The 57,671-nt window shown below is 39.5% G+C and carries 53 protein-coding genes and 1 pseudogene (1 of these 54 running past the window's edge); 24 read left to right on the forward strand and 30 right to left on the reverse strand.

The window, feature by feature from the left end:
• Positions 1-84 precede the first annotated feature (84 nt).
• From DCO44_RS04470 to DCO44_RS16800, 7 genes and pseudogenes are all read right to left on the reverse strand, one after another.
• Positions 85-519 (reverse strand): ATP-binding protein, encoded by a 435-nt coding sequence (locus DCO44_RS04470; protein WP_116759472.1) that lies wholly within the window; start codon positions 517-519, stop codon positions 85-87.
• Positions 520-591: 72 nt separating this feature from the next.
• Positions 592-3,231 carry a bifunctional aconitate hydratase 2/2-methylisocitrate dehydratase gene (locus DCO44_RS04475; protein WP_116759474.1) on the reverse strand — a complete coding sequence of 880 codons (2,640 nt, stop codon included), beginning with the start codon at positions 3,229-3,231 and terminating at the stop codon, positions 592-594.
• 294 nt (positions 3,232-3,525) lie between these two features.
• A complete protein-coding gene (locus tag DCO44_RS04480; protein ID WP_116759476.1) occupies positions 3,526-3,795 on the reverse strand; it encodes a hypothetical protein in 270 nt (89 codons plus the stop codon).
• A 247-nt stretch (positions 3,796-4,042) separates the two neighbouring features.
• The gene (locus tag DCO44_RS04485; protein WP_116759478.1) at positions 4,043-4,402 is read right to left on the reverse strand and encodes a hypothetical protein; all 360 of its coding nucleotides are present in this window, start codon (positions 4,400-4,402) and stop codon (positions 4,043-4,045) included.
• 111 nt (positions 4,403-4,513) lie between these two features.
• Positions 4,514-4,948, reverse strand: a complete 435-nt coding sequence (locus DCO44_RS04490; protein ID WP_116759480.1) for an I78 family peptidase inhibitor — start codon at positions 4,946-4,948, stop codon at positions 4,514-4,516.
• 138 nt (positions 4,949-5,086) lie between these two features.
• Positions 5,087-5,290, reverse strand: a complete 204-nt coding sequence (locus DCO44_RS04495) for a hypothetical protein (RefSeq protein ID WP_116759482.1) — start codon at positions 5,288-5,290, stop codon at positions 5,087-5,089.
• A gap of 200 nt (positions 5,291-5,490) precedes the next feature.
• Positions 5,491-5,720: pseudogene (locus DCO44_RS16800) on the reverse strand (transposase); the annotation flags it as partial.
• A 280-nt stretch (positions 5,721-6,000) separates the two neighbouring features.
• Here DCO44_RS16800 and DCO44_RS04500 point away from each other — a divergent pair.
• Positions 6,001-6,237 carry a hypothetical protein gene (locus tag DCO44_RS04500; protein WP_116759484.1) on the forward strand — a complete coding sequence of 79 codons (237 nt, stop codon included), beginning with the start codon at positions 6,001-6,003 and terminating at the stop codon, positions 6,235-6,237.
• A gap of 179 nt (positions 6,238-6,416) precedes the next feature.
• Here the strand turns inward: DCO44_RS04500 and DCO44_RS04505 are convergent, their stop codons facing one another.
• Both DCO44_RS04505 and DCO44_RS04510 read right to left on the reverse strand, forming a co-directional pair.
• Positions 6,417-10,937: a translocation/assembly module TamB domain-containing protein gene (locus DCO44_RS04505; protein ID WP_116759486.1), complete on the reverse strand. Its 4,521-nt coding sequence runs from the start codon at positions 10,935-10,937 to the stop codon at positions 6,417-6,419.
• Between the two features lie 32 nt (positions 10,938-10,969).
• Positions 10,970-13,741, reverse strand: coding sequence for an autotransporter assembly complex protein TamA (locus DCO44_RS04510; RefSeq protein WP_116759488.1), 2,772 nt, complete (start codon positions 13,739-13,741; stop codon positions 10,970-10,972).
• 201 nt (positions 13,742-13,942) lie between these two features.
• Between DCO44_RS04510 and DCO44_RS04515 the strand changes: the two genes are divergently transcribed.
• Together DCO44_RS04515 and coq7 are read left to right on the forward strand one after the other, a co-directional pair.
• Positions 13,943-15,262, forward strand: a complete 1,320-nt coding sequence (locus tag DCO44_RS04515) for an MFS transporter (protein WP_116759490.1) — start codon at positions 13,943-13,945, stop codon at positions 15,260-15,262.
• Positions 15,263-15,266: 4 nt separating this feature from the next.
• A complete protein-coding gene (gene coq7, locus DCO44_RS04520) occupies positions 15,267-15,902 on the forward strand; it encodes a 2-polyprenyl-3-methyl-6-methoxy-1,4-benzoquinone monooxygenase (protein WP_104442025.1) in 636 nt (211 codons plus the stop codon).
• Positions 15,903-15,971: 69 nt separating this feature from the next.
• Here the strand turns inward: coq7 and DCO44_RS04525 are convergent, their stop codons facing one another.
• From DCO44_RS04525 to DCO44_RS04545, 5 genes are all read right to left on the reverse strand, one after another.
• Positions 15,972-16,499 (reverse strand): hypothetical protein, encoded by a 528-nt coding sequence (locus DCO44_RS04525; RefSeq protein ID WP_116759492.1) that lies wholly within the window; start codon positions 16,497-16,499, stop codon positions 15,972-15,974.
• Between the two features lie 65 nt (positions 16,500-16,564).
• Positions 16,565-17,014, reverse strand: a complete 450-nt coding sequence (locus DCO44_RS04530; RefSeq protein ID WP_116759494.1) for a 2-amino-4-hydroxy-6-hydroxymethyldihydropteridine diphosphokinase — start codon at positions 17,012-17,014, stop codon at positions 16,565-16,567.
• Entirely contained in the window at positions 16,971-17,351 is a 381-nt protein-coding gene (gene folB, locus DCO44_RS04535; RefSeq protein ID WP_116759496.1) for a dihydroneopterin aldolase, read from the reverse strand. The genes DCO44_RS04530 and folB overlap by 44 nt, the downstream gene beginning before the upstream one ends.
• 81 nt (positions 17,352-17,432) lie before the next feature.
• Positions 17,433-18,731 carry an ABC1 kinase family protein gene (locus tag DCO44_RS04540; RefSeq protein WP_116759703.1) on the reverse strand — a complete coding sequence of 433 codons (1,299 nt, stop codon included), beginning with the start codon at positions 18,729-18,731 and terminating at the stop codon, positions 17,433-17,435.
• A 48-nt stretch (positions 18,732-18,779) separates the two neighbouring features.
• Positions 18,780-19,523, reverse strand: coding sequence for a HesA/MoeB/ThiF family protein (locus tag DCO44_RS04545; RefSeq protein WP_116759705.1), 744 nt, complete (start codon positions 19,521-19,523; stop codon positions 18,780-18,782).
• Between the two features lie 261 nt (positions 19,524-19,784).
• Here DCO44_RS04545 and DCO44_RS04550 point away from each other — a divergent pair, with 261 nt between their 5' ends.
• Entirely contained in the window at positions 19,785-20,264 is a 480-nt protein-coding gene (locus tag DCO44_RS04550) for a spore coat U domain-containing protein (protein WP_116759498.1), read from the forward strand.
• Here DCO44_RS04550 and DCO44_RS04555 read toward each other — a convergent pair.
• The 7 genes from DCO44_RS04555 to DCO44_RS04585 form a co-directional block, all read right to left on the reverse strand.
• On the reverse strand, positions 20,261-21,274 hold the full coding sequence (locus DCO44_RS04555; RefSeq protein ID WP_116759500.1) for a spore coat U domain-containing protein: 1,014 nt from the start codon (positions 21,272-21,274) through the stop codon (positions 20,261-20,263). The two genes, DCO44_RS04550 and DCO44_RS04555, sit on opposite strands and share 4 nt — an antisense overlap.
• Positions 21,265-23,556 carry a fimbria/pilus outer membrane usher protein gene (locus tag DCO44_RS04560; protein WP_165815683.1) on the reverse strand — a complete coding sequence of 764 codons (2,292 nt, stop codon included), beginning with the start codon at positions 23,554-23,556 and terminating at the stop codon, positions 21,265-21,267. Before DCO44_RS04560 ends, DCO44_RS04555 begins: the two co-directional genes overlap by 10 nt.
• A gap of 93 nt (positions 23,557-23,649) precedes the next feature.
• On the reverse strand, positions 23,650-24,375 hold the full coding sequence (locus tag DCO44_RS04565; protein WP_116759707.1) for a molecular chaperone: 726 nt from the start codon (positions 24,373-24,375) through the stop codon (positions 23,650-23,652).
• Positions 24,376-24,407: 32 nt separating this feature from the next.
• Positions 24,408-24,878 carry a spore coat U domain-containing protein gene (locus DCO44_RS04570; protein ID WP_228157505.1) on the reverse strand — a complete coding sequence of 157 codons (471 nt, stop codon included), beginning with the start codon at positions 24,876-24,878 and terminating at the stop codon, positions 24,408-24,410.
• Positions 24,879-25,073: 195 nt separating this feature from the next.
• Positions 25,074-26,717, reverse strand: a complete 1,644-nt coding sequence (locus DCO44_RS04575) for an AMP-binding protein (protein ID WP_116759709.1) — start codon at positions 26,715-26,717, stop codon at positions 25,074-25,076.
• A 195-nt stretch (positions 26,718-26,912) separates the two neighbouring features.
• Positions 26,913-28,049: an acyl-CoA dehydrogenase gene (locus DCO44_RS04580; RefSeq protein WP_116759506.1), complete on the reverse strand. Its 1,137-nt coding sequence runs from the start codon at positions 28,047-28,049 to the stop codon at positions 26,913-26,915.
• 81 nt (positions 28,050-28,130) lie between these two features.
• The gene (locus DCO44_RS04585) at positions 28,131-28,901 is read right to left on the reverse strand and encodes a 3-hydroxyacyl-CoA dehydrogenase (RefSeq protein ID WP_116759508.1); all 771 of its coding nucleotides are present in this window, start codon (positions 28,899-28,901) and stop codon (positions 28,131-28,133) included.
• A gap of 140 nt (positions 28,902-29,041) precedes the next feature.
• On the opposite strand from DCO44_RS04585, the gene DCO44_RS04590 reads away from it, so the two are divergent.
• The 3 genes from DCO44_RS04590 to DCO44_RS04600 all read left to right on the forward strand — a co-directional run bounded on the left by DCO44_RS04590 (position 29,042) and on the right by DCO44_RS04600 (position 31,638).
• Positions 29,042-30,061, forward strand: coding sequence for an AraC family transcriptional regulator (locus DCO44_RS04590; protein ID WP_213066308.1), 1,020 nt, complete (start codon positions 29,042-29,044; stop codon positions 30,059-30,061).
• A 177-nt stretch (positions 30,062-30,238) separates the two neighbouring features.
• On the forward strand, positions 30,239-30,589 hold the full coding sequence (locus DCO44_RS04595) for a hypothetical protein (protein WP_116759510.1): 351 nt from the start codon (positions 30,239-30,241) through the stop codon (positions 30,587-30,589).
• Between the two features lie 137 nt (positions 30,590-30,726).
• Positions 30,727-31,638, forward strand: a complete 912-nt coding sequence (locus DCO44_RS04600; protein WP_116759512.1) for a bestrophin family protein — start codon at positions 30,727-30,729, stop codon at positions 31,636-31,638.
• 116 nt (positions 31,639-31,754) lie between these two features.
• Here the strand turns inward: DCO44_RS04600 and prmC are convergent, their stop codons facing one another.
• Both prmC and prfA read right to left on the reverse strand, forming a co-directional pair.
• Positions 31,755-32,567 carry a peptide chain release factor N(5)-glutamine methyltransferase gene (prmC, locus tag DCO44_RS04605; protein ID WP_116759514.1) on the reverse strand — a complete coding sequence of 271 codons (813 nt, stop codon included), beginning with the start codon at positions 32,565-32,567 and terminating at the stop codon, positions 31,755-31,757.
• Entirely contained in the window at positions 32,567-33,655 is a 1,089-nt protein-coding gene (gene prfA, locus DCO44_RS04610) for a peptide chain release factor 1 (protein ID WP_116759516.1), read from the reverse strand. Before prfA ends, prmC begins: the two co-directional genes overlap by 1 nt.
• A 353-nt stretch (positions 33,656-34,008) precedes the next feature.
• Between prfA and DCO44_RS04615 the strand changes: the two genes are divergently transcribed.
• The 4 genes from DCO44_RS04615 (at position 34,009) to DCO44_RS04630 (ending at position 37,064) form a co-directional block, all read left to right on the forward strand.
• Positions 34,009-34,440 carry a glycine zipper domain-containing protein gene (locus tag DCO44_RS04615; protein ID WP_116759518.1) on the forward strand — a complete coding sequence of 144 codons (432 nt, stop codon included), beginning with the start codon at positions 34,009-34,011 and terminating at the stop codon, positions 34,438-34,440.
• A gap of 238 nt (positions 34,441-34,678) precedes the next feature.
• Positions 34,679-35,188, forward strand: a complete 510-nt coding sequence (locus tag DCO44_RS04620; RefSeq protein ID WP_116759520.1) for a hypothetical protein — start codon at positions 34,679-34,681, stop codon at positions 35,186-35,188.
• Between the two features lie 124 nt (positions 35,189-35,312).
• A complete protein-coding gene (locus DCO44_RS04625) occupies positions 35,313-36,317 on the forward strand; it encodes an LLM class flavin-dependent oxidoreductase (protein ID WP_116759522.1) in 1,005 nt (334 codons plus the stop codon).
• Between the two features lie 180 nt (positions 36,318-36,497).
• Positions 36,498-37,064, forward strand: coding sequence for a flavoprotein (locus DCO44_RS04630; RefSeq protein ID WP_116759524.1), 567 nt, complete (start codon positions 36,498-36,500; stop codon positions 37,062-37,064).
• A 126-nt stretch (positions 37,065-37,190) separates the two neighbouring features.
• Here DCO44_RS04630 and DCO44_RS04635 read toward each other — a convergent pair whose 3' ends face one another.
• A complete protein-coding gene (locus DCO44_RS04635; protein ID WP_116759526.1) occupies positions 37,191-38,027 on the reverse strand; it encodes a pyruvate, water dikinase regulatory protein in 837 nt (278 codons plus the stop codon).
• A 155-nt stretch (positions 38,028-38,182) separates the two neighbouring features.
• Between DCO44_RS04635 and ppsA the strand changes: the two genes are divergently transcribed.
• The 12 genes from ppsA to alr all read left to right on the forward strand — a co-directional run bounded on the left by ppsA (position 38,183) and on the right by alr (position 50,959).
• The gene (gene ppsA, locus DCO44_RS04640) at positions 38,183-40,561 is read left to right on the forward strand and encodes a phosphoenolpyruvate synthase (protein ID WP_116759528.1); all 2,379 of its coding nucleotides are present in this window, start codon (positions 38,183-38,185) and stop codon (positions 40,559-40,561) included.
• Positions 40,562-40,632: 71 nt separating this feature from the next.
• Positions 40,633-41,388 (forward strand): RDD family protein, encoded by a 756-nt coding sequence (locus DCO44_RS04645; protein WP_116759530.1) that lies wholly within the window; start codon positions 40,633-40,635, stop codon positions 41,386-41,388.
• Positions 41,389-41,686: 298 nt separating this feature from the next.
• Positions 41,687-42,757: a ubiquinol oxidase subunit II gene (cyoA, locus tag DCO44_RS04650; protein WP_116759532.1), complete on the forward strand. Its 1,071-nt coding sequence runs from the start codon at positions 41,687-41,689 to the stop codon at positions 42,755-42,757.
• A 3-nt stretch (positions 42,758-42,760) separates the two neighbouring features.
• Complete coding sequence (gene cyoB, locus DCO44_RS04655) at positions 42,761-44,749, forward strand: cytochrome o ubiquinol oxidase subunit I (protein ID WP_116759534.1); 1,989 nt, start codon at positions 42,761-42,763, stop codon at positions 44,747-44,749.
• 4 nt (positions 44,750-44,753) lie between these two features.
• Entirely contained in the window at positions 44,754-45,374 is a 621-nt protein-coding gene (gene cyoC, locus DCO44_RS04660) for a cytochrome o ubiquinol oxidase subunit III (protein ID WP_116759536.1), read from the forward strand.
• Positions 45,374-45,703 (forward strand): cytochrome o ubiquinol oxidase subunit IV, encoded by a 330-nt coding sequence (gene cyoD / locus DCO44_RS04665; RefSeq protein WP_116759538.1) that lies wholly within the window; start codon positions 45,374-45,376, stop codon positions 45,701-45,703. The genes cyoC and cyoD overlap by 1 nt, the downstream gene beginning before the upstream one ends.
• 10 nt (positions 45,704-45,713) lie before the next feature.
• A complete protein-coding gene (cyoE, locus tag DCO44_RS04670) occupies positions 45,714-46,592 on the forward strand; it encodes a heme o synthase (protein ID WP_116759540.1) in 879 nt (292 codons plus the stop codon).
• Positions 46,593-46,879: 287 nt separating this feature from the next.
• Positions 46,880-47,269, forward strand: coding sequence for a 30S ribosomal protein S6 (gene rpsF, locus DCO44_RS04675; protein ID WP_116759542.1), 390 nt, complete (start codon positions 46,880-46,882; stop codon positions 47,267-47,269).
• 11 nt (positions 47,270-47,280) lie between these two features.
• The gene (rpsR, locus tag DCO44_RS04680) at positions 47,281-47,508 is read left to right on the forward strand and encodes a 30S ribosomal protein S18 (RefSeq protein ID WP_004278792.1); all 228 of its coding nucleotides are present in this window, start codon (positions 47,281-47,283) and stop codon (positions 47,506-47,508) included.
• 9 nt (positions 47,509-47,517) lie between these two features.
• Complete coding sequence (gene rplI, locus DCO44_RS04685; protein WP_116759545.1) at positions 47,518-47,964, forward strand: 50S ribosomal protein L9; 447 nt, start codon at positions 47,518-47,520, stop codon at positions 47,962-47,964.
• 200 nt (positions 47,965-48,164) lie between these two features.
• Entirely contained in the window at positions 48,165-49,610 is a 1,446-nt protein-coding gene (dnaB, locus tag DCO44_RS04690; RefSeq protein WP_116759547.1) for a replicative DNA helicase, read from the forward strand.
• Between the two features lie 278 nt (positions 49,611-49,888).
• The gene (gene alr, locus DCO44_RS04695) at positions 49,889-50,959 is read left to right on the forward strand and encodes an alanine racemase (RefSeq protein ID WP_116759549.1); all 1,071 of its coding nucleotides are present in this window, start codon (positions 49,889-49,891) and stop codon (positions 50,957-50,959) included.
• Positions 50,960-51,146: 187 nt separating this feature from the next.
• On the opposite strand, the gene DCO44_RS16980 is transcribed toward alr, so the two are convergent.
• The 5 genes from DCO44_RS16980 to DCO44_RS04720 all read right to left on the reverse strand — a co-directional run bounded on the left by DCO44_RS16980 (position 51,147) and on the right by DCO44_RS04720 (position 55,261).
• Complete coding sequence (locus DCO44_RS16980) at positions 51,147-51,338, reverse strand: BLUF domain-containing protein (RefSeq protein WP_116759551.1); 192 nt, start codon at positions 51,336-51,338, stop codon at positions 51,147-51,149.
• Positions 51,339-51,549: 211 nt separating this feature from the next.
• Positions 51,550-52,284, reverse strand: coding sequence for a proteasome-type protease (locus tag DCO44_RS04705; RefSeq protein WP_116759553.1), 735 nt, complete (start codon positions 52,282-52,284; stop codon positions 51,550-51,552).
• Between the two features lie 19 nt (positions 52,285-52,303).
• Positions 52,304-53,086: a transglutaminase family protein gene (locus DCO44_RS04710; protein WP_116759555.1), complete on the reverse strand. Its 783-nt coding sequence runs from the start codon at positions 53,084-53,086 to the stop codon at positions 52,304-52,306.
• A complete protein-coding gene (locus DCO44_RS04715) occupies positions 53,083-53,685 on the reverse strand; it encodes an alpha-E domain-containing protein (protein ID WP_116759557.1) in 603 nt (200 codons plus the stop codon). Before DCO44_RS04715 ends, DCO44_RS04710 begins: the two co-directional genes overlap by 4 nt.
• A 28-nt stretch (positions 53,686-53,713) precedes the next feature.
• Positions 53,714-55,261: a circularly permuted type 2 ATP-grasp protein gene (locus DCO44_RS04720; RefSeq protein ID WP_116759713.1), complete on the reverse strand. Its 1,548-nt coding sequence runs from the start codon at positions 55,259-55,261 to the stop codon at positions 53,714-53,716.
• A gap of 258 nt (positions 55,262-55,519) precedes the next feature.
• Here DCO44_RS04720 and DCO44_RS04725 point away from each other — a divergent pair, with 258 nt between their 5' ends.
• Positions 55,520-56,512, forward strand: a complete 993-nt coding sequence (locus tag DCO44_RS04725; protein WP_116759559.1) for a helix-turn-helix transcriptional regulator — start codon at positions 55,520-55,522, stop codon at positions 56,510-56,512.
• Between the two features lie 401 nt (positions 56,513-56,913).
• Here DCO44_RS04725 and DCO44_RS04730 read toward each other — a convergent pair whose 3' ends face one another.
• Positions 56,914-57,671, reverse strand: the 3' portion of a protein-coding gene (locus DCO44_RS04730; RefSeq protein ID WP_116759561.1) for an ACP S-malonyltransferase. It continues 166 nt past the right edge of the window; 758 of the gene's 924 nt are visible here — the last part of the coding sequence; its start codon lies beyond the right edge, outside the window; the stop codon is at positions 56,914-56,916.

The following is a 57,671-nucleotide window of genomic DNA, read 5'->3' on the forward strand; positions in this document are numbered from 1 at the left end:
CAATATATTTCATGCATAAATTATGCATGAAATATCAAAAAATGTCGGTGCAGAATTACAGCAAATGATTGTTCGGTTTATGAGTTATGCAAGTTGTCTAATATTTCCAGCATTCTTTCTTACAAAAACCTCCTTTGATGATGTTTCATGTACATTATGATCAGTATGAACTTTTAGATATAAAATATAATTTCCATAAGAGCCTTCCACACTTAGATACCAATAATCAAAATCTATTACTGGATCCAATCGGCTTAATGCATGAATTATCTCGTTATATGATTCAATTGAATCATGTCCTGCCCAACGCTTATACGAATCTTCACAAACTTTTTTATCTTCAATACCAACAATAACTTCACCACCCTCACTATTAGCAAAAGCAACTGTTATCTCTTCAATCACACTAGCCTTTGCTCTTTTACTTTTCAAATCAAAAAAATCATTTTCTTGACGTTCGCATAGCTCTACAGCTTGCTCTTTTGAGATTAAATTAATAGATTTTTTCTTTTCAAACATTATAAACTCAAAAAATAAGGGCTGATTACTCAGCCCTTATCTTATACTACTTATTACTTAATTATCAAATAATTAAGTCAACTGAGCAGCAGCAATTTTCTTGGTATCAACATTCGCAGCAGCGTCAGTATAGTCGCCCATTTTGTCGAAGCTTAAGTATTGGTAGATGTCAGCAGACATGCTATCAATCTGAGCTGCATACTGTTGGTATTCTTCTGGAGTTGGTAATTTACCAAGTACAGCAGCAACAGACGCAAGTTCAGCAGATGCTAAGTAAACGTTCGCACCTTGACCTAAACGGTTCGGGAAGTTACGAGTAGAAGTCGATACACACGTTGTGTTCGGAGCTACACGTGCTTGGTTACCCATACATAATGAACAACCTGGCATTTCAGTACGCGCGCCAGCTTTGCCATAAGTATTGTAGAAACCTTCTTCCATCAATTGACGTTCGTCCATACGCGTAGGTGGAGCAATCCACAAACGAGTTGAAAGTACACCACCAGGAACTTTCTCTAACAACTTACCAGTTGCGCGGAAGTGACCGATGTTCGTCATACATGAACCAACGAATACTTCGTCAATTTTCACGCCTTGAACGTCAGAAAGCAATTTAGCGTCATCTGGGTCATTCGGGCAGCAAAGAACTGGTTCAGTAATTGTCGCAAGGTCAATTTCATACACTTTCGTGTATTCAGCGTCAGCATCAGCTTTAAGAAGTGATGGGTTTGCTAACCATTTTTCCATGTTCTCAACACGACGAGCCATAGTACGCGCATCGCCATAACCTTCAGAAATCATCCACTTCAACATTGTGATGTTTGATTTCAGGTATTCAGCAACTTTCTCTTCAGAAAGCGTGATAGAACAACCCGCAGCAGAACGTTCAGCAGATGCATCAGAAAGTTCGAATGCTTGCTCAACAGTGAGGTCAGTTTCCATTTCTGTTAAGTCAATCTCAAGGATACGACCAGAGAAGATGTTTTTCTTACCTTTCTTCTCTACAGTTAAGTCACCTTGCTGAATCGCAACGTAAGGAATTGCATGTACAAGGTCACGTAGTGTGATACCAGGTTGCATTTTACCTTTGAACTTAACAAGTACAGACTCAGGCATATCCAGTGGCATAACACCAGTCGCAGCAGCGAACGCTACAAGACCAGAACCCGCAGGGAATGAAATACCAATTGGGAAACGAGTATGTGAGTCACCACCAGTACCAACTGTATCTGGAAGAAGCATACGGTTTAACCAAGAGTGAATAATACCGTCACCTGGGCGTAAAGATACACCGCCACGGTTCATGATGAAATCAGGAAGCGTGTGCTGCATTTGAACGTCAACTGGTTTTGGATACGCAGCTGTGTGACAGAAAGATTGCATAACAAGGTCAGCAGAGAAACCTAGGCAAGCCAAGTCTTTCAATTCGTCACGAGTCATTGGACCAGTGGTATCTTGCGAACCAACAGTCGTCATCTTAGGTTCACAGTAAGTACCTGGAAGTACGCCTTGACCTTCTGGAAGACCACATGCGCGACCAACCATTTTCTGTGCTTGAGTGAAACCTTTACCAGTAGGAGCAGGTTGAACTGGAGTACGGAATAAAGTAGATGGAGCAAGACCTAAAGCTTCACGCGCTTTAGTGGTCAAACCACGACCAACGATTAAGTTGATACGACCACCCGCACGTACTTCGTCTAGAAGTACTGGAGTTTTTAATTCAGCTTCAGCAATTACTGCACCGTCTTTAGTTGCAGTTACTTTTGCAGCAGCATGATCAATGTTAAGAACGATTTCATCGCCCATGTTCATGTTTGCAACATCAATTTCGATTGGCAACGCGCCAGCATCTTCCATTGTGTTGAAGAAAATCGGAGCGATTTTAGAACCTAAGCAGTAACCACCGTCTTTTTTGTTCGGGATGTGAGCAATTTCATCACCGAAGAACCAAAGTACAGAGTTCGTTGCTGATTTACGGCTTGAACCAGTACCAACAACGTCACCGACGTAAGCAACTTGATTGCCTTTCGCGATTAAGTCTTTAATTTGGTTTAATGGGCCAACTTCACCAGGAACTTCTGGATTGATACCGTCACGTACGTTTTTCAACATTGCATTTGCGTGCAATGGAATGTCTGGACGGCTCCATGCGTCTTGTGCAGGTGACAAGTCGTCTGTGTTGGTTTCGCCAGTTACTTTGAAAACAGTAAGTTTGATTTCAGTTGGAACATCTTTACGGCTAGTGAACCATTCAGCGTCAGCCCAAGATTGCATAACTGCTTGTGCATTCGCATTACCTGCTTTTGCTTTGTCTGCAACGTCATGGAACGCATCAAATACAAGAAGAGTTTTCTTCAATGCTTCGGCCGCTAATTCAGCAAGTGCAGCATCATCAAGAAGAGTAACTAAAGGAGCAACGTTATAACCACCAAGCATAGTACCAAGTAAGTAAACCGCACGTTCTTTAGAAACTAATGGAGAGGTCGCTTCGCCTTTAGCCAAAGCAGCTAAGAAAGCAGCTTTAACGTATGCAGCTTGGTCAACACCCGCTGGAACACGGTTTTCTAGTAAATCAACTAAAAATGCTTCTTCGCCAGCTGGTGGGTTTTTTAATAATTCAACTAATGCAGCTGTTTGAGCATCATCAAGTGGCTTCGGTGGGACTCCGAGTGCGGCACGTTCTGCAACGTGTTGGCGGTAAGCTTCTAGCACGGTGTTATTCCTCTTTTTTAAAAAATTATTTACGCATTCCTGCTTTAAATAAAGCTACGCAAATAATATGGACTGCTTGATTTTACTAAAATTCCAGTTAAAAGTTAATGCGCTACAAGTGTTTCTTCGTGATGCCCATTATTTTCTAACTAAATGATGCTCATATCAATTGCACATAAAAACAACAATCCAGTCAGATCGTTTGGACTTTTTTCACATTAACTTTGAACTGCCATTCAAAAACAAAAAAGGCAACTTATGTTGCCTTTTTTTACTCCAGATAAATATTCAACCTTAGTGGACAGTGGTTTCTCGTAAATACTCCACCAAGGCAGATTTATCCCCTTCAAATTTGACCTGAACTTCATCCTCATGCAGCATAAGATGCTGTGTGCCAATAAATGAAATTTTTACAGCATAGAGCTTTAGATCTATATCAATTGAGTGTTGTATATAAACTCTATCGCCAAGACTAAGCACACAATGACTCCCCGCGATGATCATACAATGTGTTTCATCTTGTAAAAGTAAATCTGCGTGATTTAAATAGCCAACGACTTCCATCTCTCACCTCATTGGTTTTTATTATTCTGCCTTCATTATTGTTTAAAAATTGATCGTTTTCTATATCTTCAAATCTCATTCATCATATATTTTAAATATGCTTAGGCTATTTTATTGATCATAAATAAACCTATTTTGTTATATGGATAACCTACCCAAGCAAAAAAGCCTTGTATCACTATTACACAAGGCTACATTTTGCATTTAAATTTTCAGGAAGGATTGTATTTTATCCGTTATAGCTCATTTAAAACTGCTTATACTCTGGCAATTTATCGTGTGGTGTGACCAAACATTTCTCTGTAGTTTGTGCCTTAATTTGCTCACGTGCTGCGTCTTTATCTTGTTTAATTTGCTCTTCTGGCAAGGCATAGACTTGTTCAATAATCCCCAAAATGAACTTTTTGGTAAATTCATCATCAATTTTATTCGCGTGTTCTATGGCTTTATCTTTTTCAATAGCACTTTGACGATCAAGCATAATTGAACGTGCAGCATTGCCCATACTGGTACAGTAACCATGCCATTGTTCTTCAGGCGTTAATGGCTTCTTTTCAGAACATCCAGCTAATGCTGCCACAATAGCCAAAAAATAAACTTTTTTCATGCATACTCTCCAATTTTGCGCTCTATGATAGTCAAACTTTTTAAAATGAAGAACTATTACGAGCTGCAAATGTGAAAAAAGCCCTGATTTGGGCTTATTTCACTGAACAAATTAACCACAACTCGCTTGAACCACTTTATTGTCTTTCGGATTAATCGTAACCGTAACACGGTCTTCACGATAATCCATCGTCACAGGTTGATCTGGTTGAACTAAACGTACGATATGTGCACTCGTTTTTTGTTTAATTTGCGCCTCGGTCAAGCCACTCTGCCCAACCAAAGCCGCCGCTTGTTCAGGTACACATTTTGCCTGATTTGCACGGAAAAACTCCCACTCTTCAACAATCTGCCCATTAGGTAAATGACAGTACCCAACCTCACCATTCGCTTCTTTTCTAATTTCTAATTTCCCATTTTGTTCAACACAAAAAGTACTTGCAGGATTTGCCATACCAACGTTTGGTCTTACAGTTTCACTCTTTTGTGCGGTGCTACAACCCGACAAAGCCGCCATAATCAGTCCAAGCATCACGATTTTTTTCATAAAGGATATTTCTTTAAATAAAAGATTAACATAACAAAAATATTGAAAACAAACTGTGCATTTTTTGCTAAATATCCATCAAAAAAGCCCATCAAATGATGAGCTTCTTATGCTTAAAACTTCTTTTATACAACAACTTTAATTCACTGAATAAATATCAAGTTCTTCATTTTTCGTTAAAACTACAGAAGCTAAAATTGGTATACCCAAAATGAAAGGTACAGAGAAGATCCAAAAGATCACGGTATAGTCAGGATTGAAGAAAAATTGAATAGCTATTGCCGCCAAGATTAAAACAGAAAATAAAATCGCTGCAAAACGCAGTACAAATTTGATTGGCATGGTGATTATCGCTCAAAATTAGCAAGTCCAATCACTATACACCTACTTTTCATATGGTTTAATTGGTTTTAGATATCTAGTGTCTGTTATCTATAGGTTTTCTTGATCCAGATGAATCACCTCAAGTACGATGGAAATACTTTTTCGAAGCTCGTTAAAATATAAAGGTCGTAGTGGAAGCTAGATTTTTAAAAAGAATGTATTAAATCTCTGACTACTTCTGAATCAAACTAACATTATTTGTAGTGAGCTTAAACTTATATATTTGAAAGATTCCTGCACCCATTATATGTAATTTACTCCATGAGAAGCGACATTACGACTGATGCTTGTTATGTTTCCCCTCCCCCTCGCTCAGGTATTTTAAACCTGTACTATCAATAAGTAGATGAAAACTGTTATTACTTTTTTGATAGCTAATCGTAATATCATAATGATTTTACCAATTGCCGATTATTATTGTATTCGAATATCACTGATATTCAGAGTTAATCTGTAAATACGAATGAAACTTTAAATACATCCTGTAATGATTCGTATAGTTACATTAAACAGCCCTTAATAGGTTTTATTTCGTCCTTTTCTTTCTTTTGGCTCGACTAACATTAAGTATTGGGATCAAACTAAAAGACATAAATTATTTTTTCAACCAGTTATCACCTAGCACTAGCTTTGTGTTATACATAGCCTTTTTCCCATTTGGGCTTTTTATGAAAACATCTTCTTCTAACGACACCGAATCAACAGTATTGGGTTGGAAATTTATTATTATTGTTGGAATTATCACGACCATCTTTTTTTCTTTTTTATATTTAGCGATGTCAAGCGATCCAGAGTATATGCCTAACCGCGAACCCAAAGTTATCCAACAACCAACAAGCACTGCAGAACATTCAGCCACTGAATCTCAACATCCAACTCATAACGGCGAAGATGCTTCTCAATAAGTAGGACATCAATAGACTTGTTGAGTTTCATTTCAGACTAAATCTACACATTAGACCTCTGTATATTCAATCTGAAATCACTCAACAGTCTGCATATAATCTACATCAACATTTTTAATGCAGACCACCACCCAAATAAAATCTTTAAAAACAATACATTACAACAAAATTCCCATTGCTTAGAAACGCCAGTTATAGAAGAAATCTACAGCACGATCGACTGACTGGCTCGCTTCCAAATACAATTTTTGATTGATTTGATAACGTAATGTTAATTTGTTGACTGGCGTAAACACACCGACACCATAACGAATATACAGATCTGGCGTAAGATACCCCGTTACACTCACTTGAGTATCATCACCTGTACCTTGAGCATCTAGTGCCAAACCGCTTAAACCAAAGGATTGTCCCAATTGATTGGTAAAGGCTCTTGTTCCACCCAAGCCCATACTAATTCCAGCTGCTGCGATGGTGTTATTTACATCAGACTTAAATGTTTCAGTCTGATTAATATTATTCGCACCCTCATTAATACGCCCTGTAATCAATGCATTCATGGCTTCTTGTTCAGTCAAACTACCGTCATTGTAAACTTGAATATTTGGATTGCTTGCTGTACCCGTAACACGTACTCCGACGATGGTTCCTTGTATGATTTTATTGGTATCGACATCCAAGGTTGGATTGGACAAAGGGCCATTAAAACGTGCAATTGCACGATTTAAATCGAGACTTTGTCCGTATGCTTCGATTTTAACCTTCTGACTTACACCTATCGCACCATTCGCTCGCATTGCTGTTTCAACACCACGTTGTGATAAATATAAGCGTCCAACCAATGGAATTCGACTATTAAAGCCTTGGAAGACAACTTGTTTGCCTAAATTAATCATCACATCCGCTTTAATATCCCAAGGACGTGCGGACTTTAAGATTGCCAACTGATCTTGTCCCTCTTGTACGATTCGAACATCAGAAGAAACATCCACTACAGGGGCAGAAGATTCAGGCATCGAGATTAACGCACGCGGAACGTCAACCTCACCTTTTAATACTAATTTTTTCTGGAAAGGCATAACATCCAGACTAAAATCAGGCGTAACAAGTGCAGTGATCAGTGGAGCTTGACGAATTAATAGATTATCGCCTTTTAAATGTAATTGAATACGTGGCTCATTTTTCCAGTCCACATTTCCTGTAAGTAAACCAACCCCCTGACCACTATTAAATGCTCCATTAATAATGGCATGGTCATTACGAATGGAAGAATAAACTTGAACATTGGTTAAATTGACAGGTAGTGAAATCATACTGATCACACCATCTTTTAAACGCATTTCGCCTGTTAAGCGTGGTTCCAAAAGTTCACCACCAATTTTCCCTGCAAAAGAAAGTGTTCCACTTAAAGTACGGATATCTTTTATAAATGGTTTAAAGACTTTTAGCTGCACTTCATTAAACGCAATCTCACCTTGTATAGGCTTATTTGCTTTGAAAGGGTCGATAATTACATTGGTATAACCCGTACCAATTTCAGGTGCTTTTACATCTAAACGAAGCTGTAGTCCTTGCGCAACACTTTTCGCATTCACTGAAATTTCATCATATCTCAATGAAGATGCTGTATCTTGAGGATCCTCAGCAGCAATTCCAATTATGCCTTGACGCGATACCATTCGCGCATCGATTTTAGGTTTACTGCCTTGCGCCCAAGCTGCTTTTGCATAACCATTGGCCTTTCCTGTAATTGCTAAACCTTCTGGCATAAATGCAGCGAAGTCGTTTAAGTCAAGGTTTTTGGTCACAAAAGAGATATTGCCTTTGGCCTTACTGATTCGGATGGGTTGATCGAAACATAATTCACTTTGCTGACTTGCCCAACAATGTGCTCCAACAAATAATTCTGTCGTATTTTGATTGAACACCACCGAAGCATTCTGACGTTGTACTAAACGAACGCGGACTGAGTCAAAATCACCTTTTTGAATCTGACCTAACCATGAGTTATTACCATTAAACCCACCTGCAAGCTGTACATAAAAATTACTAAATCGGTTGTTACCTTGAACCTTTAATACATGTGCTTTTCTTGTACCAGCAAGTGAAACCACACCTTGTTGTATTTCTCTATTGCCACTTCGTAAATTTGTCATTTCAGCTTTAAGCAATGTTGGTGTAATTTCAGAAGTTGGTAACTGACCTTGTACGCGTAATTTTTGCATACTGAGAATATTACCTACTCTAAAATTATCAACTGCAAGATTTGCCGTTGCCTGTAACCGCGGTTGTGACTGTATATTAAGATAGCCGTAAGCTCTACCTCTTAAGCCACCATACAGTTCGTATAATGCAGGTGCATTAATTTTAAGTCTTAAATTTTGTGCATTGCCTGTCGCTTGAATTTGGTTGTTTGCATAAGACATATATAAATTATTGGCTTCAAATTGCTGTGGTAAAAAGCCTTTTTGGGTGTTATTTAAAACCAAAGCCAAATTACCTGTACCACGCACAGCTTTATTATTAATATAGCCTGCTACATTTAATTTCTGAATGTTTATACGTTTAAGTGCATCAGACCAAAAACCTTCCGTTTGCACAATACCAGATATTTCACCACGAACCGTGGAGACAAAATACTGTGGTTTAAAACGAACCAGAGACGCATTAATATTCCAGCCAATGCCCTTACTTAAATCGACTTTACCTTGTGCAAGAATTTCACCTGCCGCGCCATCATGTTGAAATTGATCAATTTTTAGAAGTAGTGGTGTGCCAGAAACTTTGACTTTTAACAACCCACTACTTTCTTTAATCTTGCTCGATTTTAAGGCACCATCGTAATTTACAGCGAAGCTTTTGAAGCCACCACCGGCTTTAACATCATGGAAAAGAACCGCTACGGTACTTTTACCAGTGAGCTGCACTGTTTCTTGTTGAGCCTGTTGTGGTAAATGCCCAACCAGATTAATTGCTTTAAGCTCAATAATATGTTGATTCGGTTTTGCATATCCACTCGCCTGTATTTGACCATTGACTAAATCGACTGGTGCAGCGGCAACAACAGTTTGTGGGTTGAAATCTTGAGCCTTAAGCTTAGCATCCCATTTCAATTGGGTTTTATCTGTAGGCAAAATTACATTGGCTTGCCCACTCAAACTCCCTTTATTGGCAACATAACTGAAACTTGGCACTTTCAATATATTTTTCTTAATATCGAGTTGCGCTTTATATTGACCCGCTGGAAGTAAAGCTGATTCATGCTGACCAATCGCCGAAGAAACCACTAGATTTTGCTGACCTTCGACTAAGCGAATTTGAACATCACCTGAATCACTTTTTAACCACCCAATATAAGGCATCGCACGATCAATATTTTTCCATGCAACATCAAGCAACATGGGTTGAGGCTGTTTCGGTTTCGCTTCATTCTGATTTAATTTTAAATTCCAAGTTTCATATTGATCAAAATCAACCAAACCTGTCAGATGTAACCCTTTTTCTAAGCGACCAGTCGACGCAATTTTGGCATCAAGGCTTGGTGGTAAGAAATCTTTAACTACTTGAGGAATTAACTTATCTTTAGGGTTAATTTTACTTAAACGTCCCTGTACATCCCAATGTACATGCCTTTCCCAACTGACTAGACCTTTGGCATTAACTGTGCCATTCATCACTTGACCATTAAACTGGTCAATATTCAGTTGATGCGCCAAGTCAGTATGCATGACCGCAGTATATTTGCCTTTTGGAAGATTCTGTCCTGTTAAATCAGTCGATAATCCAAGATTGAGACGTTGTATATCCCCTTGATAACGAAGAACACCTGCTTGAGTAAATAATTTTTGATCGGTCAGTAATGGCCAGTGATAATTTTCGAACTTTAATTGTCCAAACATTGGGACATGACTACGAACGGGATGCACGACCCCCCAACCTGAAAGTAAATCAGGTGTATTCGTCGCAAATCCAGCTGTAATCGTATCCAAACTTCCTTTCGCTACAACCTGAATATCGTGAACATTTAAACTATGATTTAATGCTGGAATATTCACGATTGCCTTGGCATGTAATGGATATTTACCCTGAAAATCCATGTTCCCAGTCGCATTTTTAATGGCTAGATAGCCCATATCTGCCCTAGAGTCTTCAAACTCTAATTTAGTGTTGGACCAAAGCGCTTCATTTAACTCAATATCTTTAAAATTCACAGAGGCCGCATGTGTTTTAATCAATAAATGATCGACATCGACATGATCTAAACGGAGGGTAAATGGCAATCGAATTTCTTTAAACTGAAAAGGCTCATTACTCGGTGGTGTTTTGGTGATGACCTGTAAATTACGGACATCAGCATTATATAGATGAACTTCTTTATGTACTAAAGCTCTCCACCCTAAAGTCACTTCTGCACGATCAATCTTTACATCAACCGCAGATAAGGTCACCAAAATATTTTTTAAAATAATACCTTTTAAAAGATTACCACCTTCATATTCATAATGAATAATATGTTGACGTTCCAACACACGATTCAGAAGAAACTTACTTCCTTTGTCGGTCGAAAACATGATAGCGAAAGCAGATACAAGCAAAATCACCAAAAGAAGCAGCGTTAAAAGCACACTCCTCATAACACGACGCTTTTTAGGCAATGGTGATTCGGGTAATTCTTGTTTTTGCTGTTCTACTTCAGCCATAACCTTCTCAAGTACAAAATTAAGTTTAAATTTTAAAGTGGTGAACCAATAAAGAAATGCACGCGAATTGGATGGTCTTCATCCGAAATCCCCGACGCAACATCTATACGTAAAGCCCCAATCGGAGATGCCCAACGAATACCGACACCAACGCTATATTCTGTATCGTTACTAAAATCTTTATCATAAGCATTACCAAAGTCACTGAATAATGCTGCACGCCATCCGTCTTTAAATTGATAGTTATATTCGAGTGAACCAACTGCTAAAGCTTGCCCCCCAATTTTATAACCATCCACTTCGGGCGTTAAACTCTTATAGTCAAAACCACGAATAGATTGATCTCCACCCGCAAAATACCGAAGATTATAAGGAATTTTATTAAAGTCTTCAGTCACGATATAGCCTAGATCACTACGACCTATAAACTGATGGTCATTATTTTCACCTAATGAATAAATGAATCGCCAGCCTGCATTTAATATCGCCATATTTGCATCAGATAAAAGCGCTTCACTTCCAACTTCTACTTTATAAATTTGTCGAAAGCCCTTGGTTGGATTTACCCGCTTATCTGAATCTACGCGTGAAGCTTCATAACCTACCAACAACGATTGTTGCTCTGTATCCGAACTTGCTAAAAATGCATCAGGAATATCACTTTCATCCACTACACCATTCTGGCTTAAGCGGTCTAATCGATAACGTAAACCAAAGGTATGCTGCCAATTGCCCATAGAACGCTTAATAATACGATCTGCTCCGACAACCGCAGATTCGATAGTTAAACTATTACCTTGCGCAACATCATCTCGTTCTTCACGTTCGTATCCCCCCACCAGACTAATGTAATCATTTAGCGGATGGTTATAAGGAATGTTATAGCGCGTATCAACTGCTTGCCGAACTTTAGATAACTCTAAGTTCGCATCAAATGAGTGGCCTCTACGGTTTACAATAGCACGACGATAGGTTGTTCTTAATCGCGCACCTGTATCAGAACCCCATCCTGCACCAACTTCAGCATTATTTAATCGGTCTGCGTTTAAAGTCACAATAACAGGCACTTTTTTCTCATCGCGTGCTTGTATTTTCAGCCGTTCTTCTTCTTCCACCCGTGACTCTTGAGCTACTCTTTGCTGTTTAATTTCAGGATCCATTTCCTTTTCATTTGTCCCAGCAAATTGATCTTCATCTACAACAGATTGTGTCACTTCCTTTGCAGAGTTTACGTCGTTTTGATCTTGAGCTTGCAGTTTACTACTTGCAATTTTTTCTTGATCGACTAACGCCTGTAAATCTGGCGGAAGTTCTAAAGGCACTTCAACTAAGTCAGGTCGTACTGCATCAACTAAGGTGTAGTTAAAATAACGTGAGTTGGTCAAGTTATTTGCCAAAGTATTCACACGCCATAAAGCATAATCGGCACCATCTTCCCATGGCACCATCATTTTCAAGATGTCCATATCTAGTGGAAATGGCTTAGCAGGATCACTCATGCGGAATTCTGCGCCAGCTAATTGATAACGCTCGCCCGTTTCGAAACGCAAATTAATGTCTGCCAAATTTTGAGGCTGTGCAACTTTCACATCATGCAATCGCCAATAGGCATCAAAGTAACCATTGTTTGAAGCGGCATCTACAATTCGCTTTTTCGTACTTTCATACAACCCGTGATTTAATACGTCGCCAATGTCTAAATCAGGTAACACACTAATGACTTGGAATTGAGGGTTATTTGCACCAACACCACTAAATTCAATATTTTGATTATCAACCAAGACGGGCATATTGGGTTTAATACTGACTTTAACACGGCTTTCGCTGGTCTTCTCAAACTTAAACTCAGCTTGATAAAAGCCTACAGCCTGCGCCGACAAATTCGATAAGCTTTTTAATTGTGGCAAGGCTGCATTAAAATCACCATAGGATTCTTGCGTAAAGCTAGACAGCTTCGCACCCACGTTATTCTTTAAATTTAAAAGTGCCTGTTGATATTCTTTGTCTGGTAAATCTGGATTCGTATTTTGTGCATCAACAATAATGACCTCAGCTTTAATCCGAGGTACTTTGGCTGTCTCTAAATCATTTTTAGAGGGTCTTAGTTTGTAATACCAACGTTTAAAAAAGCTTTTTTCTTCTTCTACGACTGGTTCAGTGACTAAGCCCAACTCTGGCAATGTTTTACCCGACTCATTGGCCTCTACGACAATTTGGCTGTCCGCCTGAATACGATTCATTAATTGATCGACGTTTACAGGCGCTTGATTAATTTCTGTGAGCTCTTGCGGTGTCGGATTACGTATTACTACTTCTTGTGTCTGACCCGCACGATATCTTTCGGCTTCAGTTTTTGCTTCTTTGGCTACATTATAAATTTCATTTGCCATACCCTGATCGACTGGTATTTCAGGCAGCTCCTCCAAATCATCAAAGGTAATTGGCTTAAAGGTATCAATTTGATCGCTATGCTGCACTTGATGTTGCAACATTGCATAACTATCGGGCGCTGAAACTTTATTTTGGTCGTTTTCAACTTTTGTAAGTTGCTCAGCTCGGCTTAAATTCTGCGTCTGTGCTTCTGCTTGAATTTGTGCATTCAGCTCATCTTTAGCCGCCTGCTCAATATGGGATGTGGCTGCATTTTCAGGTTGTACCACACTCATCTCTTGAGCGAAGCCATGTTGGGCAAAAAACATTAAAAAAGCGCTCAAACACAAACTTTTATTGGTATGATTCAACTCCAAGATAGAGTTCATACTTAGGGTTAAAGCCGACTTTTTAAAATTGGTTTTTACAAGCATAGAATACTCTAAACTCATGATGGGTCTAATCAACAGCCCTTCGTATTTGTAATGAAAAGTTTAAAATTTACACTGGCTAAAGAACTCAATTTTATTGATTTTTTCACCGCAGCATAGGATTAAAATATCATACATGATTTTCATGGCTATTTTACCAGATGCTCACATTTCTTAATAAAACTTTATGAAGTTCACATTGTCATGGAAAAAAAAGAACATCTTTTAAGCACTCGTCGTTTTTTACCGATGTTTATGACTCAGTTTTTAGGTGCATTAAACGACAATGTTTATAAACAAGCCTTATTGTTGGTGATTACATACGGATGGATTAACCAACAAAGTGCCAGTGTGAGCACATTAAACAACCTTGCAGCGCTGTTGTTTATTCTGCCGTACTTCATCTTTTCAGCTACAGCAGGTCAAATTGCGGACAAATATGAACGTGCGCGCTTGGTGCGTGGTATTAAAATTCTTGAAATTATCATCATGCTGATTGGTAGTGCCGGATTTTTACTTGGACATTTATGGTTATTGTTACTCGCTCTTTTTCTCATGGGCACGCACTCAACCTTTTTTGGCCCTATTAAATATGCAATCTTGCCTGAAATTTTAAAACCCAATGAGTTAATGTCAGGGAATGCCCTATTCCAATCAGGTACTTCAATGGCGATCTTGATTGGTATGATTTTGGGTGGAGCAGTCATTTCTGCTTCGGATGGTAATTTATTCTGGATTAGCCTGACCATCGTTACGATTGCTATTTTAGGTTACCTCTCTAGTCGTTTTATTCTGAAACAGAATGTCACTACGCCTGATTTAAAGATTGATTGGAACTTTTTCAGAACCAGTTTTCAAACATTAAAGTATGCAAAAAGCATTCCGCTCATTTATTTGGTGCTATTAGGTAACTCTTGGTATTGGTTTTATGGAGCAACCTATTTAACCCAAATCCCACAACTAACGCAGCAAAATTTGCATGCATCTGAAAATGTCGTCAGTCTTCTACTGACTTTTTTCTCTGTAGGAATCGGTATTGGTTCATTGTTATGTCGCAGAATTGGTGGCACAGAAGTTAATTTAAAAATGGTTCCGATGGGCGCAATTGGTTTAACTGTATTTGCTTTATATTTGGCTGCCAGTCTCGCTTTTGTTCCAGTTCGAACTGGTGAACTTCTACATCTTGCTGATATATTCCAACAAGGTTGGAGTTATTACCACGTGATGTTAGCGGTTACTCTGCTTGGAATTAGCGGAGGTTTTTACATTGTGCCACTGTATGCCATGATGCAAGCCTATTCACCTCGCTCACACCGTGCACGTGTTGTTGCTGCAAATAACATATTAAATGCTGTGTTTATGGTTAGCTCAGCTATTTTTTCCATTATCATTTTAAGTATTTTAAAAATTGATATTAAAATACTGTTCTGCATTACCGCTGTACTGAGTGCAATATTTAGCATTTGGCTATTGGTTCGTTTAAAACCACTACTCAACACAGCTCAAGTCTCTTTAGAGGATTAACCCTATGCGTCACTATACGGGCATTGATAAGCTCATTAACTCTTTTGACCAAGCACTTCGTAGTCTCGTTCCAGGGACGACAGCAGCTCAGCGAGAAAATCCCGCTGTTCCTGAAGAAACGCAATTGGCTGTAAGTGAAGCACGTCATGTGGCAGGACTTATGCGTGTCAACCATAGTGGTGAAGTCTGTGCTCAAGCGTTATATCATGGGCAAGCTCTCACAGCTAAACTGCCGAATGTCCGCCGTGAAATGGAAAAGGCGGCTCTTGAAGAGCAAGATCATTTAGCATGGTGTGAAGACCGCTTAAAAGAACTCGATAGCCACACCAGTTTACTCAATCCAATCTGGTATAGCTTGTCTTTTGGGATGGGCGCACTGGCTGGTATTGCTGGTGACAAATACAGTCTAGGTTTTGTGGCTGAAACTGAACGCCAAGTGAGCCTGCACTTACAACATCATATCAGTCAACTTCCTGCTCAAGATAACCGTTCTCGTAAAATTCTAGAACAAATGAATGAAGATGAGCTGCATCATCGTGATACAGCGCTCAATGCTGGTGGTGTGGATTTGCCTATGCCTGTTCGCATGACGATGACCGCCATTTCAAAACTTATGACTAAAACCAGTTATTTTATTTAACCGACTCAATATATTTTGCAGTAAAAAAGCAGTGCCAAATGACACTGCTTTTTACATTTTCAAATTTGGTTATTGAATCAAAACCCTGTTTCCAGTCTGTTGTAAATTACCTGTATATTTGGGTTCAAGTGACGGGTTACTTGGATAACTTCGACCATTAAATTTTAGAATGACTTGTCCTGAACCACGTGAATAAACTGACAAATCTGACCAACCTTGTGTCTTGCTATTTAAAACCACAATAGGTACATCAGTTACGGTCATTTTACTGTGGGGTTGAAATTTCTCACGACTCATGCCCTGAAAAACCAATACTGTACATCCGCCTGAACCACACCAGTTTGCACCTTTCAACATCACAACCGCATCTTGAATACCATCTTGATTCAAATCATAGAATGCGTACTGATATAAAGGCTGCTCCTGAAGAGACAAATAGACAGCTTGTTTGAGCGCATGCAGCATCGTTTCGTCACCAGCCAAATTTGTTGTAGAAATCGGTGGTGATGGTGTTTCTGTATTTTCAATGGGAGCAGTTGAACTACATCCCACAACTAGACCACTCAGCAGTGTACATAGAAAAAGATGAATTTTCATAACAGCGAATCTCTTATAGCTGTTTCAATGTTCATTTTTAAATAGTCAATGAAACAGCCTCGTTTTTATATGTTAACAACCTCAAGGCATTTCACTGTAGGAAAATGATGCTTTGAGTCTGCAAAACTTGGATGTGACCACACATCCGCCATCGGAATTTTCACATCGAGTGCTAAAGGCATTTTTTTAGGATTAAATTGCATCAGCCCTAACGACATTCCCCATGCAATGAGATCAACATCCAATGATATTTGATGAGATGGACGAACACGACCTGTATCAGCTTCCCATTGCTTTAATTGTGCAATAATTTGCTCAAGGTTTAATTTTGAATGTAATAGGCAAGCTGCATTCCAATAATCGGCCCCCACAGCATCACGGCATGGAATCACATAAATTTTGGAAAACTCAACCGTACCAAGCTCACATATCTGATGATAGGCATAACGAAAATTTTGCTGGGGATTTAGATTACTCGCCAGTGCTAAGGCGTAAATCGTTTCGGTGGCGTTCAATACGAATTCCTACAGAATTAGCTTCTGCAATAATGGCAGGCTTACGAATCGTAATTTTAATCGATTCTATCGCAGGATAGGTAGAAAAAAGCGCATTAAGTACCAATTTTGCAGCATGTTCAATTAATTTAGGCTGAGCCTTTTGAATGACTTCGGCGGAAATGCTACAAATTTCAGCATAATTTAATGTGTCTTCAAGTTCATCCGAACTGGCTGCTACCTCTAAATTGGTATGAATCATCAAATCTAACATTAAAGGTTGAACGATCTGTCGCTCCCAACTGAAGCAACCCACCACAGTATTCACCTTTAAGCCTTCAATGACTATCGCATCCATAATATGATCCTTAAATTTCAAACTATTCATGGCTTAGGCACATTGCATTTTAACCATGAATAGCAGAGTAGAAATTGAATATTAATTTTTCAACATCAAACTTGGATCAATAGTTTGCACCATTTGCAAACGCTGGTCTGCATAAATATCGGTATAAGGTGCTAGGACGCGCATAAATCGATCGAAATACAGCATTTGTTTGAACAATAAGGCAAAATCACGCGGGAAGCGAATACCATGACGCTCACCAACAGCAACCATGTCCATCATAATGTCATTTAAGTCCGCAGGATTTGAACTCAAAATTTCTTGTGGGTCTGCCAATAACACACCACTAAACAAGCGCTCTAAATCTGCAGCTAAAACCTGAGTATCAATAGCGACATCTGTCATACCCATTCCAAGCATACTTTCAGCCATCAGCGTATAGTTTGTTCTTTGTAGTGCATCCATAAATGCCATACAGGCTGTCCAAACCTCAGGTTTTAATTGCCCCACAATACCAAAATCAATAAAACCAATACGTCCATCTTCAAGCAGCATTAAATTACCTGCATGCAAATCTGCATGGAAGCTATTACACATCATGAGACTACCAAACCAAGTGTTCATTGCTGTAATAAGCACTTGCGATGGATCTTTAGAGTATTTTTTTACCACTTCAAAATCAGTCAAAGGGACGCCGAATAAACGTTGCATCGTCAAGACACGGCGGGTTGAAAACTGATGATAAACCTTTGGTGCAGTTGCCGCTTTGTTATTGGTCGCATTTAGATAATTGACGAAATCATCAATATTTTGCGCTTCTTCAATAAAGTCAACTTCGCGTACCATCCGCGTTTTAATTTCATCAACAATGTCTGCTAACGAAGCAAATTTAACTTTGGGTACAGCCTTTTCTAAAATTTTGGTCGCCCAATGCAATACATTCAAGTCGGTATATAGAATCGTTTCTACACCTGGTTTTTGAATCTTGAGTACAACATCTTCCCCTGTGACCAACTTTGCGGCATGTACTTGTGCAATTGATGCTGAAGCTAGTGGCTTTTCCTCAATTGAAGCAAAGATTTCATCTAAATTACGACCAGCAAACTCAGAAGCCAAAACCTGTTGAACATAACTAAACGGTAAGGACGGTGTCTGATCTAGACAGCCTTGAAATTCCTCGACAAATTCACGTGGAAATAACGAAGGGGTACTTGCAATAAATTGACCTAATTTAATATAAGTCGAACCTAAATCTTCAAAGGTTTCACGCATTAGCTTGGCATTACTGGGCTTCTCAGTGGCGTATTTAAAGCCCGCCTTTGCCGCAACAACTGCGGTTTCCCCCATACGGGCAACGGAACGCAGTCCATCTAGCCAGATATTATTTTTCATCATATTTAAATTTGGTTAAAAATGCATAGCACAGAGTTTAGCAAAAAATTACCGCTTTAAGGATGATCTTGCCTGACAGTCTGGACAATTTTGATCTTTCTCAAATGCCAAAATTCGCTGTTTCATACTTAAACCATCCCAGAGCAACAGTTTTTGCAGTAATGGCATACGGTTTAGCCCTAAATACAATAAAGCATGATGCGCTTGTAAACTGGCCATCACATTCGGTGTAGTCGAAAGTACGCCCGAATCTGCACAGCGTAGACTTTCATTGTCATGCTGCTCTTTAGGGAACAGACAGTTGTAACAAGCCGAATCCCCCTCCACCATGAATAATTGCCCTTGAAAACCAATGGCTGATGCACTAATCAAGGCAACATTCTGCTGTTTACAAATTTGGTTAACCAAATAACGCGTGGTGAAATTATCACAACCATCGAGCACTAAATCTTGTTTGCTGACCAATGATACGGCATTGGTTTCATCGAGTTTGGCAACATGATGTTCCACCCGAATATGCGGATTAATTTGAGCTAAACGTTTCGCCAAAATCTCAGCTTTATAAAAACCAATATCCAATTGAGTAAATGCAATTTGCCGCTGCAAATTACTCATTTCAATATGGTCTGCATCAATTAGGGTAATTTTACCGACCCCTGCACGTGCCAATAACTCTGCAACCGTACAGCCAATTCCACCACACCCTACAATCAGAACATTGGCTAATTTTAGTTTTTCTTGCGCCTCTAAATCCCAACCGTCCAACAAGATCTGTCGGCTATATAAATGCATTTCTTCGTCTGTTAATTCCAGATCATTCTCAGATACCAAGTTCACTGTTCTTCCGTTGAGAGTTTTATATAACTACTGGGCGATTATAAGGGATAACTTGGCTTTGGCGACTAAGTATTATCACACTGAATATGTGATTTCTTCCGTCCACTAAGCACCATTGAGTTAGAATATGAACAGTTACATAATTTAACTTCAGACGAATTTATATATTTCAGGTATGCTGGAATAAAACGTATAAATGTATAAAAGTCGCACTTTATGAAATTGTATTATTCTGCCTTTTTCGCATGTACTTTGGCCGCCGCATCTGTCTATATTTATGCAGCGCAACAAGACTCGACTTCATTTAATGTCAGCATTACCATTAAAGAGATGTGTAATGTCACAACAGGAAATGGAACAGACTTAGATTTTGGTACAGTCAGTCGTGCATCGAATCCCAATAAGAAAAGTACTCACCTTGCTGTAACTTGTACACAAGGTACGCCTTATAATATCGCTCTACAAAGTCAACGAAAAATGACCTCAACAGAGGTAAATAACATGAGCATTCCTTACAACCTTTATCAAGATGCCAATCGTACAACCCTTTGGGGAGCTGAAACTCAAAATGCTTATCGCAACACTGGCACTGGTCGTACCCAGACCGTACCAGTATGGGGCACAATAAATCAATCCGATACAGATGTACCCGCTGGGGTTTACAGTGACAAAGTCACTGCTGTCATTACCTATTAATAGGTTAAGGTTACTGTAATGGTGTCCTGATATTCACCCGGTGGAACACTCGATGTACTTTGTGGGACTTTTCCATATATCTGAATGGTTTGTGCTCCATTCGTTCCCACACCCTGTGAAGTATTTGTACTACTCCAAGGCTGCTTATAAGTCACGTCTTGATAGAGTTCATAGGCAATGTAATCTGCACCATTTCGCATACGGCGAGTTTTACCATCATAATTTAAACCTTGGTCCAAGCCTACTTTCCATGTTGTATTGAGTGGGCAAGACAGATTTACTGTTGTACTACTCGTAATACCTTTAGATAAATCATCAATATGACCAAAATTTAAATCTGAGGCTGTCATTAGGTTACAACTATTTTCATAGTTAGCAGTTACACTTAGGCTATTTGAGGTTTTATTCGAGGATTGTTTTGCCATCACATCTTCTGTAGTTGGCTGTTTCTCTTCGCTGAAGCCATACAATAACGTGACCGAAATATCATTATTATTCCTAAAACTACCAGCAGCCACATTTTGACCCGAATATACCCGTCCATATAAAGGCAAATCAAAGACTTTGCTGTTTTGATTGACCGATATGGTTTTATAAATGCACTGTAATGTTGATAAATCAGCTTTAGTATCAATACGCTTTGTTAAAGCAGCATCATAAAACAGGTCATAAGATAAGTAACTCTGTGGCCAAGTGGAATAATTAACCATCAAGCGTCTGTTATTGAGTAAACCCAATCCACCTGCTGTTGCATATGGGCACAATGCAACATTCACCGTTTGTTTATGTCCATATTGATTACATGTGACTTGCCAGTTGGTGTAATTACTTTTGCCTTTACTCGAAACGGAACCAAAATTTAAGGCAGGACCTGACAACCAGCAGCTTCCTGAAGCAGCTTGCGCTGAAGGGCTCAACAATGTCGCACCAACAATAATTATGACAGCAAATAGACCATATAAACCAAATGCACGAATTGTTGCTTTTTGAAAGAAAAGACTTAGCGACATTGTACGTTCCCCATATCCAGAAAGCCGTATTGTTGACTAAAATCTGGTAAAACCACCTTACAAACCTCTCCATCTTGTTCAACATAGAGTTGTTGAGATGAAGGGTTCTCAAGATAAATCATCCCGTCATGCCCCACAATCGTGTGTTCTGTTGATGCCAAATCTGGCAAAGTATCTTGTACCCAAACACGACTGCCCATTTTTAATGCTACACCGTGCAAATCAGTTGCACTCAATTGAACAGCACGCATTTTGTAAATTGGAAATTGAATCACCACACCGCTAGCGTTATATGGCACTGCATCTATACGCGTAGTTTCAATTTTATATTCCAATGGTAAATCTAAAGTATCAATCGAAATATCATTATGCTGATACGGATTTAAAGTATCGATGAGCATTAAACCCTTTCGATTGGTTTTACCTACCACTCGATTTTCTAAACGAACTGGAATATCCGAAACACCGTCGGTTGAAACCACAGCAAAAGAGTTAAGCGATTGCCGCATTGGGAACACTGACTTTTCCATCATCACTAAACTGCCTCGAGCAGAACCGACCACCGTGGTATAGTCTTCGGTATTAATCTTAGCGCTTTGTAAACCGACATCCCATTCACCCCTCTGTGTTTCACGCTGAATCTGCCCTTGTAGGCTATAGTTATTATTATCACTAAATTCAAGGTTCGACTGCCAACCCCAATCATCTTCATGCTGTATTGCTGTTTTACGAATATTGGCAGAAAACTTATTCTGATCTGTGTCCTGTTGCGCATTTAAAGTGGCATTGGTTTGACGATCTAGCGGTATATTTAAAGAGATAAAGAAGGTATTTTCTTGTTCATTTAAATTTCGAGTCATATTTAAAGTTAAATATTTCTTTGAAGGAAAGTAGTAAGACCAGTTAAAAACCAAATATTCATTTTCAGAATTCTGATTTTTTTGTGCTACATAGCTCCCACCAAATTGACCATAATCTGTATTTACACCCAAAAAAGCGTGATCTGACTGTTTAACATAACCATAACCTAGAGCGCTTGCTAAATCACCGAAATCTCCATCGCTTTGTTGATGCTGCAGGGAAAAATTGACATAAGGATTATTCCATTCATAACCTATAGCATATGATTGCCCCAGTTTTTGGTTTAATTCACTAGAGCTATAAGCCCCATTGATTAAACCCCAACTATTTGGCAAACGATGCAAAATACCTACTCCCACCAAAGTAACATCACTTGAATATTCGGCATGACTCTCAATAGTCGTATTATTGCTTAAACCATGTCGCAATGTTGCATTGACAACAGGTTCATCCCCATAACTAAATGATTTAACTGCATAATCAAGTTTATTAACCCCTAAATTAACCTCCCAATCAGATAAGCCTTTTTGCAACAATTGCGAAGTTCCAAACAATGAGAAATTCACGACGCGCTGCTGACCATTCAAATCAGTAATCAAAAGCTGCGCATTGCCTGCCCCAGTTATAGAGGGTGATGCTTGTATATCAAATTGCCCAGGAAGTACCTCACTGGTGCTTTGTTGTATACCATTAATTAATAAATCAACAGTCGAAGGTACAAGCACCGAGCCCTTAAAGGATTCCAGTGGTGATGTGACTTGATAAGGTTGTAAATTAAAATTTTTAGCTATTTTTATTCCCGAAATACGCGTTGAACGTGTCCACTCTAAAGCACGGGATTGGCTATCACCTACTGTCAAAGTAATTACTTGATCAGCAAAATCTTTTTGCCAATAGATATCTAGAATTTGGCTTGAAAGTTCATTGGTCGTTTTAGTTTTTGTATAAGCATGATTGGCAGAAATACTGAATATATTGCCAGTTCCCACACCAAATAACCGCAATTCATTCCATCCACTTAAAGACCAGACATCTTCAGTGGCTTGAGAATAAAGATCATAATTAAACAATAGACCTGGCTTAATCTGTGTAGGATTGACTTTGGCAGGGGGAATTTGCTCGTAACCTGAGGTCGTATTTGCCTGCAAAACTTCCATAGGTACGGTTAAGTCAATATGCTGCTCTGCTGAATTATAGTGATAACTGAGCCCTTTAATTTGGGATAAAGCAACAAAACCTGTGTGACCCAAAGCATCCGCAGCGTGAATGCTTAACTGTAATTCTTGTAGTGTTTCTCGAGAAATTAACAAATCTTGTGATGTCTGAATAAAATGTCCATAGACTGAACTAGATGCTTGATTCAATACCACACTTAAATAGAGTTCTTGTTGATCAACAACATCGGAACTAGGCTGAGGCATCTCATTTGCCAGAGTGGCTTGTACATATAATGAAGAAGTACATAACAGTGCTCGACATAGAGCACGACGGTAAACAAATTTGTTCATCACCAATTATGGAATGGGTAATGTCTGAGCTAAACCATCTGTATTTATTCGTGCTTCAAACTTACCTTTGGGCTGCATTTGTGTATGAAATGGAATATTCCACTGCATGGTTTGACCATTCAGAACATATCCTACCAAACCCTGAATTAACGGAATTTTTTCACCATTTGGGTTGATATAATTTAATTCACTTAAGCGAATATGGCTTTTACCATTATTCTGAACACTAAGCTTTTGATTATTATAATTAAAGATCACTTGATTAAGTGAGGTTAAGCCACTTTTCGATGGTGTAATTTCTGTCGATTGAACAAATACAGGAATAGAATATTGCAATAAAAGTTGCAATCCAGTTTGTTGATGATCATGACTCGAGTTCGGAAGTTCATCAATCAATAATCGATAAGTCTGCTCTTTCGCTGTATTCTGCACATTCATGCTTAATACACGAATCAATTGACGATCACCTGCTTTTATTTCAGTAATTGAAGGGCTGGCGACCAAATCTCTTGAAGCATTTAGCTGGTCTGTTCCTGCTTCTTGTGTCCAACTGAGCACTCGTGTTTGTGCACGAATCGGTTGATCGCTGGTATTGGTTAACCAAATCTCTTTGGCTTTTTCACCTGTGGAAAATGTCACTGAAATAGGTGAAACCTGCAAACTCGCAGCAGAAAGATTGAATGAACAAAGTGAAACAATCGCAGCACAAATACTTGGAATAAATTTGTTCATATATTGCATCACTCTGTTTATTGCACTTCAACTTAGTAAGTTACAGTCGCAACCACTGTATCTACATAGTTACCCGCTTCAACGTTCGTATCGCCTGCCAATTTAGCATAGACAGGAATGGTTTGGTCTTTACCACTACCAGTTTTAGAAAGTAAGTTTGTTGTGTCCCATTCTGTTGTACGTGCTGCATCTTGATATAGCTTATACGGCACTTTACTTGCTGAAGTACCGTTAGTATTACTCATAGCACCCGTACCTGCTAAAGCAATTTTATAAGGTGTATTTAATGTACACGTCAGATTTAATTGACCTTTTGCTGTGCTGCCAATCTTTGTTGATCGATCTACAGCATTAAATTCAACATCATCTTTAGAAGTAAATTTACAAGATTCATTCACAGTAATCTTGACTTGAAACTGAGTTGTATCAGTCCCTGCGGCATGTGCAGCAATAGAAGAAAATGCAAAAGTAGCAATAACTGAAGAAAGAATGATTTTTTTCATAAACAACCCCAAAAAAGTGACTTATGACACAGTTATACAAGAATGCTTGGCATTATATCGCTCATTTATTGTCTGTAAAGGCTTTTTACAAATTTTAACCACATGAAAAATATCTTTTAAATTCCAAAAAAAGTCATTGATATAAAAAAACGCCCCGAAGGGCGCAAGAGCAAAATTAACTTAGTTTAAAAAGTATTAACATGCGCGTTGTATTTGCTGCAACGCAATCTCTTGTTGTTTTAAAAGATTACGTTGGATTTTACCGCTCGATGTTTTAGGTAGGTTTTCTACAAATTCAATTTCTTTTGGATAAGCGTGTTTCGATAAGCGAGATCGAACATATTGCTGTAGTTTTTGATTCAGATGTTCATTTGCCTGATATTGTGGTTTCAAGACAACAAAGGCTTTCACAATTTCGGTACGCTCTGGATCTGGTTTGCCAATCACAGCAGACTCTAGAACTTCCTCACACTCTAATAATGTACTTTCCACATCAAAAGGCCCCACACGATAGCCTGACGTTGTAATTACATCATCATCACGACCAATAAAATCTATACCACCAAACTCATTCAGTTGAACCATATCACCCGTCAAATAATAGTTCCCAACAAAGGATTTACGATTCTGCCCATCATAGCCCTTAAACCAGAATAAATCGGATTCAGAACAGTCGATTGCTAAAATCCCCACCTCTCCCTGTTTTACTTCCTGATGCTGTGCATTCAGGACTGCGAAGCGATGCCCAGGGATGGCAAAGCCCGCAGAACCCACTTTTTTCGGATGTGCTAATGCATGATGATTCGCAATGACCATTCCAAGTTCTGTTTGGCCATATTGATCATAAATGTTGACGTCTAAGTCATGATTAAACCAATGAATCACTTCTGGCGTCAGTGGTTCACCTGCACTACTCACCACACGTAAATGTTGTTTAATTGATGCATTAAATTTCTCTTTGAATCCAAAGAACATTCGAAAAGCGGTCGGTGAACCCGTCAAATTAGAAACTTTATGTTTTTGAATCACTTCAATAGCTTGATCTACATTAAATGCGCGCTCATCCATAATAATGCTATGACCTAAACTGAGCGGACCTGTAATGCCATAATACAAACCATAAGCCCAACCTGGATCTGCCAGATTCCAAAAAGAATCTTCTTCACGCAAATCTACAGCATGAGTCATATATCCTTTAAAGGCTAAAATTGCACGTAATGGTACTGGAACCGATTTCGCCAAACCTGTCGTACCGGAAGTAAACATCATCAAAAAATCATCATCAAAATGCCGCATTACCGCAGGACACTCTGCATCTTTCGCATTAAGTTCTTGCCAGAAATCTGGATCGGTTTTAAGGCTGTGTTTATCACGATGTACAGTCAAAATTTGAGCAATATGGATATGATTCAGCTTAGACCGTTGTTCAGAATTGGTGACTATTAATTTTGTTTTAGCAACCTCAATACGATGCTCAATTGCCTTAGACTCAAATGCAGTAAATAAAGGCTGATAAATTGCACCAATACGCCAAGTCGCTAACACAGTAATCAGTAGCTCAGGGGTTCGTGGCAAAAGCCCTGCAATACAATCACCTGCCTGAATTCCAGATTGCAGGAAATAGTTTGCCAATTTACCTGAAGCTTCATTTAACTGTTCAAAGCTCCAACGCTCCGATTCACCCTGTTTACCTTCCCAGATTAAAGCCGTTTTATGTTGTCCCAAATAACGTGCACAACATTCAACATAAGCATTTAGGGCTTGCGGAGTTCCAACTAAATGATCTTGAATTACTTTTTCAAGACTAAATTCTTGATGGGCTTCTACTAACGTCTTCATGACTTGAACCTCTTCCTGATACAAAGCATCTCGCCTTGTTGCTTAGCTTTTATTGTTTTCCACAATCTGTTCTAAAATTGGGTGATCTGTACTTAGCTAATCATGCCTTGAGGGATGCATCAATTTCCAAATCCATCAATCTGATTGCTGTTTTATGCACATTGAGAACACAACGTCTCAATGTGCGAATCTGTTTTAACCTTGAGTAATCTCTCGGGCAATCAACAGTCTTTGTATATCGGATGCACCTTCATAAATTTGGCTAACACGCACATCTCGATAAATACGTTCCACTGGAAAATCATTTACATAGCCATAGCCGCCATAAATTTGAATCGCGTCGGAACAGACTCTTTCTGCCATAGTAGATGCAAACAATTTGGCCATTGAGGCTTCTTTTAAACAGGGCTGTCCAGCATCTTTTAAACTTGCAGCATGCAAAATCAATTGTCGTGCTGCTTCAATTTGTGTTGCCATGTCTGCTAAACGGAAAGCCACAGCTTGATGCTGTACCAACTCCACTCCAAAAGCCTTACGTTCATTGGCGTATTCAATGGCCGAATCTAAAGCCGCGCGAGCCATACCAACTGACTGCGCCGCAATTCCAATACGCCCCGATTCTAAATTGGATAATGCAATCTTGTAGCCTTGACCTTCTTCACCCAATATATTTTCCACAGGAATTCGGCAATCCTCAAACACAATAGTAGCTGTGTCTGAACAATGCTGCCCCATTTTTTCCTCAATTCGCGACACGATATACCCCGGGGTATCCGTTGGTACAAGGAAGCAAGAAATGCCTTTTTTCCCTGCGTACTTATCCGTCACAGCAAAAACTATTGCTAACTGTGCATGCTTTCCTGTCGTAATAAACTGCTTTGTTCCATTCAAAACCCATGTATCACCATCACGCTCTGCACGACATTGCAATGCCCCAGCATCAGAGCCTGCCTGCGGCTCAGTTAAACAAAAACATCCTAGCCATTCTCCTGTTGCCAATTTTGCTAGATATTTCTGCTTTTGTTGTTCCGTACCATATTTGTAGGTAATGCCACATGGCAATGAGTTTTGAACACTAACAATTGTAGAAATTGCACCATCACCCGCAGCAATTTCTTCAAGAGCCAAGACCAGTGATACATAATCCAGACCTGCTCCACCCCATTCTGGTGGTATGGTCATACCCAACGCACCGAGTTCACCTAACTGCTTTAACTCTTCGGCAGGAAATTGCCCAGTTCTATCACGCTCAGCCGCAGTGGGTTTCAGTTGTGTCTGCGAAAAATCGCGCAGCATCTCCTGAACCATTTTTTGTTCATCATTTAAAATCATGTAAATACTCTTATCAATTTTCTATTCTTTCTTTTGCACATCCAAATTGTGCAAACTTATTATCTATACACGTATTTAGCTTTATTTCGGTGCCATTCGGATTGCACCATCTAGACGAATCACTTCACCATTCAAATACGTATTTTCCACAATGTGCCCAACCAGACTTGCAAATTCTTCAGGTTTGGCTAAACGCGGTGGAAACGGCACCATTTGTCCCAAAGCATCTTGTACATTTTGCGGCATGCCTTTAAGCATCGGGGTTTCCATAATGCCTGGTGCAATTGTCATTACACGTATCGCGTTACGCGCCAGCTCACGTGCAAGCGGTAAAGTCATAGCCACAATTGCACCTTTTGATGCTGAATAAGCTGCTTGACCAATTTGACCATCGTATGCGGCAACCGAGGCTGTATTAATAATCACGCCTCGATCTTCTTCATCATTTTTCAATTCATATTTCGCCATCAATTCCGCAGCAAAACGAATCATGTTAAAGCTACCACTAACATTGACATCTAAAACTTTCTGAAACATTGCCAAGTCATGTAAACCTTCACGTCCCAAAACTTTTGCCGACGGCGCAATTCCAGCACAGTTCACCAAGCCATTCAGTTGACCAAAATCTTGCTCTACATTTAAAAAGAAAGATTTCACAGTTTGTTCATTGGTGACATCTAAAGGATAGAACTTTGCATTTTCCCCTAAATGTTGTTTTAAGGCATAGCCCAGTTCTTGATTCATATCAACAAAAGCAACACGAGCACCGGCATGAACCAGATATTTAACTGTGGCAGCACCTAAACCTGAAGCACCGCCTGTGACTACAAAAACTTTATTTTGAATTTTCATTTCCCTGTCCTATCTTTTTGAAAGTTCATACTCGACTTTAGCTTCAGAGTAAACACAGTCAAGCTTGAGTACAATTTCCAAATATTGCATTATTAATGATGGATTTGGACAGTGGAATGTCCAACGATTTGGATTTTTACATGCGCGAACCACAATTAAATTTCGATAAAGGCAGTATTTCGATGAGTCTGGTACAGGAAGCTGTACTTTCTGCGCATCATCAAGGACTCAATATTCAGGAAATCTTACACAGTGCAGGGATTCCCGCAGAATTAATGCAATCCAATAAAGCCCGTGTATCTATTTCACAATATGCACAACTTTGGATTGAACTGGCTAATCGTATGAACGATGAGTTTTTTGGTATGGATCACCATGCTTTACGGCGTGGCAGTTATCAATTTATTTCTAAAGCTGTTATTCAGAGTGAAACCGTTGAAAAAGCGCTGAAAGATATATTAAAGTTTTTTAATTTAGTGTTGGATGATTTCCAAAGTGAATTAATTCTTGAGCAGCATGTTGCACGCATCATTATTCATGATAAAAAGCAGCCAAAGCGCATGTTTAGTTATGCGACCTACCTGATGTTAATTCATACTTTAATGTGTTGGTTAGCCAGTCAACGTATTCCCCTCAATTCAATCCAACTCAAGTGTGAAAAACCTTTAACAGATGAAGATTACCGTATTCGATTCTGTTCCAATATTGCCTATTCTACTCAGCAAAACGTCGTCGAGTTTGATCGAGACTATTTAAATATTAAAATTAAACAGGATAAAAAATCGTGGTATGAGTTCATTTCACAAACGCCACACAATCTCTTGGTTCGCTTTAAAAATCCACATGCGCTCAGTACCCAAGTACGTAAATATCTACTTCAAGCCCCACCTGCGGAATGGATTGAACTGAATGTACTGGCACAACAACTTAATATGTCAGAGGCAACCGTACGCCGCCGACTGAATAATGAAGGCTGTAATTATCAACAATTAAAAAATGATATTCGTCGTGATACAGCGATAGAACTTTTAACTAAAACCGATAAACCCCTACATGAAATTAGCGATGAACTGAATTTTCATGATCCAAGTGCTTTTCATCGTGCTTTTAAAAAATGGACAGGACTGAGTCCAGGTGCTTATCGTCAATCTAAGGAATAAGCTTGCTCACAGAGAAATGATAAAGCCATAGCTTTTTTTATTACTGCTCAGTCATCTAGATTGAATTGCAAATTGCGCCATATTAGTATATTTTTCACTCAACTCTAAAGCATAATTTTATGCTTATTTTCGGCTGTACCCCTCCTGTTTTATCACCTTAACTTAAAGGTAAATGTTATGTTTAAGATGATTGATGTACTAGATCAAAATCTCGTGCAAAATTTTACTCATTCTCTAAACTCCCCAACAGAATTGGATGAATTATTTAGTCAAAGCCTACTCAATGTTTCAGAAGTTGAGCTACAAAATGTGATAGCCCAATTTTTCTCGCAACATGATGCAATGGCAAAAGCAAAGGCACTCGAACTGAGCGATGAAGCTATTCTGCGCTTGCGAACAGGTGAGAACCTGACTCAAGGCACAACGCTTACTCATACCTCTAAAATTGTCGCGCTCTGCTTGGCAGAAGAAATTGATGCTTTTTCCCAAGTTGAGATTTCCGAAATTTCGGTCGATTATTTAGTTTAGAGTCGTATTTTAGACATTTCGGTCCATTAGAAAAGACGACGTTCATGTCGTCTTTTCTTATAAATGATTTCACTGTCTCTTGCACAGCACAGTTTGTCTATGGAACACTGTCGTTGTGATAGAGATGGTATAGATAGATGATTGTTCGAGATAAAAATAATAGTTTCAAATTACTTTTCGCATGGTCTGGCACCATACTTCCTAAAGTACTCCCTGCACTATTAATCGTCATATTGATTTCAGCGATTCTGGTTTATCTCTCTTCACATCAATACTTCACTATTCCTGCGGTTCCAGCAATTGGCTTTACCATTTTCGGTATCATCCTCTCTATCTTTTTAAGCTTCCGTAATAACGCCTGTTATGATCGTTGGTGGGAAGGACGTAAACTCTGGGGGGCATTAATTGCCAATTCACGCCATATCTCTCGTGATTCGCATGTTCTCAGTACTGAACGTCGCAATATCTTGATGTATCGCGTCATGTTATTTACTCACTTATTACGCGATCGTCTTAGAGCTCAACCTCAATCTTTCGAGTTTTATCACGATAAAGTGGATTTCAATTCAACACAGTTGCAACAACTCAGCAAAAAAATTAATGCTGCGCAATATGTGCTTGAAGCTATTCAAAAAGATTTAGTCCTCGCATTACGTAACGCAGAAATATCGGACATTATTTACAATAGTTTAAATCAGCATATTGTCGATTTAGGCAATATTCAGGCTGGATGCGATCGTATTTTAAGTACTCCTTTACCCTATTCATATTCAGTACTTTTACATCGTACCGTTTATTGTTTCTGCTTTATTTTACCCTTTAGCCTAGAAGCAAGTTTAGGCATTTGGACTCCAATTTTAGTGGGCTTAATTGCTTATTTATTTTTAGGTTTAGATGCACTGAGTGCACAAATTGAAGAACCTTTTGGATTACAAGACAATGATCTGCCATTAAATTCAATTGTGCGTTTAATCGAACGAGAAATGTCAGAATCACTTGAAGTTGAATTACCTCCCGCAATTCAGCCAACTCATCATAATTTAACTTAATCCTTGCACCGCTTCGGACGCTGTAGCTTTCTTTAAAACACCATTCAATCACATTAAAAAAGCACAACCGTTGGGTCGTGCTTTTTTAATTTTACAACGATAAAACGGGATAATTACTAAAGTTGCCCCAAAGTCACACGGTCATTCCCACCGTAATCTTTGACTGTTCTAACTTCTTTAAAACCTGCCACTTTAAAGATATTGCGCACTGCTTCACCTTGATCATAGCCATGCTCAAGTACAATCCAACCTTGTGCTGCTAGCCATTTTTTACCTTGCTGAATAATATGTTCAATATCCGCCAAGCCTTGTTTGTCCGCAACCAAAGCTCGTTCAGGTTCAGAAACTAGATTCAACATATGCTCATCTTTTGCATCTATATAAGGTGGATTAGACACAATCACATCAAAATATTGACGATTCAACGCAGTAAACCAACTGCCTAAAAAGAACTTCACCTGTGTTAAATCATGCTTTTCGGCATTTTGCAGGGCAACTTCTAAAGTCGGTTCATAAATGTCTGTTGCAATGACAGACCAGTTTGGGCGCTCACTTGCCAATGATAATGCGATAGCACCCGTACCTGTTCCTAAATCCACAACACGTGTGTCTTCAGGCAAATCAAGACGTAAAACGGTTTCAACCAGTACTTCAGTATCTGGACGAGGCACCAAAGTATCCTGAGTCACGGTCAGGTCTAATGTCCAAAATGGTTGTGAACCCGTAACATAAGCCAAAGGTTCGCCCGCTGCGATACGCGCCAAACCATTCACATAGTCTTGCTCTTGCTCTGCGGTGAGTTCTTGTGCAGATTTGAGTGATAAATCAAAAGCATCAATTTTTAGAATATGCTCAAGTAACCACGCATTCTCTTGACGCTCATAACTTTCCACTTCTCCACGTAAGGCTAATGCCTGTGCAATATTCATTAGCCACCATTTTGCTGTGCAAGCATCGCCAACTGATCTGCTTGATATTCACGATGCAAACTATCAAGCAATTCGTTTAAATCGCCTTCCATCACAGCATCCAGCTTATATAAAGTTAAGTTGATACGATGGTCAGTCATACGACCTTGCGGATAGTTATAAGTACGGATTCGTTCAGAACGATCACCCGAACCCACCAAATCACGACGCATTTCAGAAGTTGCCGCATCAGCCGCAGCACGTTTTGCATTTTCTAACCGTGAAGCCAATAAAGCCATCGCTTTGGCTTTGTTTTTATGCTGTGAACGTTCTTCCTGACATTCCACCACAGTTCCTGTAGGAATGTGGGTAATACGAACTGCTGAATCGGTTTTGTTGATGTGCTGACCACCAGCACCTGAAGCACGGTAGGTATCAATACGTAAGTCTGACGCATTAATTTCAACCGTTGTATCGACATCAATTTCAGGCAAAATCGCAACAGTGCACGCTGAAGTATGTACACGACCTTGTGACTCTGTCGCAGGGACACGTTGTACACGGTGAGCACCACTTTCAAACTTCAAGCGACCATAAACCCCTTCACCATTCACTAGGCAAATAACTTCTTTATAACCACCGTGTTCGCCTTCATTTTCTGAAAGTACTTCAATACGCCAACCTTTCGATTCAGCATACTTACTGTACATACGGAATAAATCACCAGAGAAAATAGCAGCTTCATCACCGCCCGTTCCTGCACGGATTTCTAAATAGGCAGAATTCGCATCATTTGGATCTTTAGGAATCATCAAGATATTAAGGTCAGCTTCAAGCTGTTCAATAATGGCTTTATTTTCCTTAATTTCTTCTTGAGCCATTTCTTTAAAATCTGGATCAGACAACATGGCATTTGCAGTTTCGATGTCTTCTTCTGCTTGTCTATACTTAGCCCAAACTTCTGTAATTTCACTTAAATCACTATGTTCGCGTGATAATTGACGAAAACGCTTATTATCCGAAATAACCTCAGCATCAGCCAATAGTGCTGTTAACTCTTCATGACGGTCAGAAAGCTGATCTAATCGCAAACGTAACGATTCTTTCATTGTTTAATCTATCTCAATAGCTCAAGCAGTCTAAATTAGGCTGCATAATTTCAAATTTGAGCATAGTTTACCGATTCTGCCCTTTAATTGACATATCTATTATGCTGATAAATAAGCTTCCGAAGCTTTCACTTTGCTCATCTTTGACTTTGTGCTGCCCTTTAAAAAGTTGTTGCTTATTTACCCATGCAATGATTGATCAGCCATAAAATGAACGATTTTAATCAAACTCATACAAAGCACTCACCGAACAGCACAACTTAGTGCCTTGCTCTCCACATTTATGACGATGCGTTTTGTTAGATTTGCCGCATCAAAAAATTTCGTCCGCATTTTTGGACATGGAGAATACGATGAAACTGAATGCCGTTTTATTAAGTACCGCATTGGCTGCCTCTTCAATGTTAGCAATGAATACTCACGCAGATAGTACAACACGTGTTGCAGCAGCAAGTGCACTAGGTAGTGTTGCGGGTACTGCTGTCGGTAAAAGTATGGGTGGCACTACAGGTGCTACAATTGGTGCCGCACTCGGTGGCGCGGGCGGCGCAGCGGTAGCAAGTGATCGCCGTAACCGTACAGAATCTGCTATTGGTGGTGCTTTAGGTGGTGGTACAGGTTATACCGTCGGTAAAAGTATGGGGGGTACTAGCGGTGGTTACATTGGTTCTGCACTAGGTGCTGCGGGTGGTGCTGCTTTAGGAAACAAAATTTCTAAAGATAAAGCTGAAGAAAAGGCCAAGTCTTCACGTAAATGGAAAAAACGTCACCGTCACTACCGTTAATTCCTACAGTTCAAGCATTCAAGCACCATTAGGTGCTTGTTTTATGTTGAATTAAAAAGTTAGATCTGAAATTGAAGTGGTGGTTTCTATCAAACTGTAATTGTGAATTTGTTATGAAGAAGCAATACAAAGTCATGACAAAACCATCATGTACACATACAAAGCACTTCATTTTAATCCGCTCAACTCTTTTAAATTGAACTCAAGCACATAGCACTATGAAAAAATGGAGTTTGTCATGAAACTGAATCATGTAATTTATGCCTCATTAATCGCGACCACCATGATGGGGACCGCTTATGCCGATAATGGTACTCGCGTTGCAGCAACATCTGCCTTAGGTAGTGTCGCAGGCACAGCAATCGGTAAACAACTGGGTGGTACAACAGGTGCAATGATTGGTGCTGCTGTCGGTGGTGCTGGTGGTGCCGCTGCTGCGAGTGATCGCCGAAATAGAACTTCTGCCGCTATTGGTGGTGGTCTTGGTGGTGCTGGGGGTTACACTGTAGGTAAAAATGTTGCAGGGACCAATGGTGGCTATGTTGGCGCAGCTTTAGGTGCCGCTGGTGGTTCAGCGCTAGGACGAAAAGTCTCTGAAGATCGTCGTGATGATGAACGCTATGATAATCGTGGCTATCGCTCAGACCGTAATTATCGCTATAACGATGCACGTTACAATGATCGCTCTTACCGTCATGACAATGGACGCCATTTAGGTCACTACAAGAAAAAACGTTGGGATGATTAATCCAACACAATAAAAGCATCTTCGGATGCTTTTATTTTGCGCTCAAGCAATATATCGAAATTAAACGATATACAAAAACACTCTCATATCGTATTATTTCGATATATAGTTTTCGAGTCTGGATATGCCTACTCTACAAAATACCAAATTTTCAATTCTGGAACTTGCACCAGTCCGTGATGATAAAAGTATTACCTTTTCTCTACATCACGCTCTTGAACTGGCGCAACATGCTGAAAAATTGGGCTTTGAACGCTTCTGGTTAGCTGAACATCACAATATGGATGGTATTGCCAGTTCTGCGACAGCCGTATTACTGGGCTATATTCTTGCCAACACGCTAACACTTAAAGTCGGTTCGGGTGGGATCATGCTCCCTAATCACGCACCACTTGTGGTTGCCGAACAATTTGGGACTTTAGCCACGCTTTATCCTAACCGTATTGAGCTCGGTTTAGGTCGTGCACCTGGTACAGATCAAGTGACTATGCGTGCTTTACGTCGTGGGCGCCAAGAAACTGAGGATCAATTTCCACAAGATGTCGCGGAAATATTACAGTACTTTAAAGCGCCTGAAGAACATCAAAAAATTGTTGCTACCCCAGGTCAATCGACGCATGTCCCTGTTTGGCTTTTAGGCTCCAGCCTTTTTAGCGCTCAATTGGCGGCACGTTTGGGGCTTCCCTACTCGTTTGCTTCACACTTTGCACCAAGAATGCTCGGGCAAGCCATTCAACTTTACCGCGATAATTTCCAACCATCAGAATATTTGGATCAACCTTATGTTTCGATGGGCGTGCCTACAGTCATTGCAGACACAGATGAAGAAGCTCAGTATCTTGCGACCAGTGCCTTCCAACGTGTACTCGCCTTAATGCGTGGACATAGCCTAAAACTTAAGCCCCCTGTAGAAAGCATGCAGAACCTATGGTCACCCGTCGAAAAAATGTCAGTGAATAACTTCTTTGCCTTAGCACAAATTGGTTCGGTTCAAACCGTAAAAGATGGTCTTGAAGATTTACTCAAGACCTATGAGGTAGATGAGTTTATTTTTACCTGTGATATTTACGATACTGAAAAACGCTTAGCAAACTTTAGCCATCTAATCGACATTAAAAATAATATTTGATTCAAATATTTAAATCACAATCAAGCCTAAGAGCATGTTTCTTAGGCTTTTGGAATTTACCATAGCAGCAATCTATCAAAAATGACTGCCGAGTAGCTGAATCAACTTTACGCAGTAGATGAATTAATATTCAATTAAAAAACAAAAAATCTGACAATAAAAAATGATTAAGGAATAATCATGCCACAATTTAGTAAGCTGAATACTTCCAGCCATATTTTTCAACATCAAGCACAAGATTATGAAATATTTAAAGGACAAATACGAACATCAGCTAAACTAAACCTAGATACCTGCATCGGGCTAAGAGTTGCAATTATTGGAATCGATCAAAAAATTGCCACATTACTTGAAAAAATCCGTAATAGATCAAGTTCAGTTCATGTTTTTCAGATACAACCTGCCTTAATCCTTCCACAGTCAGAACAACGATATAGCCGTTATATGCAACATCCATTGCTCATCAAAAATAAGCGCCTCATCAATCCCCGTATCAAAAGCATTTTAGCCCTGCGTTTTTTGGATTCTCAAATTCAGGACAACTGGCTAAAACGACAACTAACCCCGAATATTACGCGTGAAAAGAAAGAATTTCTAAAATCTGATGATTATTATCACGCCCTACAACAAGAGAAATGTCAACTTATTACTTGGCCACTCAAGAAAATTACAGAAAGCTGTATTGAATGTGTGGATGGCTCTATTTATCCTGTCGACTTAATTATTACAACGAATTTGCATCAATAATTGCAGACTATTTCAAATGAAGTTTCATATTTATAATGAAAATAAGTGCAAAAAACACCCAATCTAATTATTTAAATTGGGTATTACTTCATTCAATTTTTATATGAATAGCAGCGTAATTCAATACTATCCAATTCGGCGTTTTAAACCCGTCATTTGTAAGACACGCGTAGAAATTTCCTCAATCGACATTTCCGACACATTCAGATATTTAATTCCTTCTGAGATATAAATACCTTCAATTGCGCGTAATTCCATCTGACATTGACTAAAGCTTGCATAGCGACTATTGGCTTTACGCTCAGAACGAATCGCAACCAAACGCTCAGCATCAATCATGAGCCCAAACAGCTTATGCTTATGCGCTTTCAACACAGAAGGTAAACGGTTGTCATCTAAATCTTCTTCCGTCAGTGGGTAGTTTGCGACACGAATTCCAAATTGTAATGACAAATAAATGCATGTCGGTGTCTTCCCTGAACGAGAAACCCCAATCAAAATTAAGTCAGCTTTGTCGTAATGACGAGTACGAGCGCCATCATCATTATCCAGTGCAAAATGTACCGCATCAATACGCGCTTTATAGGACTCAGAATCCGTCACCGCATGGGTTTGTCCGACTAAAGTTGTAGGTGGTGTACCCAACTCTTCAGACAACTTACTAATCAGCCCTTCAAACACATCTAAATTCACAGCATTGGCCGTATTAATAATATCTCGCGCATAAGGATCAACTAAAGTATCGAACACTAATGGCTGTTGCCCATCGCGTTCAGCTCGTTGATTTATCTCAGAAACTACATTCATAGCAGCTTCTTCAGAGGTAATATAAGGGATAATATGAATGTCAAAATCTACATTTGGAAACTGGGCCAGTAAAGAGTGTCCAAGCGTTTCTGCTGTGATTGCAGTTCCATCTGAAATAAAAAACACACTTCGCTTTATTTGTTTACCTTCTGACATTAAAATTCCCCTCGAATATTTGTCTAAGTGCTATATAATCATTATAGTAAACTGATCTTACATGACTGTCGCTTAGTAAAATTAAAAAGCTAAGTAGATTTGTTTTAAATTCATGCCAAGATAGTGATTAATACTGCAAAAGTGGAGTAACAACTTTGGAAGCGCGCGTAATTGGTCTAGAAAAATTAGGGAAACACGACGTAGAGCTCGTGGGTGGGAAAAACTCATCTCTGGGTGAGATGATTAGCCACCTCGCAAATGCAGGTGTATCAGTACCTGGGGGCTTTGCTACTACTGCTGCTGCGTATCGTGAATTTCTCGAGCAAAGTGGCCTTAACGCTAAAATTAACGCGGAACTTGCAGCATTAAATGTTGATGATGTAATTGCACTTGCAGAAACTGGCGCAAAAATCCGTCAGTGGATTGTCGACACCCCGCTTACAGCAGGACTTGAAAAGGAAGTTCGCGACGCTTTCGCTACCCTTTCAAACGGCAACCCTGATATTGCGGTTGCCGTTCGTTCATCTGCGACAGCAGAAGATTTACCTGATGCATCTTTTGCAGGTCAACAGGAAACTTTCTTGAACATTCGCGGCATTGACAATGTTCTTATCGCGATCAAAGAAGTTTTCGCTTCACTTTATAATGACCGTGCTATTGCTTACCGTGTTCACCAAAACTTCGCGCATGACATTGTTGCATTATCTGCAGGGATCCAACGTATGGTTCGCTCAGAAACTGGTGCAGCAGGTGTAATGTTTACTCTAGATACAGAATCAGGCTTCCGTGATGCTGTATTTATTACTGCTTCTTATGGTTTGGGTGAAATGGTTGTGCAGGGCGCTGTAAACCCTGATGAATTCTATATTTCTAAACCACTTCTCAAAAATGGCAAACATGCTATTTTGCGTCGTAATCTTGGATCTAAGCACCAAAAAATGGTGTATGGCGAAGAAGGTGCTGCTGGCAAATCAGTTGTTGTTGTTGATGTTGAAAAAGCAGAACGTCAACAATTTGCGTTAAATGATCACGAACTTCAAGAACTTGCTAAACAAGCATTGATCATTGAAGAACACTATCAAGCCCCTATGGATATCGAGTGGGCAAAAGATGGTGACGATGGTCTAATCTATATCGTTCAAGCACGTCCAGAAACAGTAAAAAGCCGTGAAAATGTCGGCACTATGGAACGCTACCTACTTAAGCAAAAAGGTACTGTAATTTGCGAAGGTCGCTCAATCGGTCAACGTATTGGTTCTGGTAAAGTACGCATTGTAACGTCTATTAAAGAAATGGATAAAGTCCAAGAAGGCGACGTACTTGTTTCTGACATGACTGACCCAGATTGGGAACCAGTAATGAAACGTGCTGCTGCAATTGTGACCAACCGTGGTGGTCGTACTTGTCACGCAGCAATTATTGCTCGTGAACTGGGTGTACCTGCAATCGTAGGTTGTGGCAATGCAACTGAAGTTTTAACCGACGGACAAGAAGTTACTGTTTCATGTGCTGAAGGTGATACAGGCTTTATTTACGAAGGTTCGTTAGATTTCGAAATTCAACGTAACTCAATTAACTCTATGCCAAAACTTCCGTTCAAAATTATGATGAACGTAGGTAACCCTGACCGTGCATTTGACTTTGCTCAAATTCCTAACGAAGGTATTGGTCTTGCGCGTTTAGAGTTCATTATTAACCGTATGATTGGTGTACACCCTAAAGCCTTGTTAAATATTGACAGCTTACCTCGTGAAACTCGTGCAGCGGTCTTGGCTCGTACTGCGGGTTATGCTTCTCCAATTGAATTCTATGTTGAGAAACTTGTAGAAGGTATTTCGACACTTGCTGCAGCATTTGCTGACAAGCCTGTGATTGTTCGTATGTCTGATTTTAAGTCAAACGAATATGCGAACTTGATTGGCGGTAAGCTTTATGAGCCAGAAGAAGAAAACCCAATGCTTGGTTTCCGTGGTGCAAGCCGTTATGTTTCTGAAAATTTCCGCGATTGTTTCGAATTAGAATGTCGCGCATTGAAGAAAGCACGCGATGAAATGGGCTTAACCAATATCCAAATCATGATTCCATTCGTTCGTACTGTAAATGAAGCAAAACGTGTAATTGAATTGCTTGCTCAGAATGGTCTTAAGCGTGGTGAAAATGGCCTGAAAGTAATCATGATGTGTGAATTGCCAACTAATGCACTATTAGCTGAACAATTCCTTGAACATTTTGATGGCTTCTCTATCGGTTCTAACGACTTAACTCAGCTCACATTGGGTCTAGACCGTGACTCAGGTATTGTTTCTCACCTGTTTGACGAACGTGATGCGGCTGTTAAAGCATTACTTTCAATGGCGATTCATGCATGTCGCAAAGCTGGCAAATATGTAGGCATTTGTGGTCAAGGTCCATCTGACCATCCTGACCTTGCAAAATGGTTGATGGAGCAAGGAATTGAGTCAGTTTCACTTAACCCAGATTCAGTTTTAGACACTTGGTTCTTCCTTGCTGAAGAAAAAGCTCAACAAGCTTAAGAAAACATGTTAAAAAAAGACCCATTAGTTGGGTCTTTTTTTCTCTTTTCATTTTTTGAGATTTTATTTTTATGCAAATTTACTTGGCACGTAATAATCAACAAGCTGGTCCATACACTTTAGAACAGTTGAATCAAATGCTTGCCAGCCAACAAGTACTCTTAACAGATTTGGCTTGGCATGAAGGTATGACCGAATGGAAAGCTTTAGGTGAATTAACCCAAGGGAAACTTGTATATACACCAACAGGTTATGTTCCACCAACACATACACCGTTACAGAACTCCACAATTATCCAAACCAAAGTTGAAGGTAAAGTATCTAAACCAGAACTTGCCTCAGTCAATATTCGCGCATTGGCAAAAATCATTGATTTATTACTTTGGTTGCCTGCGGCAGCAATCCCTTCTTTTTTTCTTAACGCCAATCAGGTGAATGAGCTAGCTAGCATTCAACAAAAAATGCAAGCTGCAGACACATCCACACAAGCTATGCAATTGCAACAGCAACTTTTCACGCTTATTCCAATCGAAGCTTGGCAAACCATGTTTGCCTATATCATTATTATGCTGGCAATACAGGCATTCTTTCTAGCAAAGTCTGGACAAAGCATTGGTAAAAAGTTAACGCGAATTAAAATTGTAGATGCCGATAATGGTGAGAAAGTGAATTTAACGCGAATCTTTCTGTTACGCAGTATTGTATTTATCATTTTGAACATGTTGTTTATGCCATTTATTACGATTGCCGACTATTTATTCGCATTCGGAAAAAATCGACAGACATTGCACGATAAACTAGCAAAAACCATCGTGATAAAACAATAAACGTGATTAAAATTAAGGGATGATCAGTTCATCCCTTTTTTACACATAAGTTTGATATTTCAATAAAAAAAAAACTGAAACAACTAATTCCGACCACTAAAATCAGGTTTTATAACAGCCATTTAAAGCGACTTTATATATAGCTTAGTTTAACGATATCAGGCATAATGCCCTACAACGTAGCGGTGTCACATGCTTGAGAATTTTTTTCATTCAAAAACAAAATTCTCAATCATGCGACACTTTAATCGCTATCCCATATTATTTAGGGAATGGGACTCTTCACCGAGGTTGTAAAATGAGACAAACAATTTTAGCTGTATTGTCTTTATCAACGATTGCTGCACTCTTAACTGGGTGTGGTGGTGATATGGTACTTCTAAACTCTAAAGGTCCAGTTGCGCAAGGTCAAAGTGACCTGATGATGACTGCGATCTATTTAATGCTATTGGTCGTTATTCCATCGATCTTAATGGCATTATGGTTTGGTTGGAAATATCGTTCGTCGAATAAAGATGCAGACTATAAACCTACTTGGGCACACTCAACTGCTATTGAAATTGTAGTTTGGGGTGTTCCAGTTATTATTATTGGTATTCTAGCTTGGTTAACTTGGTGGGGTTCACACAAGTATGACCCGTACCGTCCAATCGATTCTGATAAAGCACCATTAACCGTTCAAGTTATCGCTGAACAGTTTAAGTGGATCTTTATCTATCCAGAACAAGAAATTGCGACTGTTAACGAAATTCGTTTCCCAGAGAAAACTCCTGTGAACTTACGTTTGACGTCTAACTTCACAATGAACTCGTTCTTCATTCCTGCACTTTCTGGCCAAATTTATACCATGGCTGGTATGCAAACTCACCTGCATTTGTTGGCAGATGAAACTAGCCCAGCTGAAGGCTACCGCGGTTTCTCTTCTAACTACTCAGGTTATGGCTTCTCTCAAATGCGTTTCCGTGCGCATTCAGTTACAGAAGCTCAGTTTGCTGATTGGGTCGCAGCTGTGAAAGCAGGCAACGGTACTTCAATTAACCCTGAAGCAATTCAAAAAGGTATTTTAGACCAAGCTGAATTTGCAACCTTGCGTGATGGCAACCGTTCGCATCATCAGATCGAAGTTCTTATCGCTAAAGCGACTACTCCTGAAGAAAAGGCTGCTGCTGAAGCAATGAAGCCTTATCCAACTAAGCCACATCCTGTGACTTACTACTCTTCTGTTGAGAAAGGCTTGTTTGAATCAGTAATCAACAAATACATGAGTAACTATCACGGTGCTGATCATTCAGCTACTGCGGGTGCTCACGGGGCTGCTGCTGACGCACATGCCGCAGTTGAACCTGCTTCATCGGCTGTAGGGGAATAAGACATGAGCTTCTTAGGTAAGTTAGGTCCAGATTCGATTCCACACGATCCAATCGTGTTGGTAACGGTTGCTTTGATGGTTTTAGGTGGTATTGCTGCTTTTGCAGGCATTACCTACTTTAAAAAATGGAGCTACTTGTGGAACGAATGGTTCACATCTGTAGACCATAAGAAAATTGGTATCATGTATATCTTGGTATCTGTAGTCATGTTACTTCGTGGCTTCGCAGATGCGATCATGATGCGTTTACAACTTTTCCTCGCTCGTGGTGGCGGTGAAGGTTATTTACACCCAGAACACTATGACCAGATCTTCACCGCTCACGGTGTAATTATGATCTTCTTCGTAGCAATGGGTCTTGTTGTTGGCTTAATGAACATCTCTGTACCTTTACAGATTGGTGCTCGTGACGTTGCCTTTCCATTATTAAACTCTTTAAGCTTCTGGTTATTCGCTGGTGCTGCAGGCTTAATGATGGTTTCACTTGCTTTAGGTGAGTTCGCTGCTACAGGTTGGATGGCTTACCCTCCTCTTTCTGGCATTGAATACTCTCCTGGTGTTGGTGTTGACTACTACATCTGGGCACTTCAGATTTCTGGTTTAGGTACACTTTTAACTGGTGTTAACTTCTTTGTTACCATCATCAAAATGCGTGCACCTGGCATGAAATTGATGGATATGCCAATTTTCACATGGACTGCTCTTTGTACTGCAGTTCTGATTATTGCTGCATTCCCAGTGTTAACTGCAACAATTGCAATGTTATCTCTAGATCGTTACTTCGGTTTCCACTTCTTTACCAATGAGCTTGGCGGTAGTCCAATGCTTTACGTAAACTTGATTTGGACTTGGGGTCACCCGGAAGTATATATCTTAGTATTACCAGCATTTGGTATTTACTCAGAAGTTGTATCAACTTTTTCTCGTAAAACGTTGTTCGGCTACAAGTCTATGGTGTATGCAACAGTTGCAATTACAGTATTGTCATTTGTTGTATGGCTTCACCACTTCTTTACTATGGGTGCAGGTGCCAACGTTAACGCGTTCTTCGGTATCATGACTATGGTTATTGCGATCCCGACTGGTGTGAAAATCTTCTCTTGGTTATTCACCATGTACAAAGGTCGCATTACATATACAACACCAATGCTTTGGACACTTGGCTTCCTTGTGACTTTCGGTATCGGTGGTTTAACTGGTGTATTAATGGCTGTTCCGCCTGCGGACTTCCTTGTACACAACTCTTTATTCCTTATCGCTCACTTCCATAACGTAATTATTGGTGGTGTTGTATTCGCAATGTTCGCGGGTATCATTTTCTACTGGCCAAAAATGTTTGGTTGGAAGCTGAATGAAGCTTGGGGTAAAGCAGCATTCTGGTTCTGGTTCTTAGGTTTCTACTTTGCATTCATGCCACTTTATATCCTTGGTTTCATGGGTATGACGCGTCGTTTGAATACATATGACAACCCTGAATGGGATCCGTACATCGCAATTGCATTGTTTGGTGCAGTATTAATCGCACTTGGTATTGCATGTTTCTTAATGCAAATCATTGTTGGTTTCTTACAACGCCATGACAACATGGACGTTACAGGCGATCCATGGGACGGTCGTGTACTTGAATGGTCTACGTCTTCACCTGCTCCGTTCTATAACTTTGCTCATCTTCCTAAAATTAGCGGTATCGATACTTTCTGGAATGACAAAGAGAATGGTGTTGCTTATGCACGTCCAACGTCTTATGAAGATGTACATATGCCAACAAACCGAGCTGCTGGTTTTGTAATCGCAATGTTCATTACTGTTATGGGCTTCGGTTTAATCTGGCACATTTGGTGGTTAGTTGTCGTAACCTTTGTTGCTGCAATCATCAGCTTCATCGTAAGCTCTTTCACTAAGAAAGTTGATTACTATGTTCCTGCTGCTGAAGTTGAGCGCATTGAAGACGAACGCTATGCGATTCTTGAAAAATACTTGAAGAAGGACTAAGACAATGGCTGAAGTACTTCATCACGATAACCACGGACACAATGAACATCATCATCATGATGATACAGACATTACAGTCTTTGGTTTCTGGTCATACTTGATGAGTGACTTGATCCTATTCGGTACACTCTTCATTGCTTTCGTTGTATTAAGTGGTCACGTTCCACCAGGTACACCAAGTGCAAAAGAACTTTTTGGTGAGTCTTTAGGTTTCGTATTAACTGAAACTTTTGCTCTCTTAATTTCTTCTGTAACTTTTGGTTTTGCTGTACTTGCATCATACAAAAAGAATGTTAGCCAAGTTTTACTCTGGTTAGCTATTACTTGGGTATTTGGTGCAGCATTCATTGGCATGGAATTATACGAGTTTAATCACCTTGTACATGCTGGTCATGGTCCAAGCACAAGTGCGTTCTTATCTGCATTCTTTACTTTAGTTGGTACGCACGGTATTCACGTAACTTCTGGTTTGGTCTGGATGATTGTGTTAATGATTCAAATCAAGAAAAATGGTTTGACTTTACCGAACACACGTCGTCTTGCTTGCTTGAGCTTGTTCTGGCACTTCCTTGACATCGTGTGGATCTGTGTATTCAGCGTAGTTTATTTGGCGGGAGTTCTCTAATGGGTCACGATCATCATACGTCTGATGCAGCTCACGGTACCGTAAAACAATATACCATTGGTTTTATTGTTTCTGTGTTATTAACCATTGTTCCATTCTACATGGCAATGAACCCAGAAAACTTCGGTCGTGGCGCAACTCTTGCTGTAATTGGTATTACTGCAATTGCTCAGGTTCTTGTACAGTTGATTTTCTTCTTGCACATGAACTCATCTGCAGAGCAGCGTTGGAATGTAATTGCATTTATTTATACAATTCTTACAATTGCCGTTCTTTTGATTGGTTCTGTATGGGTTATGAATTACCTTCACTTCAACATGATGCTCTAAACTGGTTGTCATGTTAAAAAAGTATTTATTCCTGACTAAGCCAGGAATTCTCTTTGGTAACTTCGTTACCACTTTGGGCGGCTTCTTCTTAGCCGCCCAAGGTTCTGTAGATTTCCTTTTACTTCTGATTACCCTACTGGCTACAACTTTGGTTGTTGCATCAGGATGTGTAGTTAACAATGTCATTGATCAAGACATTGACCAAAAGATGCATCGTACTCAAAACCGTGCTCTTGTTCAAAAAACGATTAGCCCTAGTGTTGCACTTGTTTTTGCAGCAACTTTAGGTCTTTTGGGATTTGGCATGTTATGGCTTTTTGTCAATGCTTATGCTTTTGGTTTCGCTGTCCTTGGTTTTGTTGTTTATGTCGGTTTTTATAGTCTTTGGAGCAAACGTACCACCATTCACCAAACTTTGATTGGGAGTATCTCAGGTGCAAGTCCACCTGTAATTGGTTATACGGCTGTTTCTAACGAATTCGATGTTGCTGCATTGCTGATTTTTTTAGCATATGCACTCTGGCAGATGCCTCATTCATGGGGAATTGCCATCTATCGTTTCGATGACTACAAAAATGCAGGTATTCCAATTTTGCCTGTTGCACGTTCAATTTTACGTACCAAAGTCGAAAGCCTGATTTACGTAGTTTTGTTTGCAGCAGTATTAAATGGTCTATATTGCTTTGGCTATACAAACTTATTTTTCTTAATCAGTTTTAATGCTTTATGTGCCTATTGGGTTTATTTATCCATTATTGGCTTTAAAGCAGAAAATGATCAAGTTTGGGCTAAACGCTATTTCTTATATTCTGTGATTTTAATCACTGCTTTAAGTTTTAGTTTTAGTTTCAGCTATGTAAGCCCTGCCCCGCATTTACCACTTTTTTAAAAGATAGAGACCCCTCTCTATCTTTTAAAAATTTGCCCTATCCCAATACATTGTAAAAACCTACAACTTTTCACAAACTTACTTTTCTTTAGCTACTTTCATTTAAATATAAATATATTTAAATTCCATCCTAAATTCACGTCATAACTTATTTTATGACTTGAATTTGGTCGCTAAACCATCTAAAATTCATCCTTCGCAAATTATGCGACACAACTTAGGTTGTGACTCCTTGCTTCCAATTTATCATTTTAGTTGGGGGCTGTTTAAACCGTAAGGAGCTGACAATGCGTCATTACGAAATCGTACTTTTAGTACACCCTGATCAAAGCGATCAAGTCGTTGGTATGGTAGAACGCTACCTAACTCACATCAAAGAAGCTGAAGGTCAAATTCACCGTCTTGAAGACTGGGGCCGTCGCCAATTGGCTTACCCAATCAACAAGATCCACAAAGCTCACTACATTCTTATGAATGTTGAGTGTGGTCAAACTACTCTTGATGAGTTAGAAGAATTGTTCCGTTATAACGACGCGATCCTTCGTAACTTAATCATCCGTCGTGAAAACGCAATCACTGAAGAGTCTTTATTGGCTAAGAGTGCTGAAGAAAAGCGTGCGCGTAAAGCTCAACGTGAAGAAGCACAACTAGCTGCTCAAGACTCTGCTGAAGCATAAGGAGAACATCAATGGCACGTTTTTACCGTCGTCGCAAGTTCTGCCGCTTTACAGCTGAGAACGTTACGTACATCGACTACAAAGATATCGACACTTTAAAACAGTACATCACTGAAAACGGCAAAATTGTTCCTAGCCGTATTACAGGTACTAAAGCTCGTTACCAACGTCAATTAGCGCTTGCTATTAAACAAGCTCGCTACTTGTCTTTGATCCCTTACACTGACAATCATAAGTGAGGTTGAGCTGTGGATATTATTTTATTACAACGCATTAAAAACCTTGGTAAATTAGGCGATAAAGTTTCAGTTAAAGCTGGTTACGGCCGCAACTACCTTATCCCTCAAGGTCAAGCAGTAGCAGCTACTGAAGCTAACACTGCTGCTTTTGAAGCTCGTCGCGCTGAACTTGAGAAAGCTGAAGCTGATGTTTTAGCTGCTGCTCAAGCACGTGCTAGCCAATTAGACGAAGTTAACATCGTGATCACTGCTAAAGCTGGTGACGAAGGTAAACTATTCGGTTCTATCGGTACGCGTGATATCGCTGACGCTTTAACTAATGCTGGTCTTGTTGTTGACCGTGCAGAAGTTCGTTTACCAAATGGTGCTCTTCGCCACACTGGTGAATTCAACATCGCAATCCAATTGCATCATGATGTTGTTGCTGAAGTTCTCGTTACTATCGTATCTGAGTAATTTCTTGCAAAAAAAAGGGCATGCTCACGCATGCTCTTTTTTTATCTTTAAATTTTCTCACTTATAAATTCCTAGCCCACATTAGGCTGAAATTTTGATACTATCTTTACCCCAGAGTGCGTATTATTGATGACATCATCATGATGCTCTGCACTTCTATCTGCATTATTCTTTCCTGCATTTATCTTTAGGTTTTTGATATGTCTCAGGCGAATGCCACTGCTACCCCAAACTCATCCAAAGCTGACAATAAAATAAATGAGTCGAATCAACTCAAAGAATTTCGCACACCTCCACATAATTTAGCCATCGAGCAAGCTGTGCTCGCTGCACTTATGACCGTTGCCGAGTCATTCGAGCAAGTCAGTGATGTACTGAATGAACAAGATTTTTATGCAACACGCCATAAGTACATTTACCGTGCAATTGAAAAACTCGCGCAAGAAAATTCGCCTTATGATGCGGTATTGGTGAATGACTGGTTAATTAAGCAGAATTTGCTGGAAGCGATTGGCGGTGAAGAATATTTAATGCAGCTAATGGCTGACTCTCCGTCAAGTTTCTACAACCTCGAAACCTATGCCAATAAAATTAAAGAATTTTCGACTTTACGTAACATGATTAAAGTCAGTTCTGAAATCTTGCAAAATGCTTATGACACCAAAGGTCGTAGTGTCGGTGAAATTTTAGATTTAGCAGAAACTAATATTTTCTCGATTGCTGAACAACACAATAACAATAAGAAAAATGCTGGTCCAAAAGCCATTAATACCGTAGTTGCCGATGTTTTTGACAAATTAAATGAACTGTCTCAAATGGAAGGTAACATTACTGGTCTAACCACAGGTTTTGTGGAATTAGACAATAAAACTTCAGGTATGCAAGCAGGTGACATGATTATTGTTGCTGCACGTCCATCGATGGGTAAAACCACTTTTGCCATGAATTTAGTTGAAAGTGTGCTATTTAACTGTGATTTGCCTGCGCTAGTGTTCTCGATGGAAATGCCCGCAGACTCGATTGCTATGCGTTTGATTTCCGCTTACGGCAAAGTACATCAAGGTCATTTACGTGCCGGTAAACTCGATGGTGATGAATGGTCTAAAGTCACTGGTACGATTTTACAGCTACAAGAAAAGCATCTGTATATTGATGACTCTTCTGCCCTGCCTCCAACAGAATTACGTGCGCGTGCACGTCGTATTGCCAAACAACATGGGGGAAAACTGGGCTGTATTATGGTCGACTATTTACAGTTGATGAAAGTCCCAGGTATGGGAGATAACCGTGTGGGTGAAATTGGTGAAATTTCTCGAAGCTTAAAAGCATTAGCAAAAGAAATGATGTGTCCTGTCATCGCACTGTCTCAGTTAAACCGTTCTCTGGAAAACCGTCCTAATAAGCGCCCTGTAATGTCCGACTTACGTGAATCAGGTGCAATTGAGCAGGATGCCGACTTAATTATGTTTATTTACCGTGATGAGGTCTATAACAAAGAGTCGAAAGAAGCGGGTACCGCCGAAATTATTATTGGTAAGCAGCGTAATGGTCCAATTGGTACAGTCCGATTGGCTTTTGAAGGTCAGTATACGCGTTTTAGTAACTTGTCACCTGAATACTATAGTCAGTACAATGACGAAGAATAAAAAGTGGGCGTTCAGCCCATTTTTTATTTAACCCTAAATACTTAAAATAATGCCACTATAAGATTGTCTTTATCGAACAAAACCGATAACCCATACATTTAAATAGAATAAAGCCATGAAATAAGATGGGTATTTAATTTTTATAGGTCTACAATTACTGACATATTTTGTGGATATTTACTTTAACGGTAATACCATGCCATATTTCTGATTCGATGACTTGAAATAAAACCATTGTTTTAATCTTGCCATTCTCTGTTCCCAAAGGAGTCATTCGGGTGCGCCAAGCAACAGTTTGTATTGATCAATCAGCACTTCAATATAATTTAAACCGTGTCAAACAACTTGCCCCTAACGCAAAAATCGTCAGTATGGTGAAAGCAAATGCTTATGGACATGGTATCAAAGACTGTCTTGCAGCCTTAAATAGTAGCGATGCTTTTGGTGTCGCCTGCTTACAAGAAGCATTGGAAATTCGTGCTTTAGGCTATGAACAGCCAATTACATTAATTGAAGGGATATTTTCTGCTGATGAAATGCAGACCGTCCTTGCAGAAAAGCTGGAATGTGTTGTACATCAGCCACAACAAGTGAATTGGTTACTGGCTCATCAAGAACAATACACGGCCCTTGGACTCAAAGTCTGGATTAAGCTTAATAGTGGCATGAACCGATTAGGTTTTAAAGCCAGTGAAATTATTGCTGTCATTAATACCTTAAAAGCAGCAGGCTTTATCTGCGTATTAACCATGCATTTTGCCAATGCCGATGCCGACCACCCTTTAAATGAACAACAAATTGCTCAGTTTATTGATATAAAACAAAGTTGTGCTCCAATTCTTGCTTCATGTTGTAATTCAGCTGCAATTTATCGTTGGCCTGAACTCCATTTTGATTATGTGCGCCCAGGCATTATGTTATATGGTGCAACACCTTTTGCTGATCGGACTGTAAAAGATTTAGATTTACAGCCTGTGATGACTTTGAGTGCAGAAGTTATTGCATTGAATCATATTCAAAAAGGCGAAAAGGTGGGCTATGGTTCAACCTATACCGCATTACAAAACATGGATTTAGCCATCGTTTCAATTGGCTATGGAGATGGTTACCCTCGCGCCTATGTCAAACAAAATTATGTTGTGATTCAAGGGAAAATGCTTCCAGTTGTTGGACGTGTCGCAATGGATATGGTTGCCATCGATGTTACCGGTTTAAATGTTGCACTGGGCACATCTGTTGAACTCTGGGGCAAACAACGCCTAGTAGATGACGTTGCTGATGCCAATGGTACCATTGGTTATGAGCTTTTATGCCGTTTAAGCCAACGCCCTCATCGAACTGTTGAATAAGCAAAAATGACTTTAGGTACTGCTCCGCTTTGTGAGCGGTATCTATAGTTTTATGGCTTGGTCAACTGACCTACGTCTATAACTGCTGATCTGGAATGCGATATAGCAACTGTAAAAAATTCTGTAATGATGCTTGCTACAATAATATGGGATTAAATGTGCTAGATCCCAATTGTGCAAAATAATGTTATATGTCTGAATGTTTACCCATATATTTGATACTCCAATCTGGAAAATGAAAATCAGTCTGTATTTGTTGTTGCAACAATATACTTAAATCATAGTGCCGCTGATCTTGTTTTATTTTATTCAATAAATTTAAAACCGAATCTTGTTCTCCTTCCACACATTGGAAGAAGCCACCATCTGTATAACACAATCCCCCCTTTGACCTTTAGTTTTACATTAAAATCTATGGCTTCAGATAGAATGTCTCTTAAATCTTGTAGTCGTGTTTCAGAAGGACATTTTGCCTGACTGGCATAGCTGAGTTGGTACATTGTGATTTCCCATCTTATTTTTTTATTCATTGTATAGATAAAAGAACAGCGCGATTTCTCGCGCTATTCCTAGGAAAATAAGTATAAAAACTAATTAAAATAGTCATCTGAAGGATTGGGTAGATTCTGCAATCCACTGCGCAAAGTATCTGACCATTGTTTACTAATATGTTGAAAATAAGGGTCTTCTTCAGTGATTCGTTTGCCTTCAGGAATATGTAAACTATTCTTTTTATAAATGAGCGCATCAAGCGGCATTCCCACCGATACATTTGAACGCAATGTCGAATCGAATGAAATTAAACTACAACGTAAAGCCTCACTCAGTGGCATATCATAACTTAAGGCACGATCAAGAATTGGTTTACCATATTTACTTTCACCAATTTGAAAATACGGGGTATCACTGGTCGCGCAAATAAAATTACCTTGCGGGTAAATGTTATAAAGCTGCATTTCGGCTTGACCGATTTGACCACCAACCAACAAACTACAGTAATAATTACTCTGTTCCTGCGTATTTTCAGTCACATCTGCAATAACCTTTTGCAGAGTGTGTCCAACCAATTCAGCCACTTCGAACATGGTATTTACACTATATAAATTGGGTGTTTGTTGTAATTCCAAATGGTTTTTTAGATGTCCAATGACTGCCTGCGTTGTGGCCAGATTACCTGAGGTTTGAATCGTAATAAAACGTTCATTTTCGATTCCAAAAGTATAAAGCTTTCGGAATACTGAAATATGATCTACGCCAGCATTCGTACGCGTATCACTGATAAAGACGAGACCATCTTTTAATCTAAGCGCACAACAATAAGTCATCTCTTCCCCTTAACTTACATTAACATGCAAGTACTTGAACAATTGAGTGCATCGTTTCAATTCCCCCTTTTTCGCGCACTCCACGAATTGGGGCAACATCCCAATAATCTCGACCAATTGCCACATAAATATGCTTGTCTGGGCTAAAAATCTGGTTACTGATATCGAAACAATACCATGTGTTTCCTAGAAATACTTCTGCCCATGCGTGACTGGCAAGGTGTGATGTATTTGGCACAAATAAATAACCTGAAACATAGCGTGCTGGCAAGCCCAAAGCTTTGCACAAAGCAATAAAAACATGACTATGGTCTTGGCATACCCCCTGACGATTATGAAATGCTTCAATGGCAGAAGTATTGACTGAAGTCTGATTTGGAATATAAGGAATATGCTGCAAAATAGCTTCAGACAGTTTCACCAAATTTTCATGGGTGAATTCTGGCACGAAGCGATGAGCAAATTCTTTCATTTCTGCATTGCACATGGTTGTTGGCGTTGGTTGCAGGAATTGATAAGGATTCAAATGATCTGTCAGACTCACCACCGAAGGCTGCTTATTTAGCTCTACAATCCCTTGCGCCATAATTGTTATTTGCTCATAAGCATAACGTTGTGAACTGGTAATCCAGATGTTGTTGAACGCGTCTCTCTTCGTACAGCGCTCACCCGGCACACTCACATCCCAGTAATGTACATTCTGATGTGCATTATTCAATGGTGTCATTTTAATATACTGAATGCTATTACACGCCTGTTCAGTATATTGATAATGAGTTTGGTGATTGATCATGAGTTTCATGCATTCACCTCAAATAAATATTGAATTTGGTCACTAAAGTTATAAAAGTTTATTTGATCAGGTTGAGTTTTAAGTTGTTGCCAAGCCGTATCTAAACTATCCCAACCCATTTGCTCCAAAACTTCTATAAGTGCCGAAATTTGCTCTAAGGTTTGTGTCTGATCTTGCTTTAAGCGAAGTTGTCGATCTAATTGCTCTAAAGTTTGCCCTAAAGAATAGAATAAGAACGTTTCTTCAGGCTCAGCTTCTAACACTTCACGACAATCTGCAATCACATCACAAATACATGTCGAGCTCGTGCTAGCATTCCGAATATATTGATTTAATTCTGCATAGGTTTTTGCAGACAAAATGCCCCTCAATTCTTGAACATTGTCTTTGGCAAACTGAAATTGTTGAATAAATGAATAGGGTTGTTCTGGGTCTAATACCAGTTCATTGAGTGAGCTTGCATCAAATGCAGGTAAACAAAAGGCATGTGCATAAGACACGGCTTTCTGATCATCTATAAATGGAAATTGTTGGCATAAATATTCAATGCGCGTTAAATAACGACCTAACCAAAAAATTTGCTGTGCATTCGTGCTGAGTAAGATCATGAAATTGCTCCTTCATCGTTTTGGTTAATTATGAATGTAGATGATCGACAACCCATGTATCTTTAATGCCACCACCCTGCGAAGAATTCACCACAAGAGAGCCTTCTTGCATAGCCATACGTGTTAAGCCACCCGGTACAATTTCGGTACGATAAGGTGAACTCAGTACAAATGGTCGCAAATCAATATGACGTTCCGACAGCCCTGTATCGCTTAACATCGGACAAACCGACAAATCTAATGTAGGTTGGGCAATATACAAATGTGGCGTTGCCAAAATTTTATCTTTAAAAGTCGCAATTTGCTGTGCAGAAGCATGTGGCCCGATGAGCATGCCATATCCTCCTGAACCCTGTGCTTCTTTCACAACCAGTTGAGCTAAATTGTCTAATACATATTCAAGGTCTTTGCTTTCACGACATTGATAAGTCGGTACATTTTTAAGCACGGGTTGCTCAGCTAAATAGAACTGAATCATTTTATCGACATAAGGATAAATGGATTTGTCATCTGCAACCCCTGTACCAGGTGCATTTGCAATCACCACATTCTTTTGCAAATAGGCAGACATTAACCCCGCAACACCAAGTGTACTGTCAGGCATAAAACACAATGGATCGAGATAATCATCATCAATACGTCGATAAATTACATCAACCCGTTGTTTACCTCGTACGGTTTTGACATAAACCTTATCGTTTTCGACGTAAAGGTCACGCGATGTTACTAAAGGCACACCCATTTCCCTTGCCAAAAAGGAATGCTCATAATATGCGCTATTAAAACGACCTGGAGTTAAAATAACAATGAATGGATTATCGTTAAATGCATTTTCGGCCAATATTTCTTTCAGTAATAATGGATAATGTTCAATGCCTTGCAAGTTATTTTGCAAACATAATTCAGGCATCAGTTTTTGGCTAATTTTTCGGCTTTCCAACATATAAGACACACCCGATGGCGTTCTTAAATTATCTTCCAGCACATAAAACTCTCCATGACGGTCTCGGACAATATCAATTCCGCTAATTTGGCTATAAATTTTACCTTTCAAGCTCTGATTGCACATATGTGGCTGAAAAGCCTCATGCTTGAGAACGTGTAGTTCAGGCACAATACCTGCTTTAAGAATATCTTGCTGATGATAAATATCATGTAAAAAAAGATTCAAGGCTTTGACGCGTTGTGCACAACCGAGTGATATTTTATTCCATTGCTTTTTCACAATTACCCGAGGAATCACATCATAAGGAATGGTACGCTCCGTGCCTTCTGCCTCTCCATAGACCGTAAATGTAATGCCTTCATATAAGAAATGTTCTTTGGCATGCTGATTTAAAGCGTGTAATTCATCTATATTATATTGCGACAACCAGTGTTCAATTTTTGCACATGCCGTTTCGGAAACAGCATGATCATCCAACATTTCATTAAAAAAAACCGAATTTGTTCTCTCAAAAAGTAACTGTGTTTTCTCCTGCGGTTTTGCTACACCCTCCACTTTTACTGTCAATTGCTTACTATTCACTTCTCGTGATAAACCGTTTAACTCTACAATCTCTTTTTCTTTAAGCATATGACCCTCTTTATAGTTATAGCCAAACTCATTTTTATTAAGCAATAAGAATGCCACTCCTTACATCACTTATGCCGAGTCCTTATTAATTCACGCTTTTAGTCCGTACTCAATATCATTTCTGCTTGATCTTATGCCTAAAATTATTGAACTTTCTTTGCCTGATTGGTTGAGAAATGCTTGCCAATTCGGTTAGGTTTTTTTATTGTGTTTAACACTGTTTTATTAATTACCAACTTATTTGTTGTTATTTGAATTATGTCTGCACAAGAAAAAGAAACATCGAATAGCCTTTATCGACAATGGCAAATCCTTTCCCGCCTTTCCGCAGGAAAATGGATGGGTACACGGGAAATACAGGAAATTTTGCAAAGAGAAGGCATCGATATCAGCTTGCGCACCATCCAGCGTGATTTGAATCAGATTTCGCAGCGATTTCCAATTGAGAGCAACAAAACCGTCCCACAAGGATGGCGTTGGCGTTCAGATGCACCGCTTCAAAGCCTGCCGCATATGACCAGTTCTCAAGCCGTCACTTTTATGATGGTAGAGGAGCACTTAAAGCATCTTCTTCCTCCAAGCTTACTCGAAGAGATGAATCCGTGGTTTGATTTGGCACGTCGCAGCTTATCCACCCAAAATAATGTTCGCCAATGGATTAATCGGGTTCGTATTGTACCTGCCAATCAACCATTGATTCCTCCCATGGTTGATCGTGCCGCACAGCAAGCCATTTATGAGGGTCTACTACAAGACAAGCAATTGGAATGTATTTATCAAAAACGCCCACAAGCCGAAGAAAGTATCTATACGCTGAACCCTTTGGCATTGGTACAAAAAGGTGCAACTATTTATTTAATTTGCACCCGCTATGATAAAACCGATATTCAGACCTTTGCCTTGCACCGTTTTAAATCAGCCAAAGTGCTGGATTCTCGTGCATTGCATCCTGTCAATTTCGATATTGATGCATATATTGATTCAGGAGCACTTGGATTTAGAGTTGACTACAACAAACCGACGGATCATGTTGCTTTAAAACTCACCATTCCAGAATGTGAGTCCCATTATTTTGAAGAAAGTCAATTAAGTCGAGATCAAGTGATTACTCCTCTTGAGGATAATCTGGTCCAAATTTCCGCAACTGTGCCGTTTACCTCCCAACTTACATGGTGGCTACGCAGTTTTGGTAATAAAATTCAGAAAATTGAGCCTGAAGAAGTTGAACGTGCAGTCCGACAACAGGACTGAAATGATAGTTGTATAAATTTCTAGGCAAAAAAAAGTCCCAACTCTTGGGACTTTATAATTTTATTGTATTTATCTGTTCTAATTTATAATCTTGCAGGGTTAAAGTCTTAGACATTATGTTTCTAGGCCCCATTTCATAGTGTCTAAATGAGTTGTATTTTTTGCTGCACATGGGATAGTTCAGCAAGCAAGTTCTCCTCGGTTGTATCGAATAGATTTAATGGTCATCACTGGTTTCTCCGCGTGGTTTAAGTTCATTGAATATACTGAATCTTCCACTTGACCTGAAATAAGCAATTGTTCCGATCAAACCATATTTTCTGCTTAAATGAATTTATGCAAATGACTAACGATCCTGATGATAAATGCAACCGTCATCCGCGCATTCATTTCATTCTATTTTAGGAATCAGTATTCTGTTGTTTTTCAATCCAAAGTTCTAAACCATCAAATGTCTTAAAATCATCGATTGCCCGCACATTTAAGTGTGAATAACGTTCCAATAACATTTTACTCAAAGCATTACCTGTTCCTATTTCTAGAACAATATCGGGTTGGTTCTCTTGTATAGCGGTTAAACACGAATCCCAGTCTATGGCATGGTTCATTTGATCAATCAGTGCTTCAACGGCATCGCTGGTTTTATAATATTTATGACCACCCGAACCACCAATAATTGGCGTTCCCAAACGGTTAAATTGATGCTGTACCATGACCTGCCGGTAAGGGGCTACAGCGCAATCCATTAAGGATGTATGTGAAGGAATAGTGACATTCAGTCGCTTTACCGAACGAGTCCCCACTTGTTCAAGTTGTTGTGTCAATTGCTGTAAATTTACTTCTAGACCACCCACAATAAAATGACTATCGCTAATTTTTATTGATAATTCGGTCTCAGTCTTTGCCAAAATCGGTTCTAATCCTGCCCAATTCATGCCCTGAACAGCCAATAAACCACTCGGTTGTTGCACAGCCTTAGACATTAACATGCCTCGCTGTCGGGCTAAATACAGCCCTTGCTCAAAACTAATTTCGGTTGAACAAATCAGTGCGCTCAGCTCACCCAGTGAATACCCTGAAAAACTGATGATTTCATCCAACTTATGCTTTAACTTTTGCCATCGACACCACTGTAGTGCAAAGATAAAGGGTTGAGCAA

The organism is Acinetobacter sp. AM (assembly GCF_003105055.1).
Lineage (GTDB): Bacteria > Pseudomonadota > Gammaproteobacteria > Pseudomonadales > Moraxellaceae > Acinetobacter > Acinetobacter tibetensis.

Bases quoted from the DNA above. Each gene is read 5' to 3' on its own strand.
- DCO44_RS04470 (WP_116759472.1), bottom strand. From the start codon at position 519: ATGTTTGAAAAGAAAAAATCTATTAATTTAATCTCAAAAGAGCAAGCT.
- DCO44_RS04480 (WP_116759476.1), bottom strand. From the start codon at position 3,795: ATGGAAGTCGTTGGCTATTTAAATCACGCAGATTTACTTTTACAAGAT.
- DCO44_RS04485 (WP_116759478.1), bottom strand. From the start codon at position 4,402: ATGAAAAAAGTTTATTTTTTGGCTATTGTGGCAGCATTAGCTGGATGT.
- DCO44_RS04490 (WP_116759480.1), bottom strand. From the start codon at position 4,948: ATGAAAAAAATCGTGATGCTTGGACTGATTATGGCGGCTTTGTCGGGT.
- DCO44_RS04495 (WP_116759482.1), bottom strand. From the start codon at position 5,290: ATGCCAATCAAATTTGTACTGCGTTTTGCAGCGATTTTATTTTCTGTT.
- DCO44_RS04500 (WP_116759484.1), top strand. From the start codon at position 6,001: ATGAAAACATCTTCTTCTAACGACACCGAATCAACAGTATTGGGTTGG.
- DCO44_RS04505 (WP_116759486.1), bottom strand. From the start codon at position 10,937: ATGGCTGAAGTAGAACAGCAAAAACAAGAATTACCCGAATCACCATTG.
- DCO44_RS04510 (WP_116759488.1), bottom strand. From the start codon at position 13,741: ATGCTTGTAAAAACCAATTTTAAAAAGTCGGCTTTAACCCTAAGTATG.
- DCO44_RS04515 (WP_116759490.1), top strand. From the start codon at position 13,943: ATGGAAAAAAAAGAACATCTTTTAAGCACTCGTCGTTTTTTACCGATG.
- coq7 (WP_104442025.1), top strand. From the start codon at position 15,267: ATGCGTCACTATACGGGCATTGATAAGCTCATTAACTCTTTTGACCAA.
- DCO44_RS04525 (WP_116759492.1), bottom strand. From the start codon at position 16,499: ATGAAAATTCATCTTTTTCTATGTACACTGCTGAGTGGTCTAGTTGTG.
- folB (WP_116759496.1), bottom strand. From the start codon at position 17,351: ATGGATGCGATAGTCATTGAAGGCTTAAAGGTGAATACTGTGGTGGGT.
- DCO44_RS04540 (WP_116759703.1), bottom strand. From the start codon at position 18,731: ATGAAAAATAATATCTGGCTAGATGGACTGCGTTCCGTTGCCCGTATG.
- DCO44_RS04545 (WP_116759705.1), bottom strand. From the start codon at position 19,523: ATGCATTTATATAGCCGACAGATCTTGTTGGACGGTTGGGATTTAGAG.
- DCO44_RS04550 (WP_116759498.1), top strand. From the start codon at position 19,785: ATGAAATTGTATTATTCTGCCTTTTTCGCATGTACTTTGGCCGCCGCA.
- DCO44_RS04555 (WP_116759500.1), bottom strand. From the start codon at position 21,274: ATGTCGCTAAGTCTTTTCTTTCAAAAAGCAACAATTCGTGCATTTGGT.
- DCO44_RS04560 (WP_165815683.1), bottom strand. From the start codon at position 23,556: ATGCCTCAGCCTAGTTCCGATGTTGTTGATCAACAAGAACTCTATTTA.
- DCO44_RS04565 (WP_116759707.1), bottom strand. From the start codon at position 24,375: ATGAACAAATTTATTCCAAGTATTTGTGCTGCGATTGTTTCACTTTGT.
- DCO44_RS04570 (WP_228157505.1), bottom strand. From the start codon at position 24,878: ATGAAAAAAATCATTCTTTCTTCAGTTATTGCTACTTTTGCATTTTCT.
- DCO44_RS04575 (WP_116759709.1), bottom strand. From the start codon at position 26,717: ATGAAGACGTTAGTAGAAGCCCATCAAGAATTTAGTCTTGAAAAAGTA.
- DCO44_RS04580 (WP_116759506.1), bottom strand. From the start codon at position 28,049: ATGATTTTAAATGATGAACAAAAAATGGTTCAGGAGATGCTGCGCGAT.
- DCO44_RS04585 (WP_116759508.1), bottom strand. From the start codon at position 28,901: ATGAAAATTCAAAATAAAGTTTTTGTAGTCACAGGCGGTGCTTCAGGT.
- DCO44_RS04590 (WP_213066308.1), top strand. From the start codon at position 29,042: ATGCGCGAACCACAATTAAATTTCGATAAAGGCAGTATTTCGATGAGT.
- DCO44_RS04595 (WP_116759510.1), top strand. From the start codon at position 30,239: ATGTTTAAGATGATTGATGTACTAGATCAAAATCTCGTGCAAAATTTT.
- DCO44_RS04600 (WP_116759512.1), top strand. From the start codon at position 30,727: ATGATTGTTCGAGATAAAAATAATAGTTTCAAATTACTTTTCGCATGG.
- prmC (WP_116759514.1), bottom strand. From the start codon at position 32,567: ATGAATATTGCACAGGCATTAGCCTTACGTGGAGAAGTGGAAAGTTAT.
- prfA (WP_116759516.1), bottom strand. From the start codon at position 33,655: ATGAAAGAATCGTTACGTTTGCGATTAGATCAGCTTTCTGACCGTCAT.
- DCO44_RS04615 (WP_116759518.1), top strand. From the start codon at position 34,009: ATGAAACTGAATGCCGTTTTATTAAGTACCGCATTGGCTGCCTCTTCA.
- DCO44_RS04620 (WP_116759520.1), top strand. From the start codon at position 34,679: ATGAAACTGAATCATGTAATTTATGCCTCATTAATCGCGACCACCATG.
- DCO44_RS04625 (WP_116759522.1), top strand. From the start codon at position 35,313: ATGCCTACTCTACAAAATACCAAATTTTCAATTCTGGAACTTGCACCA.
- DCO44_RS04630 (WP_116759524.1), top strand. From the start codon at position 36,498: ATGCCACAATTTAGTAAGCTGAATACTTCCAGCCATATTTTTCAACAT.
- DCO44_RS04635 (WP_116759526.1), bottom strand. From the start codon at position 38,027: ATGTCAGAAGGTAAACAAATAAAGCGAAGTGTGTTTTTTATTTCAGAT.
- DCO44_RS04645 (WP_116759530.1), top strand. From the start codon at position 40,633: ATGCAAATTTACTTGGCACGTAATAATCAACAAGCTGGTCCATACACT.
- cyoA (WP_116759532.1), top strand. From the start codon at position 41,687: ATGAGACAAACAATTTTAGCTGTATTGTCTTTATCAACGATTGCTGCA.
- cyoB (WP_116759534.1), top strand. From the start codon at position 42,761: ATGAGCTTCTTAGGTAAGTTAGGTCCAGATTCGATTCCACACGATCCA.
- cyoC (WP_116759536.1), top strand. From the start codon at position 44,754: ATGGCTGAAGTACTTCATCACGATAACCACGGACACAATGAACATCAT.
- cyoD (WP_116759538.1), top strand. From the start codon at position 45,374: ATGGGTCACGATCATCATACGTCTGATGCAGCTCACGGTACCGTAAAA.
- cyoE (WP_116759540.1), top strand. From the start codon at position 45,714: ATGTTAAAAAAGTATTTATTCCTGACTAAGCCAGGAATTCTCTTTGGT.
- rpsF (WP_116759542.1), top strand. From the start codon at position 46,880: ATGCGTCATTACGAAATCGTACTTTTAGTACACCCTGATCAAAGCGAT.
- rpsR (WP_004278792.1), top strand. From the start codon at position 47,281: ATGGCACGTTTTTACCGTCGTCGCAAGTTCTGCCGCTTTACAGCTGAG.
- dnaB (WP_116759547.1), top strand. From the start codon at position 48,165: ATGTCTCAGGCGAATGCCACTGCTACCCCAAACTCATCCAAAGCTGAC.
- DCO44_RS04705 (WP_116759553.1), bottom strand. From the start codon at position 52,284: ATGACTTATTGTTGTGCGCTTAGATTAAAAGATGGTCTCGTCTTTATC.
- DCO44_RS04710 (WP_116759555.1), bottom strand. From the start codon at position 53,086: ATGAAACTCATGATCAATCACCAAACTCATTATCAATATACTGAACAG.
- DCO44_RS04715 (WP_116759557.1), bottom strand. From the start codon at position 53,685: ATGATCTTACTCAGCACGAATGCACAGCAAATTTTTTGGTTAGGTCGT.
- DCO44_RS04720 (WP_116759713.1), bottom strand. From the start codon at position 55,261: ATGCTTAAAGAAAAAGAGATTGTAGAGTTAAACGGTTTATCACGAGAA.
- DCO44_RS04725 (WP_116759559.1), top strand. From the start codon at position 55,520: ATGTCTGCACAAGAAAAAGAAACATCGAATAGCCTTTATCGACAATGG.